The 52,541-nt window shown below is 38.3% G+C and carries 52 protein-coding genes; 24 read left to right on the top strand and 28 right to left on the bottom strand.

Translation table 11 applies throughout. The features are described from left to right. Positions 1-294 precede the first annotated feature (294 nt). From thrS to V7D82_RS06610, 8 genes are all read left to right on the top strand, one after another. Entirely contained in the window at positions 295-2,241 is a 1,947-nt protein-coding gene (gene thrS / locus V7D82_RS06645; RefSeq protein WP_333600193.1) for a threonine--tRNA ligase, read from the top strand. A 16-nt stretch (positions 2,242-2,257) separates the two neighbouring features. After that, entirely contained in the window at positions 2,258-2,812 is a 555-nt protein-coding gene (infC, locus tag V7D82_RS06640; RefSeq protein WP_442902380.1) for a translation initiation factor IF-3, read from the top strand. A gap of 29 nt (positions 2,813-2,841) precedes the next feature. Beyond that, the gene (gene rpmI, locus V7D82_RS06635) at positions 2,842-3,039 is read left to right on the top strand and encodes a 50S ribosomal protein L35 (protein ID WP_011921545.1); all 198 of its coding nucleotides are present in this window, start codon (positions 2,842-2,844) and stop codon (positions 3,037-3,039) included. Positions 3,040-3,173: 134 nt separating this feature from the next. Next, positions 3,174-3,518 carry a 50S ribosomal protein L20 gene (rplT, locus tag V7D82_RS06630; RefSeq protein ID WP_333600192.1) on the top strand — a complete coding sequence of 115 codons (345 nt, stop codon included), beginning with the start codon at positions 3,174-3,176 and terminating at the stop codon, positions 3,516-3,518. A gap of 102 nt (positions 3,519-3,620) precedes the next feature. After that, positions 3,621-4,193: a Crp/Fnr family transcriptional regulator gene (locus V7D82_RS06625; RefSeq protein WP_333600191.1), complete on the top strand. Its 573-nt coding sequence runs from the start codon at positions 3,621-3,623 to the stop codon at positions 4,191-4,193. 78 nt (positions 4,194-4,271) lie between these two features. Continuing rightward, a complete protein-coding gene (locus tag V7D82_RS06620; RefSeq protein WP_333600190.1) occupies positions 4,272-4,706 on the top strand; it encodes a carboxymuconolactone decarboxylase family protein in 435 nt (144 codons plus the stop codon). A 259-nt stretch (positions 4,707-4,965) separates the two neighbouring features. Next, positions 4,966-6,249: a PAS domain-containing sensor histidine kinase gene (locus tag V7D82_RS06615; protein WP_333600189.1), complete on the top strand. Its 1,284-nt coding sequence runs from the start codon at positions 4,966-4,968 to the stop codon at positions 6,247-6,249. Further along, a complete protein-coding gene (locus V7D82_RS06610) occupies positions 6,246-6,644 on the top strand; it encodes a response regulator (RefSeq protein ID WP_333600188.1) in 399 nt (132 codons plus the stop codon). The genes V7D82_RS06615 and V7D82_RS06610 overlap by 4 nt, the downstream gene beginning before the upstream one ends. A gap of 52 nt (positions 6,645-6,696) precedes the next feature. Here the strand turns inward: V7D82_RS06610 and V7D82_RS06605 are convergent, their stop codons facing one another. Together V7D82_RS06605 and V7D82_RS06600 are read right to left on the bottom strand one after the other, a co-directional pair. Continuing rightward, positions 6,697-7,539: an isoaspartyl peptidase/L-asparaginase gene (locus V7D82_RS06605; RefSeq protein ID WP_333600187.1), complete on the bottom strand. Its 843-nt coding sequence runs from the start codon at positions 7,537-7,539 to the stop codon at positions 6,697-6,699. A gap of 63 nt (positions 7,540-7,602) precedes the next feature. Next, on the bottom strand, positions 7,603-8,475 hold the full coding sequence (locus V7D82_RS06600; RefSeq protein WP_333600186.1) for a cyanophycinase: 873 nt from the start codon (positions 8,473-8,475) through the stop codon (positions 7,603-7,605). Between the two features lie 116 nt (positions 8,476-8,591). On the opposite strand from V7D82_RS06600, the gene rluF reads away from it, so the two are divergent. From rluF to V7D82_RS06570, 6 genes are read left to right on the top strand one after another with little or no spacing between them, the layout of a single operon-like run. Further along, positions 8,592-9,368: a 23S rRNA pseudouridine(2604) synthase RluF gene (rluF, locus tag V7D82_RS06595; protein ID WP_333600185.1), complete on the top strand. Its 777-nt coding sequence runs from the start codon at positions 8,592-8,594 to the stop codon at positions 9,366-9,368. Further along, entirely contained in the window at positions 9,369-9,740 is a 372-nt protein-coding gene (crcB, locus tag V7D82_RS06590) for a fluoride efflux transporter CrcB (RefSeq protein ID WP_333600184.1), read from the top strand. Between the two features lie 36 nt (positions 9,741-9,776). Next, positions 9,777-10,781, top strand: a complete 1,005-nt coding sequence (locus V7D82_RS06585; RefSeq protein WP_333600183.1) for a DHH family phosphoesterase — start codon at positions 9,777-9,779, stop codon at positions 10,779-10,781. Positions 10,782-10,783: 2 nt separating this feature from the next. Continuing rightward, positions 10,784-11,350, top strand: coding sequence for a gliding motility-associated peptidyl-prolyl isomerase GldI (gene gldI / locus V7D82_RS06580; protein ID WP_333600182.1), 567 nt, complete (start codon positions 10,784-10,786; stop codon positions 11,348-11,350). A gap of 9 nt (positions 11,351-11,359) precedes the next feature. Continuing rightward, the gene (locus tag V7D82_RS06575) at positions 11,360-12,478 is read left to right on the top strand and encodes a peptidylprolyl isomerase (RefSeq protein WP_333600181.1); all 1,119 of its coding nucleotides are present in this window, start codon (positions 11,360-11,362) and stop codon (positions 12,476-12,478) included. 38 nt (positions 12,479-12,516) lie between these two features. Then, positions 12,517-13,761: a peptidylprolyl isomerase gene (locus V7D82_RS06570; RefSeq protein WP_333600180.1), complete on the top strand. Its 1,245-nt coding sequence runs from the start codon at positions 12,517-12,519 to the stop codon at positions 13,759-13,761. Positions 13,762-13,806: 45 nt separating this feature from the next. Here V7D82_RS06570 and V7D82_RS06565 read toward each other — a convergent pair whose 3' ends face one another. The 8 genes from V7D82_RS06565 to V7D82_RS06530 form a co-directional block, all read right to left on the bottom strand. After that, positions 13,807-15,261, bottom strand: coding sequence for an APC family permease (locus V7D82_RS06565; protein ID WP_333600179.1), 1,455 nt, complete (start codon positions 15,259-15,261; stop codon positions 13,807-13,809). Positions 15,262-15,317: 56 nt separating this feature from the next. Next, a complete protein-coding gene (locus tag V7D82_RS06560) occupies positions 15,318-15,626 on the bottom strand; it encodes an antibiotic biosynthesis monooxygenase family protein (RefSeq protein WP_333600178.1) in 309 nt (102 codons plus the stop codon). A gap of 11 nt (positions 15,627-15,637) precedes the next feature. Beyond that, complete coding sequence (gene mazG / locus V7D82_RS06555; protein WP_333600177.1) at positions 15,638-16,411, bottom strand: nucleoside triphosphate pyrophosphohydrolase; 774 nt, start codon at positions 16,409-16,411, stop codon at positions 15,638-15,640. An 80-nt stretch (positions 16,412-16,491) separates the two neighbouring features. Next, the gene (locus V7D82_RS06550) at positions 16,492-17,001 is read right to left on the bottom strand and encodes a DUF5606 family protein (RefSeq protein WP_333600176.1); all 510 of its coding nucleotides are present in this window, start codon (positions 16,999-17,001) and stop codon (positions 16,492-16,494) included. Between the two features lie 110 nt (positions 17,002-17,111). Continuing rightward, entirely contained in the window at positions 17,112-17,699 is a 588-nt protein-coding gene (def, locus tag V7D82_RS06545) for a peptide deformylase (protein ID WP_333600175.1), read from the bottom strand. Between the two features lie 31 nt (positions 17,700-17,730). Next, the gene (gene ruvX / locus V7D82_RS06540) at positions 17,731-18,147 is read right to left on the bottom strand and encodes a Holliday junction resolvase RuvX (RefSeq protein WP_333600174.1); all 417 of its coding nucleotides are present in this window, start codon (positions 18,145-18,147) and stop codon (positions 17,731-17,733) included. A 100-nt stretch (positions 18,148-18,247) separates the two neighbouring features. Continuing rightward, positions 18,248-18,835 (bottom strand): META domain-containing protein, encoded by a 588-nt coding sequence (locus V7D82_RS06535; protein ID WP_333600173.1) that lies wholly within the window; start codon positions 18,833-18,835, stop codon positions 18,248-18,250. Between the two features lie 131 nt (positions 18,836-18,966). Next, positions 18,967-19,857, bottom strand: a complete 891-nt coding sequence (locus tag V7D82_RS06530; protein ID WP_333600172.1) for a copper resistance protein NlpE N-terminal domain-containing protein — start codon at positions 19,855-19,857, stop codon at positions 18,967-18,969. Between the two features lie 176 nt (positions 19,858-20,033). Between V7D82_RS06530 and V7D82_RS06525 the strand changes: the two genes are divergently transcribed. Beyond that, on the top strand, positions 20,034-20,849 hold the full coding sequence (locus V7D82_RS06525; RefSeq protein WP_333600171.1) for a 2,3,4,5-tetrahydropyridine-2,6-dicarboxylate N-succinyltransferase: 816 nt from the start codon (positions 20,034-20,036) through the stop codon (positions 20,847-20,849). Between the two features lie 20 nt (positions 20,850-20,869). Then, positions 20,870-22,741, top strand: coding sequence for an LTA synthase family protein (locus tag V7D82_RS06520; RefSeq protein ID WP_333600170.1), 1,872 nt, complete (start codon positions 20,870-20,872; stop codon positions 22,739-22,741). Here V7D82_RS06520 and V7D82_RS06515 read toward each other — a convergent pair whose 3' ends face one another. After that, on the bottom strand, positions 22,742-23,491 hold the full coding sequence (locus V7D82_RS06515; protein WP_333600169.1) for a glycosyltransferase family 2 protein: 750 nt from the start codon (positions 23,489-23,491) through the stop codon (positions 22,742-22,744). 118 nt (positions 23,492-23,609) lie between these two features. Between V7D82_RS06515 and V7D82_RS06510 the strand changes: the two genes are divergently transcribed. Further along, on the top strand, positions 23,610-24,689 hold the full coding sequence (locus V7D82_RS06510) for a glycosyltransferase family 9 protein (protein WP_333600168.1): 1,080 nt from the start codon (positions 23,610-23,612) through the stop codon (positions 24,687-24,689). On the opposite strand, the gene V7D82_RS06505 is transcribed toward V7D82_RS06510, so the two are convergent. Then, positions 24,686-25,498 carry a glycosyltransferase family 2 protein gene (locus tag V7D82_RS06505; protein WP_333600167.1) on the bottom strand — a complete coding sequence of 271 codons (813 nt, stop codon included), beginning with the start codon at positions 25,496-25,498 and terminating at the stop codon, positions 24,686-24,688. The two genes, V7D82_RS06510 and V7D82_RS06505, sit on opposite strands and share 4 nt — an antisense overlap. Positions 25,499-25,540: 42 nt before the next feature. After that, a complete protein-coding gene (locus V7D82_RS06500) occupies positions 25,541-26,302 on the bottom strand; it encodes a Kdo domain containing protein (protein WP_333600166.1) in 762 nt (253 codons plus the stop codon). A gap of 91 nt (positions 26,303-26,393) precedes the next feature. Here V7D82_RS06500 and V7D82_RS06495 point away from each other — a divergent pair, with 91 nt between their 5' ends. Beyond that, positions 26,394-28,244 carry a DUF3413 domain-containing protein gene (locus V7D82_RS06495; RefSeq protein ID WP_333600165.1) on the top strand — a complete coding sequence of 617 codons (1,851 nt, stop codon included), beginning with the start codon at positions 26,394-26,396 and terminating at the stop codon, positions 28,242-28,244. 2 nt (positions 28,245-28,246) lie between these two features. Here V7D82_RS06495 and V7D82_RS06490 read toward each other — a convergent pair whose 3' ends face one another. Next, the gene (locus V7D82_RS06490) at positions 28,247-28,891 is read right to left on the bottom strand and encodes a class I SAM-dependent methyltransferase (RefSeq protein WP_333600164.1); all 645 of its coding nucleotides are present in this window, start codon (positions 28,889-28,891) and stop codon (positions 28,247-28,249) included. A gap of 116 nt (positions 28,892-29,007) precedes the next feature. On the opposite strand from V7D82_RS06490, the gene V7D82_RS06485 reads away from it, so the two are divergent. The 6 genes from V7D82_RS06485 (at position 29,008) to V7D82_RS06460 (ending at position 35,044) form a co-directional block, all read left to right on the top strand. Beyond that, positions 29,008-29,964, top strand: coding sequence for a hypothetical protein (locus V7D82_RS06485; RefSeq protein WP_333600163.1), 957 nt, complete (start codon positions 29,008-29,010; stop codon positions 29,962-29,964). Positions 29,965-29,966: 2 nt separating this feature from the next. Further along, positions 29,967-31,109 carry an acyltransferase family protein gene (locus tag V7D82_RS06480; protein WP_333600162.1) on the top strand — a complete coding sequence of 381 codons (1,143 nt, stop codon included), beginning with the start codon at positions 29,967-29,969 and terminating at the stop codon, positions 31,107-31,109. After that, positions 31,106-31,675, top strand: a complete 570-nt coding sequence (locus V7D82_RS06475) for an L-threonylcarbamoyladenylate synthase (protein ID WP_333600161.1) — start codon at positions 31,106-31,108, stop codon at positions 31,673-31,675. The genes V7D82_RS06480 and V7D82_RS06475 overlap by 4 nt, the downstream gene beginning before the upstream one ends. A gap of 36 nt (positions 31,676-31,711) precedes the next feature. After that, a complete protein-coding gene (locus tag V7D82_RS06470) occupies positions 31,712-33,130 on the top strand; it encodes a CCA tRNA nucleotidyltransferase (protein WP_333600160.1) in 1,419 nt (472 codons plus the stop codon). 73 nt (positions 33,131-33,203) lie between these two features. Further along, positions 33,204-34,226 carry a COX15/CtaA family protein gene (locus tag V7D82_RS06465; protein WP_333600194.1) on the top strand — a complete coding sequence of 341 codons (1,023 nt, stop codon included), beginning with the start codon at positions 33,204-33,206 and terminating at the stop codon, positions 34,224-34,226. Positions 34,227-34,273: 47 nt separating this feature from the next. Further along, positions 34,274-35,044 (top strand): CDP-alcohol phosphatidyltransferase family protein, encoded by a 771-nt coding sequence (locus V7D82_RS06460; RefSeq protein ID WP_333600159.1) that lies wholly within the window; start codon positions 34,274-34,276, stop codon positions 35,042-35,044. Between the two features lie 41 nt (positions 35,045-35,085). Here the strand turns inward: V7D82_RS06460 and V7D82_RS06455 are convergent, their stop codons facing one another. The 14 genes from V7D82_RS06455 to V7D82_RS06390 form a co-directional block, all read right to left on the bottom strand. After that, on the bottom strand, positions 35,086-35,688 hold the full coding sequence (locus tag V7D82_RS06455) for a thioredoxin family protein (RefSeq protein WP_333600158.1): 603 nt from the start codon (positions 35,686-35,688) through the stop codon (positions 35,086-35,088). Between the two features lie 3 nt (positions 35,689-35,691). Next, a complete protein-coding gene (locus V7D82_RS06450) occupies positions 35,692-36,174 on the bottom strand; it encodes a TlpA disulfide reductase family protein (protein ID WP_333600157.1) in 483 nt (160 codons plus the stop codon). 105 nt (positions 36,175-36,279) lie between these two features. Next, the gene (locus V7D82_RS06445; RefSeq protein WP_333600156.1) at positions 36,280-37,035 is read right to left on the bottom strand and encodes a LytR/AlgR family response regulator transcription factor; all 756 of its coding nucleotides are present in this window, start codon (positions 37,033-37,035) and stop codon (positions 36,280-36,282) included. 15 nt (positions 37,036-37,050) lie between these two features. Further along, positions 37,051-37,365 carry a 2TM domain-containing protein gene (locus tag V7D82_RS06440; RefSeq protein WP_333600155.1) on the bottom strand — a complete coding sequence of 105 codons (315 nt, stop codon included), beginning with the start codon at positions 37,363-37,365 and terminating at the stop codon, positions 37,051-37,053. Then, positions 37,355-37,669 carry a 2TM domain-containing protein gene (locus V7D82_RS06435; RefSeq protein WP_333600154.1) on the bottom strand — a complete coding sequence of 105 codons (315 nt, stop codon included), beginning with the start codon at positions 37,667-37,669 and terminating at the stop codon, positions 37,355-37,357. The genes V7D82_RS06440 and V7D82_RS06435 overlap by 11 nt, the downstream gene beginning before the upstream one ends. Continuing rightward, a complete protein-coding gene (locus V7D82_RS06430; RefSeq protein WP_333600153.1) occupies positions 37,660-38,991 on the bottom strand; it encodes a 2TM domain-containing protein in 1,332 nt (443 codons plus the stop codon). The genes V7D82_RS06435 and V7D82_RS06430 overlap by 10 nt, the downstream gene beginning before the upstream one ends. 7 nt (positions 38,992-38,998) lie before the next feature. Further along, positions 38,999-39,172, bottom strand: coding sequence for a hypothetical protein (locus V7D82_RS06425; protein WP_333600152.1), 174 nt, complete (start codon positions 39,170-39,172; stop codon positions 38,999-39,001). A gap of 28 nt (positions 39,173-39,200) precedes the next feature. After that, positions 39,201-39,821, bottom strand: coding sequence for a tetratricopeptide repeat protein (locus tag V7D82_RS06420; RefSeq protein WP_333600151.1), 621 nt, complete (start codon positions 39,819-39,821; stop codon positions 39,201-39,203). Between the two features lie 164 nt (positions 39,822-39,985). Then, positions 39,986-42,127, bottom strand: coding sequence for a TonB-dependent receptor (locus V7D82_RS06415; protein ID WP_333600150.1), 2,142 nt, complete (start codon positions 42,125-42,127; stop codon positions 39,986-39,988). A gap of 147 nt (positions 42,128-42,274) precedes the next feature. Then, a complete protein-coding gene (locus V7D82_RS06410; RefSeq protein WP_333600149.1) occupies positions 42,275-45,847 on the bottom strand; it encodes a T9SS type A sorting domain-containing protein in 3,573 nt (1,190 codons plus the stop codon). A gap of 201 nt (positions 45,848-46,048) precedes the next feature. After that, positions 46,049-47,434 (bottom strand): GH1 family beta-glucosidase, encoded by a 1,386-nt coding sequence (locus V7D82_RS06405; protein ID WP_333600148.1) that lies wholly within the window; start codon positions 47,432-47,434, stop codon positions 46,049-46,051. Between the two features lie 20 nt (positions 47,435-47,454). Next, positions 47,455-48,456, bottom strand: a complete 1,002-nt coding sequence (locus V7D82_RS06400) for a glycosyltransferase family protein (protein WP_333600147.1) — start codon at positions 48,454-48,456, stop codon at positions 47,455-47,457. Continuing rightward, positions 48,453-49,337 carry a UDP-2,3-diacylglucosamine diphosphatase gene (locus tag V7D82_RS06395; RefSeq protein WP_333600146.1) on the bottom strand — a complete coding sequence of 295 codons (885 nt, stop codon included), beginning with the start codon at positions 49,335-49,337 and terminating at the stop codon, positions 48,453-48,455. Before V7D82_RS06395 ends, V7D82_RS06400 begins: the two co-directional genes overlap by 4 nt. 55 nt (positions 49,338-49,392) lie before the next feature. Next, positions 49,393-52,314, bottom strand: coding sequence for a TonB-dependent receptor (locus tag V7D82_RS06390; RefSeq protein WP_333600145.1), 2,922 nt, complete (start codon positions 52,312-52,314; stop codon positions 49,393-49,395). Between the last annotated feature and the right edge of the window lie 227 nt (positions 52,315-52,541).

Below are 52,541 nucleotides of genomic sequence, written 5' to 3'. Positions count from 1 at the left end.
ATTTCTTTCCCAATCCAAATAATTTTTACCCTTTTTTTATTCTTTTTTTAATGCCCTGATATCATGAAATTTACAAATGTAGTTCATCGATACTTTATCAAAATCTTCGCAAATACTCAAAACAGACCACCCTCCTAGCCCCGATTGCAGCAGTTACCATGTAACGCGAAAAGCGGGACTACACTTCCTGAGAAAGCCATAGGTGTGCTACTGTAAATACTTTAATATATTATACTCTATATATTGTATGTGTTTTGGTAATCTTATATATTTGCAGTCCATAAAATTTTAGGAATGATAAAGATTACGCTACCAGACGGTTCGGTTAAGGAGTTTGCGAAAGGTTCGACTCCGATGGATGTTGCGAGAAGCATCAGTGAAGGATTGGCACGAAATGTGATTTCGGCTGCTTTTAATGGTACCACTATTGAAACGGAAACGGCATTAACGACCGACGGTTCTCTTATATTATATACATGGAATGACAAAGAAGGCAAAAAAGCTTTCTGGCATTCAACTTCGCATGTGATGGCGCAGGTTTTGGAGGAGCAGTTCCCCGGCATTAAATTAACGCTTGGGCCAGCGATTGACAATGGCTTTTATTACGACGTAGATTTTGGTGATAAAAAAATCACTGACGCCGATTTTAAAGCTATTGAAGACCGAGTGTTAGAGATTTCGAGAGAGAAGCATGAATTTAAGATGCGTCCGGTTTCTAAAGCAGAAGCCTTAGCGATATATAAAGACAACGAATACAAAACGGAACTGATTTCGAATTTGGAAGACGGAACGATTACGTTTTGCGATCACGCCAACTTTTTTGATTTGTGTCGTGGTGGTCATATTCCGAATACCGGAATCATCAAGGCAATGAAAATCATGAGTGTGGCAGGTGCTTACTGGCGTGGTGATGAAAAGAACAAGCAGTTGACCCGTGTTTACGGAATATCCTTCCCGAAGCAAAAAGATTTAACTGATTACCTGGAATTATTAGAAGAAGCCAAACGCCGTGATCATAGAAAATTAGGAAAAGAATTGGATTTGTTCGCTTTCTCTTCAAAAGTAGGGCAAGGTCTTCCTTTATGGTTGCCAAAAGGAGCCGCTTTGAGAGATCGATTAGAACAATTCTTGAAAAAAGCCCAGAAAAAAGCAGGCTACGAACAAGTAGTCACACCTCATATTGGTCAAAAAGAATTGTACGTAACCTCAGGCCACTATGCTAAATATGGTGCCGATAGTTTCCAGCCGATTCACACTCCGGCCGAAGGCGAAGAGTTTTTGTTAAAACCCATGAACTGTCCGCATCACTGTGAGATATACAATACTAAACCTTGGTCGTATAAAGATTTACCAAAACGTTATGCCGAATTTGGAACGGTGTACCGTTACGAGCAAAGTGGCGAATTGCATGGTTTGACCCGTGTTAGAGGATTTACTCAGGATGACGCGCACATTTTCTGTACACCAGATCAACTGGATTCGGAGTTCAAAAAAGTAATTGATTTGGTACTGTATGTTTTTGGTTCTTTAGGGTTTGAAAACTTTACGGCTCAGGTTTCTGTACGTGATTTGGACAATCCGGATAAATACATCGGAAACGTGGAAAACTGGGAGAAAGCAGAGAATGCGATTATCAGTGCGGCCAGAGATAAAGGATTGAATTATGTGATTGAAAGCGGCGAAGCTGCCTTTTATGGTCCGAAACTGGATTTTATGGTGAAAGATGCTTTGGGCAGAAGTTGGCAGTTGGGAACGATTCAGGTAGATTACAATCTTCCGGAACGTTTCGAATTAACTTACAAAGGCTCTGACAATGAATTACATAGACCCGTAATGATTCACCGGGCTCCTTTTGGTTCGATGGAGCGTTTTATCGCTATTTTACTGGAACACACGGCCGGAAATTTCCCTTTATGGTTGATGCCGGAGCAAGCTATAATCTTGTCATTGAGTGAGAAATATGAAAATTATGCGAAAAAAGTTTTAGAATTGCTAGAAAATCACGAAATTCGCGCCCTAATTGACAACCGCAACGAGACGATTGGAAAGAAAATCAGAGAGGCAGAAGTTCAGAAAATGCCGTTTATGCTGATAGTCGGAGAGGAAGAAGAGAAAAACGGAACGATCTCTGTTCGTCGTCACGGACAAGAAGGAAAAGGCAATATCACGGTTACCATTGAAGAATTTGCAAGAATTGTAAACGAAGAAGTAGCCAAAACATTAAAAACATTTGAAGTTTAACTAAAAAAATAAAGTCATAGCAATTAGAAACAACAGAGGGTATCAACCTCGAGTAGAAAAAAAAGATGAACACAGAATAAATGGTTTTATTCGTGTACCGGAAGTACGTCTGGTAGGTGAAAATGTGGAGCCTGGAATTTACAAAACTTCCGAAGCCTTGCGTTTAGCCGATCAATTTGAATTGGATTTAGTTGAAATTTCCCCAAATGCTGAACCACCTGTATGTAAAATCATGGACTATAAAAAGTTCGTTTACATGCAAAAGAAGCGTGACAAGGAATTAAAAGCCAAATCAACACAGATTGTAGTAAAGGAAATTCGTTTTGGTCCTCAAACTGATGAACATGATTATGAATTTAAAAAGAAAAATGCCGAAAAGTTCCTAAAAGAAGGATCTAAACTGAAAGCATTTGTGTTTTTTAAAGGACGTTCAATCATCTATAAAGAACAAGGACAAATTTTGTTATTGCGTTTGGCACAAGATTTAGAAGAATATGGCAAAGTAGAAGCAATGCCGGTTCTGGAAGGAAAGAGAATGATTATGTTCATTGCTCCGAAGAAAAAAAAGTAAGTAAGTTAAATTAAATAAACTAGGAAAAAATGCCTAAAATGAAAACAAAATCCAGTGCTAAGAAGCGATTCAAAGTAACTGGCTCTGGAAAAATCAAGAGAAAACACGCTTTCAAAAGTCACATCTTGACTAAAAAATCGAAAAAGCGTAAGTTAGCTTTAACTCACTCTGCGTTGGTTCACAAAACAGATGAAAAAAGCATCAAACAACAATTAAGAATTATTTAATAATCGACAATTTTTAATTGTCAATTATTAAAACAAATTCTTTAGGTTACAAATTATTTAATAACCTTGGAGTATGGCCAATAAAGTTCCCTTGATTCAATTCGGGACGCCTGCTACAAAAAAACAGAAAAATTATGCCAAGATCAGTAAATTCAGTTGCTAAAAGAGCAAGAAGAAAAAAGATAATGAAGCAAGCCAAAGGATACTTTGGTAGACGTAAGAACGTTTGGACAGTTGCGAAAAACGCGGTAGAGAAAGCAATGTGCTACGCTTACCGTGACAGAAAAGTAAATAAGAGAAATTTCCGTTCCCTATGGATTACGCGTATCAACGCTGGAGCTCGTTTGGAAGGAATGTCTTATTCACAATTCATGGGGAAAGTAAAAGCTAACGGAATCGAATTGAACCGTAAAGTTCTTGCCGATTTAGCGATGAATCACCCAGAAGCTTTCAAAGCTGTACTTAAAAAAGTAAAATAAACGTTTGTACAATCTCAATTTAACTTACTTATATATAGAAAATCCCAGTCGCAAGATTGGGATTTTTTGTTTTTAAAAAGTAACTTTGATTAAAACAAAACCATGTCTGGCCAACTCCTTCAACATCTTAGTAAACACATCCCACTAACCGAAACAGAAAAAGAGCTACTGCTGTCAAAAATTGTTTCCAAAAAAGTTAAGAAAAAAGAACTACTGTTGCAGGCGGGCGAAATTTGTACCCATCAAAATTTTATCGTGAAAGGTTGTTTCCGATTATACATCATCAATGACAAAGGCGCTGAACAAACCCTGCAGTTTGGCATCGAAGACTGGTGGATTACGGATTATATGAGTTTCTCTACCCAAAAGCCATCCCATTTTTATATTCAGGCGATAGAAAACTCGGAAATCATTGCTATTTCAAAAACCAATCTGGACCAGCTTTACACCGAAATTCCACAACTCGAACGCTATTTCCGGATTGTACTTCAAAAATCGTTTGCCGCTTCGCAAATGCGCATTATGTTTCTATTTACCATGACTGCTGAAGAACGCTACCATCATTTCAACAATGTAGTTCCCGAATTTGTACAACGCGTGCCGCAATACATGATTGCTTCTTATCTCGATTTTTCTGCTGAATTCCTCAGTAAAATAAGAGCCGGAAAAGTATAATTGGTTTTCTTGAACTAGTTCAAGTTTTTTGAAAAAGATATGGGGGAACTTTGTATCGAACTTTAAAAAACATTCAAAATGGAAACCAGAGTAAACATTTTACAGACACAACCCGAAGCCTACAAAGCCATGATGGGATTAGAAAAATACATCGCGTCAACATCATTAACTCCTATTCACAAAGAACTGATTAAAATGAGAGCTTCTCAAATTAACGGCTGCGCTTTTTGTATCAACATGCACACGCGTGACGCCAGAAAACTGGGAGAAACCGAACAACGAATTTATCTTTTAAATGCCTGGAGAGAAACCCAGCTTTACACTGAAGAAGAACAAGCCATCCTCGCCATGACTGAAGAAGTAACTTTGATTCAGAACCATTTATCAAAAGCAACTTACGACAATGCCAGAAAACTGTTTGATGAAAAATACATAGCCGAAATCATTATGATGATTACCACCATCAACGCCTGGAATCGAATAGCCATTGCAACGGAAATGCAACTTGCCTAATATTCTAAAAAAATCCCAACCGATTGGTTGGGATTTTTTTTTGCTGGCAACCCTTGAATTTCTTGAAAAAAAATAAATTTAACAATTATAAAATCATTTTTAAATTGGAATTTTATTACAAAATGTTTAGCTTTGAGAAAACAATATAATCCAAATAGTTCCTACTGTATATAACTAACCAATAAGTTGAGCTAGACCCATTTTACGATTATTATTCTTTTCAAATACCACAAAAAGAGTATAACTATAAATTTTGGATATGAAAAGTTTGCCTAAAATTGACTATCAGGCTGTTTTTAATAAGGTGCCTGGCTTGTATCTTATTCTCCTTACCGATTTAACCATAGTGGAAGTAAGTGAAGCTTATGCAAAAGCTACGATGACCAAACGGAGTGAAATTATTGGTAAAAATCTGTTTGAAATTTTCCCGGATAATCCAGAAGATTCTACCGCTGATGGTGTGGCTAATCTTCGTGGCTCCTTAAATTTTGTACTTAGGAATAAAACAGCTCATACGATGGCTGTTCAAAAATATGATATCCGAAAACCCAATGGTAAATTTGAAATCCGGTATTGGAGCCCCCTGAACAAACCTGTTTTTGATTCCAATAATGACATTGCCTATATTATTCATCGTGTGGAAGATGTAACAGACTTTATAAGATTAGAAGATGAACGAATACAAAATCAACTACTTTCATCAGAATTGCAAGTTCGTTTGAAAGAAATGGAAATAGAAATCATCAAACGTTCCCGCGAAATTCAGCAAATGAATGCTCAACTAGAACAAAAAGTCACCGAACGAACGAACCATTTGAAGGAAGCTAACGAGACAATAAAGAAAAATATCGCTATCCTAACCACGCAGAAAAAACAACTGGAAGACTTTTGCAACATCATTTCTCACAACCTCAGGGCTCCATTAGTCAATATTTCAATGCTTGTTGAAATGATTGCTGAAGACTCTGATGAAGAAGAAAAAAGAGGTTTAGTTGAAAAATTAAATATAGCTTCTCAAAATTTAAATGAAGTTTTTAATGAATTAGTGGAATCCATCCAAATCAGTCAGGACACCGAAATTCCTTCGAAAAAGTTAGCTTTAGAAACATATCTGCAAAAAACTATCTCCGGATTACAAGGACAAATTAACAAAACCAAGGCCACCATAGAAGTCCATTTTGATTTGGCACCCCATGTTCATTATCCTCCAAAATATTTATACAGCATTCTTCATAATTTGGTCAGTAACTCTTTAAAATACCATTCCCCAAACAGAGAACCTATCATTAAGATTACTTCAAAAAAAACAGCTAATTCCATTATTTTGGCGGTATCTGACAATGGACTGGGAATTGACCTGAAAAAAAACAAAGACAATCTGTTCAAGATACGAAAAGTATTTCACTCCCACCCTGATGCAAAAGGTTTTGGCTTATTCATAACAAAATCACAGGTGGAAGCCATGAATGGTAAAATATGGCTGGAAAGCACTCCCGATGTGGGCACCACTTTTTTTGTTGAATTTAAAAACCAAAAAATATGAATTCCGTAAAAAACCTACTACTCATTGACGATGATGAAATCTTTACATTCATGACCAAGAAAATCATCGAACGGACAAATTTGGCTGAACAAATAAAAATTTTCGAAAATGGAAAAGATGCTATTACCTTTCTTGAAAGTGTAGCCCATAAAACAGCATTATTGCCTGAAATTATTTTTTTAGATATTTCTATGCCTATACTTGACGGTTGGGGATTTTTGGAAGAATACATCCAGCTCAAACCCAAATTCGGAAAGAAGATAACCTTATACATTATCTCTTCCTCTGTATCTCCTCGAGATCACGAAAGAGCCAAAACGTACAGTGATGTCTCCGATTTTATCATTAAACCCATGTCCAAAGAAAAGTTTATCGACATTATTAAAAATTTATAACAAAAAAACCCAACCGATTGGTTGGGTTTTTCATATTTCTATTTTAATCCAATTAATTAAAAACTTCCTCCTTACTTCCATCAAAACTGGCAAACACCATACTCGGATGCGAATCCTGATGAAAGATATTGCCTTTGTTATCAATCGCAATAGCACCCGCAAAGCCGTCAAAAGGTTTTAATTCATTAAAGGTTTTTTCAAAAGCCTGTGCCAAAGTAAAGCCATCGGTTACTCGAGTTACAATCTTGGCAGCTACTGCCCCACTCACGATATCTTCTCCAACACCGGTTAAACTTACGCCGCAAAATTCATTGGCATAATTTCCCGCCACCGTAGCTGAATCGGATATTCTTCCCGGAATTTCAAAACCTTTTCCTCCTGTGGAAGTGGCTACCGCTATCTTACCATCAGCATCCAAAGCCACACAACCAACAGTTCCGGTTCCGGTAGCTACCAGTTTGGCTTCATATTCTGCACGACGTTGTGGAATTTCTGTGGAGAATTTTTCAAAACCGTGTTGACGGGCAAAATTTGTAGCTCCGCTTCCGCCCAACACTTTATCATCATAATTCAATAAAACCTGAGCAACCTGTACCGGATTTTTGACTTCTTCAATATTAATCACGCCACTCATTTTCAAAGTCGAACCATCCATCAAAGACGCACTCATTCTGATTTTACCATCGCTTTGGATTTGAGAACCAATGCCGGCATTGAACAATTCATCATCTTCCAAAAGCGACGTGGCATACACCACCGTCTCCAAAGCTGAATGAGATTGCAAATACCCATAAGCTTCTTTAGCAATGCGAAGTAACGCCTGCTGTTTAGCAACTTTGGTTTCATGATTGGTTGACGATTCTGAGAAAAATCCGCCGTGGATAATTATTTTCATTTATTAGATTGTTGGATTGTTGGATTGTTGGAAATCTAATTATCTAAAAATCCAACCATCCATTTAAACGTATTGCGATGATTTAATCGTCATTTTAAACGTAGTCAAATCAAAAGTATCATACATGCTCAATACATGGGTTACCAGGTGATTGATAGAAATTGGTTGACCCAATTCAACTTGCGTTAAGTTGGTGTCTTTTATTTCTCTGCCATCCACCAGAATAACCAGTCCGGAACCAATAGCTTCCATCTTGGTATTATGGGTAATCAACAAACCGGTATCTTCTCCCAATCCTATTCCTAAAACTTTAGGATTCCCAACAACCGATTGAAACAAACGTCCGATTCGGCCACGTTGTACGAAATGCGTATCGATAATAACACCGTCAATCAGTCCCAAACCGGAAGTGATTTTTACTTCGCCTTTCAACAACGCTTCGCTACTACTTCCCTGATAAATCATATTGTTAGAAGCTGCAGCAGCACCTGCCGAAGTCCCGGCATAAATAAATTCTTCGTTATGGTATTTGTCTAACAAAATATTGTGAAATGGCGTTCCACCAAGGATGGACGTCAATCGCAATTGATCGCCACCGGTAAACATCACCACATCAGCTGCTTTCAAACGAGCCAACACTTCAGGTTCCGAAGCTTGTTCGCGTCTTTCGATATTCAAGACATCTACATTGTCGGCACCTAAATAATGTAGGGCTTTCACGTATTCGGGGCCAATCTCTCTGGGGATTTTGGAAGCCGTTGTAATGACTTCAATGCGAGATTCTTTCTTATGCTTCGATTCTTCTATAATTCTCTTTAAAATTCCAGCCTCAAAAAAGTTCAAATTCTTGGCGGCATTTTTATCTAAATCGGTTTCAGTGAAACTACCTTTATCAACAGCGCCACCTATTATTATTAATTTTCCACGTATATTCATGTGGGTAAAAATAACAAAAACTTAATACGTACAACCCTTTTTTTACTCTTTTTGGTGCTAATTTATCAACGGACTTATCAAGAAACAGTATTCTCAAATTGTGTTATATTTGCCAAATGGAAGTCAATCAAACCCGTATCAATAAATTCCTTTCCGAATCCGGATTTTGTTCGCGACGCGAAGCTGACAAATTGTTGGAAGAAGGTCGTATTACCATCAATGGTGAGGTTCCCGAAATGGGCACCAAAGTTTCTATAGAAGATGAAGTGCGTGTGGACGGCAAATTGATTCGCGAAAAAACGGAAAAACCGGTTTATCTGGCTTTTAACAAACCCGTGGGAATTGAATGTACGACCAATCAAAATGTGCGCGATAACATTGTGGATTACATCAATTATCCAAAACGTATTTTCCCTATCGGTCGTTTGGACAAAGCCAGTGAAGGCTTGATTTTTATGACCAATGACGGCGATATCGTAAATAAAATTCTGCGTGCCCGAAACAACCACGAGAAAGAATATGTGGTAACGGTTAATCGCCCGATTACCGATAGATTTATTGAACGCATGAGCAACGGCATTCCGATTTTGGACACCGTTACCCGAAAATGCAAAGTGGAGCAAATCAGCAAATATGTTTTCCGAATCATCTTAACGCAAGGTTTAAACCGTCAAATCCGCAGAATGTGTGAGTACCTGGATTATGAAGTTACCGCTTTGAAAAGAACCCGAATTATCAACATCTCGCTCGATGTTCATGTGGGCCGTTACCGTGATTTGACCGATGACGAAATCAAACAATTGAACAAACTGATTGAACCTTCGAGCAAAACCGAAGAAGCCAGTCTGCCCAAAGAAAGAATCATCCGAAACAACAATAACAAAAGAACCTAAATGCTAAAAACGATTCTATACATAGCGATTGGCGGTGCCATTGGAAGTGTGCTGCGTTTTCTGACTACCGTTTTGGTTTCTAAATTTTGGTCGAATCAATTTCCGTTAGCTACTTTTATCATCAATGTATTGGGTTGCTTTTTAGTGGGATTGTTTTTCGGGATTTTGACTAAAAACAATTTAACTGAGACCAATCTGAAATGGTTTTTACTAACTGGTTTTTGTGGTGGCTTTACCACTTTTTCTGCTTTTGGCTTGGAAAATTACAATCTGTTGCAAAACAATAATTCCCTGCTGGCTTTTGGATACATTGGTTTGAGTATTCTTCTCGGACTTTTTGCCGTTTGGTTCGGACTTTTTATTTCCAAATAATCGTCTATAACTGAAAAAAATGTAACTTCGCCAACTATGAAAAAAGAAGCCATTTTTGCCATTCAAAATTTATTGGCGGAGCCCAAAAAAATTGCGATAATTCCACACCGAAGTCCCGACGGCGATGCTATGGGTTCGACTTTGGCCTTGTACCATTTTCTTTTAAAACTGAATCATCAGGCGGTTGTAATTGCACCGAATGATTTTCCCAATTTTTTGGCTTGGTTGCCGGGTTCTGAGACTGTTTTGATTTATGAAAATGACCGAGAGCATTGCACCAAAATTTTGCAGGAAGCCGAAATCGTATTTACTTTAGATTTTAATGCTTTGCACCGAACCGGCGAAATGGAACAAGTGCTGAACAAGCTTACCGCCACGATGATTATGATTGATCATCATCAAAAACCGGATGGATTTGCCACGTTTACTTATTCTGATACGGCTTTTGGCTCGACTTGTGAGATGATTTATAACTTCATTTCCTTTTTGGACAAAACAGCCTTAATTGATAAAACCATTGCTACCTGTATTTATACAGGAATCACAACCGATTCCGGGTCGTTTCGTTTTCCATCGACAACCAGCACCACGCACCGAATTGTAGCAGATTTGATTGACAGAGGCATTGAAAACAGTGAGATTCACAACCAACTCTTTGACAATAACTCCTACAATCGTTTGCAGTTATTGGGAAGAGCGTTGCAAAACATGAAAGTTTTTCCGGAATACAAGACATCCTATATTTCGCTTTCGCAAAAAGAACTGGATGAATTTCATTATGAAAAAGGCGATACGGAAGGTATTGTAAATTATGGTCTAACCATTAAAGGCATAAATTTTGCTGCCATTTTTATCGAACACCGCGATGAAAATATTATCAAAATATCGTTCCGTTCCCAAGGTAATTTTGATGTGAATCAATTTGCCAGAGATAATTTCAACGGTGGCGGACACATTAATGCTGCTGGCGGAAAATCATATGAGAGTTTGAAAGAAACCATCAAAAAGTTTGAAAATTTAATTTCGAAAATAACCATTTAACCATGAAAAATAGTTTAAAAATTGTTTTGCTATTAATGCTTTTTGCAACCATCATCAGTTGCAAGCAACAACAAGCCCGCATGCCGGTTTCGCGTTCTTCGGGTACCTTTATGAAGGAATCGGTTATTCGAAATAAGAAACTAATCGCTGGCGAAGAAGGCAAAATAGATTCTATCATCAAAAGCAATCCGAAAATACAATACATCGCTTCTAACAAAGGCTATTGGTATCATTATGAAACCAAAAATGACAAAGACACCTTGAGACCTAAGAAAGGCGACGTGGCTCAATTTGATTATGAAATCAAAGACCTGAAAGGCAACGTGGTGTATTCTGAAGTTGAATTGCGTCCACAAACCTATCGCGTTGACAAACAAAATATCATGATGGGATTACGTGACGGTATCAAATTGATGCGAAAAAATGAAAAAGTGACTTTCCTGTTTCCATCCCACATGGCTTTTGGGTATCATGGCGACAATAAACGAATTGGTTCTAACCAGCCTTTGATTTGTACTGTAACACTGACTGATTTTAAACCCGAAGAAAAAGTAAAAACCGAGAATTAATTTATTGAAATGAATACAAAAATTGGGCTTTTCTTAGCCGTTTTAGCACTTACCCTTAGCTCTTGTAAAGATGACTATAAAAATTTAAAAGACGGTTTATACGCCGAAATTGAAACACCAAAAGGCAACATACTTTTAGAACTCGAATACAAAAAAGCGCCGATAACCGTGGCCAATTTTGTAACCTTAGCTGAAGGCAACAATCCTTTTGTAACAGCAGATTTGAAGGGAAAACCTTTTTACGATGGCATCATTTTTCATAGAGTAGAAAAAGGATTTGTTATTCAGGGCGGCGATCCTCTTGGCAATGGTTCAGGCGATCCCGGTTATGTTTTCAGGGATGAAATTACCGAACTTAAACACGACAAGACCGGAACTGTGGCGATGGCTAATTCCGGACCTAACACGAATGGTTCCCAATTCTACATTACTTTAAAACCAACACCCGATTTAGACGGAATGTACAACATTTTCGGTTATGTTATTGACGGAATGGATGTGGTAAATGCTATCGAGAGAAACGATGAAATGACCAAAATCAGTATTATCCGAAAAGGAGAAGAGGTTAAAAAGTTTAATGCCATAAAAGTTTTCAACGATTACTTCAAATCAGAAACGGAGCGTCAAAAAAACCAGTCAACCATAGAAGCCGAGAAAAAGAAAGCTTATCTCGCAAAATACAAAGCGGTGATGGATAAAAAAGTGGCTTATTTTACTGCCATGAAAAAATCAGCCACAAAATTGACATCGGGCTTACAATATGTAGTTTTGCAAAAATCAAAAGGAGAAAAACCTAAAGACGGGAGCTCGATTTACATCAATTATTCCGGATTTTTAGAAGATGGAACTCTTTTTGATACTAGTGATCCGGAAGCAGCCAAATTATTTGGAACCTTTGATGAAGTGAGAGCCAAAAACAAAAAAGGATATGCACCTTTGCCATTTAAGGTTGGAGGATACAATCAACTTATTCCCGGATTTATTGAAGGTATCGGGAAGTTGAAAATAGGGGAAAAAGCAATCTTATTTATTCCATCGAGCTTAGGTTTTGGGGAGCAAGGTGCCGGAAATGTGATTCCACCCAATGCCAATATCATTTTTGAAGTAGAAGTAAAAGATAAAATATAAGTACCAATAAAATAATTAAAGTTAATATCTAATAAGTCATGAAAATAAAAAGTAACATTCTTCTTTTGATTTGCTTAGGAATGCTGAGTGCTACCGCACAAACCGCAAAGAAAGTGGTGGCAAAACCGACCAAATCAACCAAAACAACTCCGGCTAAAAAACCGGCAACAGCAGCAGCTGATCAAGGTATTTTTGCAGAAATCGAAACCGACAAAGGCAAAATTTTAATACAACTGGACTACCAAAAAACGCCGGTTACCGTGGCCAACTTTATTTCCTTAGCGGAAGGAACCAATGCTTCTGTATCTGATGCGAATTTAAAAGGAAAACCTTTTTACAACGGATTAAAATTCCACCGAGTGATTCCTGATTTTATGATACAAGGTGGTGATCCTGCCGGAAATGGTTCAGGAGGCCCAGGTTATGCTTTTAAGGATGAGTTTACCGATGCTAAATTTGACAAACCAGGGGTTTTGGCTATGGCCAATGCCGGTCCGAAAACGAATGGTTCTCAATTTTTCATTACGCACAAAGACACCCAATGGTTGAACGGTAAGCACACCATCTTTGGTCAGGTTTTAAAAGGACAAGATGTAGTCAATGCAATCAAACAAGACGATATCATTAAAAAAGTAACCATTACCCGAAAAGGAGCTGAGGCTAAAAAATTTGATGCTGCTAAAACTTTTGCTGACTATATGGCCAACAAAGCAACTGATGATCAAAAAGAAGCGGAAATAGCTGCGGCAAACAGAAAAAAAGAAGCTGAAGCTGAAGCGGCAAAACAAGCCGAATACAAAGCATTATGCGGTCCAATCATGACAGCTAAAGCAAAATATTTAACCGAAACCAAAGCTACTGCAACTGAAACTCCTTCCGGATTGAAATACAAATTCCTTCAAAAAGGAGCTGGAAAAAAACCGGCAGACGGAGCTACCGTTTATATTCATTATGCCGGATATTTAGAAGATGGTAGTCTATTTGACAGTAGCTATGAAGATGTTGCCAAAGCTTATCACAAGTTTGATGAACAAAGAGCCAAACAAAACGGTTACCAACCCTTTCCATTTCAATATGGCAAAAAAGACGGTTTGATCCCTGGATTTATTGAAGGCTTGAATTTAATGAGTTTTGGCGATAAAGCTTTGGTCTATATTCCATCAAAATTAGGATATGGCGAAAGAGGTGCCGGAAATGTTATTCCACCAAACTCCAATATTATTTTTGAAATTGAATTATTGGAAGCTCCTACACCCAACACAGCAGCAGTACCAACAAAATAATTACTACTTATTTATAAAAAAAGCCCCGATTTCTCGGGGCTTTTTTTATGCTTCTTTTTTATGCATAAACAGATAGTAAACCGGAACGCCAAGGGCTACTATCACTAAACCAAATCCGGTATTTCTGGTATCGTAAATCAATAGATCAATACAAATAAGACTAGTCAGAATGATATATAAAATAGGAACTAATGGATAGCCAAATGCTTTGTAAGGCCGCTCAGCATCAGGTTCCTTTCTGCGCAGAATAAACAACCCGCCTATGGTTAAAATATAAAACAGCAACGAGGCAAAAGTGGCATAGGTCAGTAAGTCACCATAGCGCCCGGTTAAGCAAAGAAAACAAGCCCATACACATTGCACCCAAAGCGCTCTGGATGGCACATCATAGTCATTTAATTCTGCTGCTTTTTTGAAAAACAGACCGTCTTTAGCCATGGCATAAAACAATCGGCCACCGGAAAGAATCAACCCACTATTGCATCCAAAAGTGGATACCATAATCAAACCTGCCATCATAAAAACTCCGATGTTTCCCATAATAGCACTAGCCGCCGCCGCTCCTACCCTATCCTGAGCCGCAAACATGATTCCGTGTTGTGCTACAGTAGCCGTTTCTCCGGGAATTCCATGTAAAGGCAATAGCGCTAAGTAAGCAATATTGGCCAAAATATAAATGATGGTTACAATCAAAGTTCCCAGGAATAAACTGCGGGGGATATTCTTTTTCGGATCTTTAATTTCTCCGGCAATAAAAGTCACATTATTCCAGGCATCACTCGAAAACAAGGAATTGATGATGGTAGCGCCCATAGCGCCCAAGAGGGCAACACCTGATAATTTCGTAAAGGTTAGTGTCCCGTCAGCTTCTAAAGTGGTTTTGCCGGCTTCCCACATATTGGTAAAGTTTTGGGCAAAAGTATCGGTATGGAATCCTATATAAATCCCTAATGTTATCAAAGCAAACAAAGCAATCAATTTGGCAGAAGTAAAAACCAATTGAATAATTTTCCCGCTTTTGATTCCTTTGGTATTAATAAAAGTCAGCAAAATGATAATGAACATCGCTAAAATCTGTTTGTTGGTAAAGGCAAAACTTTCGCCTAAAGTCAGTATTTTATTTTCCAAAAAAGGGAAGAATACCGCAGTATAATTGGAAAAAGCGACTGCCACTGCTGCAATTGTTCCGGTTTGAATTACGGTAAAAACGGTCCAGCCGTATAAAAAGGAAATCAGCTTTCCATACGCCCGTTGAATGTAAACATATTGTCCGCCGGCGTTGGGCATCATCCCGGCCAATTCGCCATAACTTAAGGCAGCCGACATAGTCAGTAATCCTGTGACTAGCCAAATGACTAATATCCAGGCAGCCGAACCTACATCTCGAGCCATGGCTGCTGTTACTAAAAAGATTCCGGATCCTATCATGGAACCGGCAACTAAACTCGTGGCATCAATTAATCCTAAAGAACGTTTTAATTCGTGTTTTACTTCTGGCATAAGGTTGGTTTTGATTGGTTTTTTGGTTGGTTTATTTCAAATGTACTTAAATATTTTCAGCTTTCCCTTTCAAAGGAATACTCTCGTTCCACTAAAGCAATTCGGGTGGTGTAGTTTTTATACCAAACGGCTCTCCCCTTTTGCTGAGCTTGTAAATGATCGGTTTGCTGTTTCCATTTTTTTATAGATTCTAAATCTCTCCAATACGAAACAGTGATTCCTATTTCATTTCTGGCTGATTCTACGCCCAAAAACCCGTCTTGTTCTTTCGCCAGTTTTTCCATTAGTGCTGCCATCTCCTCATAGCCTTCGGTGATTTCTGTTCTGACAGAAGTAAAGATTACAGCGTAATACGGTGGTGTCATAATTCCCGATTTTATAATTTCTTGGCTTCGTTCCAGAAGACATCCATCTCGGCCAATGTCATATCCATTAAGGGTTTGCCGAGTTCTCCGGCTTTGCTTTCGAGGTACATGAAACGCTTCATGAATTTTTTGTTGGTGCGTTCCAAAGCGTCTTCGGGGTTAACTTTGAGGAATCTTGCATAGTTTATCATGGAGAATAATACATCGCCAAACTCCGCCTCAATTTTATCCTGATTGCCAGCATCAACTTCTTCTTGTAGCTCCTGTAATTCTTCCTGAACCTTGTCCCAAACCTGATGCGGTTCTTCCCAGTCGAAGCCAACGCCTTTTACTTTATCCTGAATCCGGCTGGCTTTAACTAGAGCGGGCAAACTTTTGGGAACACCTTCCAATACTGATTTTTTGCCTTCTTTGAGTTTGAGTTTTTCCCAGTTTTGTTTTACTTCTTCTTCATCAGCCACTACAACATCACCATAAATATGAGGGTGACGGTCAATCAGTTTATCACAAATACTGTTGGCCACATCGGCAATGTCGAAAGCATTGGTTTCGCTTCCAATCTTGGCATAAAAAACAATGTGCAACAGCAAATCGCCAAGCTCTTTTTTGATTTCGGGTAAATCATTATCCAAAATGGCATCGCCCAGTTCATAGGTTTCCTCAATGGTCAGATGCCGCAGGCTTTCGAGTGTTTGCTTTTTGTCCCACGGGCATTTTTCGCGCAAATCATCCATGATATCTAGTAATCGGTTGAAAGCTTCGAGTTGTTGTTGACGGGTGTTCATAGTGTCTGATTTATGTAAAAATAAAAAATCCTATCACTGAAATGCAGCAATAGGATTTGTTTTTATTAGAAAGTAATTAACTATTTCTTCGTTTTTGGTTTGGCTGGTTCTTTTTCAGCTTTCTCTGCCTTTGGTGCTTTTTCGGCTTTCTTAACTTCTTTCACCACTTCTTCTTTCACCGCTTCAGCGTTTTCCACTTTTGGTTCTTCTTTTGAAACCAAGCCTTTAGCCTGAAGGATGTTATACCAGTTTAGCACTTTTTTGATATCGGAAACATATACTCTGTCCTCATCATAATCCGGTAAAATTTCTTTGAAGTAAGCCGTCAATTTAGCGTTGTCTTCTTTATTAGAAATGGTTGGTCCTTCATTTTCTTTGATAGCAATGGCACGCATAATTTCAACCAAAGGTTTTTCTTCACTGTAAGTGTACATTGAAATTTCAGAAAGCAAACTCACATTACTTCTCATTCCAACGGTAATTTTCTTTCCGTCAAGCAATGATTCTGCTAAAAACCCAGAGCGGGTTTGCAATTTCAATTCGAATAAACCCGGTTTTCCGGCAATGGCTAAAATTTTTTCTACGTTCATTTTTTAATTTGGTTTAGGGCAATACTATTATTTAAATTCAAATTCAGGATGACAAATTAAAGTAAAAATATCTTTAGATTTAAGAATTTTTACTTTTTTTACACTTAAGATTACCTTCCTTTTTTATTGGCAAACTTCATTTTATAATCCGGACGGGCTTTGCCTTCCATGATGTTTTGCAGTTTCTTTTTAATCAGCGTTTTTTTCAGCATCGAAATTTTATCGGTAAACAAAATGCCTTCTATATGATCGTATTCATGCTGAATCACACGGGCAATCAAACCGTCAAATACCTCGGTTTTTTTATTGAAATCCTCATCACAATATTCAATGGTGATTCTTTCGTTGCGATACACGTCTTCGCGCACATCAGGAATGCTCAAACAACCTTCGTTAAAACCCCACTCTTCGCCTTCTTCTTTCAGCATTTGGGCATTGATAAACGTTCTTTTAAACCCTTTCAATTGCTCTTGTTCTTCTTTGGTCAGGTCATCACTATCGCTAAAAGGTTCGGTATCTATGACAAACAATCTGATGGCTAAACCTACTTGTGGCGCGGCTAAACCCACACCATAAGCGTTGTACATCGTGTCATACATATTGGCGATAATGTCCGCTAGATTGGGATAGTCCGGCGAAATTTCTTCCCCAACTTTTCTTAAAACAGGTTCACCGTATCCGTAAATAGGAATAATCATTTTCAGAATTTTTTTGGCAAAAGTAACGAAATTAAATCATTTTTCGTGTCAGATAATCTTGTAGTAAAATGGTAGCGGCAATTTCATCAACCAAGCCTTTGTTTTGGCGCTGTTTCTTTGACAATCCACTATCAATCATGGTTTGGAAAGCCATTTTGGAGGTAAAACGTTCATCCACTCTTACGATTGTCATTTCGGGAAAAGCGACTGTAAAAGCGGCTACAAATTTTTCAATAACCGGTGTGCTCTCCGAAGGCTGGCCATTCATTTGTTTGGGTTCACCAATTAAAACCTTAGCCACATTTTCTTTGGAAAAATACTCTCGTAAAAACACAATCGCCGTTTCCGAAGGAATCGTAGTTAAGCCCGAAGCAATAATTTGCAGTTCATCTGTAACCGCAATACCGGTGCGTTTTATTCCATAATCGATGGCGAGAATTCTTGGCATTTTTATGAATTTTTCACACAAAGATACTCAAGTCTATTAAGATGTGAACAAAAAAAATCCTCACCAAAGGCAAGGATTCGTATATAGTAAAGAGGTTGTTCTATTTAATTGCTTCAAATTTGGCGATTGCCTTTTTTCCGCTATGAAAATGCAGCATCGTCCCTTTGTTTTCAATCATGTAATTATCTGTTTTTTGGATGGTTTTAATAAAATCATTTTCAAAATTCATATTATCACAGGCCATTTTGGTTGCTGTAACTTTTGAAAAACCTAGCTTGTTGGCTGCTTTCATAAAAAAAGTTCCGGTAATCTTGTTGCAACCCGCAAAAGCTTCAAATTTTCCACTTTTAGAATCAAAATTGATAAAATAGTCCTTTTTAGTAGTATTTTCAACAGTCGTTCCGTTTAATTCAACCAATTTCCATTTGGTTTCCGCTAGAGCAAATTTGCCTTTTGATGAATCAGTGGTGGTTGTGGATGTGGATGTTGCCATTTTGTTTAACAATTTAACATCCGACGAATCATTTTCGGTTGTAGTAGTATCAGCATTGGCCGTATCTTTCGCTTCCACTCTATTTTCTTGCACTGAGATAGAATCATTCGAATTTTTAACCTCTGTTTTGTCTGTGTTTTTACAGCTGGTAAAACCAAAAAATAAAACGGCAACGATAAAATAAATATTCTTCATAAAATTAAGATATAGTAATTTGTACTATATGGTACAAAGCTAGACTAACTGAATTCGAATACGTTATACAATTCTGTTGATTAGTTACACAATATTCTGCAATAGTAGCGATCGGGATTTTGAAATTCAGATTATTTTGATGGTTCAAATGTGGCTAACACTTGTTGTTTTCCCTTTTTGAGTTGGAGGATATTATCTTTCAGCGCATAATTATCAACCTCACCCAACATGGTTGAAAAGCGTCTTTCCAATCCCATTTTCGGGCAGGCCATCATAGTCGAAATTACATTGGAAAACGAAATACCAAAAGCCGACGGCATTACATAGTTTCCGGAAAAATTATTGCATCCGGCATACCCATTAAATCTGCCATCTTTAGAATTCAGTTTTAAAAAATAGATTTTCTTTCCACTCTGCTTGGTGCTTTTTCCGCCTAATGTCATCAATTTCCATTTGGTTTCCGCCAAAGCAACTTTTCCGACAGCGGGATTGACTTTTTTAATTACGGTTTGGGATTCCATTCTATTATTCAGGTCAACCGTGGTTTTTGTTTCGTCTATAGCTGCGTCATTTTCAATCGTTGCTTTTTGCTTGGCCAAAATATAATCGGCAGCATGATTTCCGGTAATTTTTTTTCCGGTGATATCCAATTGTGTTAAGCTGTTTTTAGCCACTTCATATTGATTGGGTCCATTGGCAACATTTTCAAGTGAAATAATGTTACCTTTCTTGTTCCAGGAAAAATTCCCTTTTTGGATAAAAATCTTGGCCCCTTTACCCAAATAGGTAGTCTTTAAAGTATAGGTAGCATTTTCATTAATACAAATTTCGGTTTGAATCCCTTCACAATCAGCACAGGGCAAGATTCCTTTATAAGTTCCTTCATAGTCCAAAGTATTTTTGGCATCAATAACCTTAGCCACTGCTGTTGAATCTTTATCTACTGCTTCGTTTTTAGTTTGCTTTTGACAGCTGACCAAAAAAACCATAAAAACCACGAGAAGGATAGTATTTTTTTTCATAAACTACTGAATTACATGCCCGACAAACTTACTTATTCTAAAATGGAAAAAATAGAATTTAACATTATTTTCATACTATAAACTGACCAACAAATGCTTGGCACTTTCTAAAAATGAAACTATATTTGCTCACTCGAGACCTAAGGTCTAACGGTAAGAAGCAAAATTCAAAAATCATGGTCACTTTACAAAATATTATAGAAACCGCTTGGGAAAACCGAGCATTACTGCAAGAAGAAATCACAACAAAAGCCATTAGAGAAGTTATCGAATTATTGGATTCGGGTACTTTACGCGTAGCGGAACCAACGGCTGACGGTTGGCAGGTCAACGAATGGGTAAAAAAAGCAGTAGTCATGTATTTCCCCATCCAAAAAATGGAAACCTGGGAAGCTGGTATTTTTGAATACCACGACAAAATGCTGTTGAAAACCGGTTATGCCGAAAAAGGAATCCGCGTGGTGCCACCGGCAACGGCAAGATATGGCGCTTACATTTCCAAAGGAGTGATTCTGATGCCAAGCTATGTCAACATCGGCGCTTATGTAGATGAAGGCACCATGGTAGATACTTGGGCAACGGTAGGCAGTTGTGCCCAAATTGGCAAAGATGTTCACCTTTCGGGTGGCGTTGGCATTGGTGGCGTTTTAGAACCATTGCAAGCGGCTCCTGTGATTATTGAGGACGGTGCTTTCATCGGCTCGCGTTGTATTGTAGTAGAAGGCGTTCGTGTGGAAAAAGAAGCGGTACTGGGTGCTAATGTTTGCCTCACGGCTTCCACCAAAATTATAGATGTTACCGGAAGTGAACCTATAGAATACAAAGGTTTTGTGCCCGCGCGTTCCGTGGTGATTCCGGGAAGTTATACCAAAAAATTTGCTGCTGGCGACTATCAAGTACCTTGTGCGTTAATCATCGGAACCCGCAAACCTTCGACCGATTTAAAGACTTCTCTGAACAATGCGTTGAGAGAATACGACGTAGCCGTTTAATCCCTTCATAAAAGCTTTAGATGTTCAATTACAAACAATTGTTGAAATTACTGATTCGCAGAATACTGATTGTCTTTTTGGTGTATCAGTTTAGCCGAGTGTTATTCCTGCTTTTTAATCGTGGTAATTTCACCAATTTAGATGTAAAGACGTTTCTAGGTGGTGCTTTGTTCGACTTATCAGCGATTGGCTTTATCAATTTATTGTTCATTCTACTGCATTTATTCCCCGGAAATTTTAAATATAAAAAGGGATATCAGAAGGCTTTGAAAATTGGGTTCTTTGCTGTCAACTTGCTTTTCATCGCTACCAATTTTGTCGATTTAGAATACTACAAATTCACCGGAAGACGCAGTTCTTTTGGACTCATTACTGCCAAAGGCATGGAGCACGAAATCGGTGGTTTGATCATTTCCTTTCTTCAGGAGTTTTGGTACATCTTGGTTGGTTTTATTCTTTTAGCGATTTTGCTTTGGAAAGCTATAGCCAAACCGAGATTCATTTTTCCATTGGAACAGTTGACCGTAAAAACTATAGCCAAACAAACCGGAATCATGATACTTTCGCTTGGCGTTGGCTTGCTGATGGCCCGTGGTGGCTGGAGTGAAAAACCTTTGCGCATCGTCGACGCCATTAATTATTCTTCATTGGGTAATTCGGCTTTGGTGCTGAACACGCCTTTCAGTATTATGAAAACGGCAGGAAAAAAAGAAACGCTGATCGATCCCAAATTTTATACAGACAAAGAACTGAATCAAATTTTCAATCCGGTATTTGTTTCTAGTTCAACGGAAAATCCGATTAAGAAAAACGTGGTGATTTTTATTTTGGAAAGTTTTGGCGATGAAAATTTACACAGAGGTTTTACGCCGTTTATTGATTCTTTAGCCACACAATCCTATTATTTCAAAAATGGTTTTGCCAACGGAAAAGTCTCTATTGATGCCGTACCTTCTACGCTTTCCAGTATTCCGAGTTTGATGAATACTTCGATTATTTCTTCAGGCTATTCCTTGAATAAGGTTTATGGTTTGCCAAAAATCATGAAGAAACAAGGATACAACACGTCTTTCTTCCACGGTGCGTTTAACGGCAGTCAGAACTTTGATCAGTATTGTAAAGTGGCCGGATTTGACCATTATTTTGGCAAAAATGAATATGTGGGGCCCGAAGCTTTTGACGGCAGCTGGGGCATCTTTGACGAAGAATTCATGCAGTTTTTCAATAGAAAATTGACAAGCTTTAAACAACCTTTCTTCAGTACGCTTTTCAGTATTTCTTCTCATAATCCGTATAAAGTTCCGGATAGATACAAAGGCAAATTCATCAAAGGCAACCGAAAAATTCAGGAAAGCATTGGCTATACTGACTATTCCTTAAAACAATTTTTCAAATCGGCGACTAAAGAGCCATGGTACAACAATACGCTCTTCGTAATCGTTGCCGACCATACCTGTTCCGAGCCAACCGCCGATAAATACCGGACGAATGTTGGAAAATTCAGAATTCCGATTTTGTTTTTTGACCCTTCCAATCCTAATTTCAAAGGTGTTCAGCAGAAAAATTTCCAGCAGATTGATGTGCTGCCAAGCATTTTAGACTATCTGAAAATAAAAGATGCAGTAGTGACTTATGGCAAGCCATTCAGTTCCGATAAAAATTATGTGGTGTATTATTTGGACAATATTTATCACCTGATTAAAGATGATTATTATCTGGCGTTTGACGGACAAAAAGCGATTGGTTTGTACAATTTCAAAACTGACGAACTGCTCAAAAACAATCTCTTGAACAAAGATAAAAAGCGAGCTGCAGAAATGACAAAATTCATCAAAGCCTACGTGCAATCCTTCAACGAGAGAATGATTTCGGATAAATTGACCACGCAATAATTACTTATTCGCTTTCTGAAGTTTAATCAATTTGGCGTATTTCATGTAGGAGAAAAATGCCTGTATCATTGAAATACTTAAACCATCTAAACCGTTCAGTATTCCGTTTTTGAAGAAATAACAACGAACAAAAGCCACCGTTCCGTTTAAAACCGGTTTGAACGCATTCACTCTTTTGCCCTGATCATACAGCTGTTGCGCATGCCAACCGGAATATTGATTTTTCTTAGAAATAATCTGCTCCAAAGAATCCCAACCGTAGTGAAGAATGTGTACCGGAACTTTCGTTTCGTTTTGTGCGATGATTTTTTGATGGACTATCGATGGCGAAGGACCAGCCGTTTTTTTGTTGAAAAACCGAACTTTATGATCCGGATACCAACCGGCAAAGTCGATTAATTTATCTGCTAAAAAGTTTTTAATTCGGAAACTGAACGCATCATAATTGCCTATCAGATACTTTTCTTTTAAAATAAATTCCTGAGCATCTGCATCCAAATATTCATCAGCATCGAGATTCAAAATCCAATCGTTTTTACAAAATGGCAAACCGTGCGTGCGCTGTGGCCCATCGCCTAAAAAAGCCTGCGATATAACAGTGGCTCCTTTGGCGGTAGCGATTTCAACGGTTTTATCTTTGCTTAACGAATCTACCACAATCACTTCGTCACACACTTTGAACAGTGCATCGATGCATTTGCCGATATTTTTTTCTTCATTAAACGTGATAACCAAACCGCTGATTGCCATAGTAAGTTGCTTTTGTTGGAAGCAAAAATATAACTTTTGCCACTAATTTCATCACAAGGCTGACGGCTTCTTCAAATACTTTGTATTTTAGCCGCATCAATAATAAGGATTGTCATTTATGAAACTACTGGTTATTCAACAAAAACGAATTGGCGATGTGCTGACCAGCACGATTATATCCAACAACTTAAAAAAGTTTTATCCTGACGCTACTGTTGATTATATGTGTTATCCCAACTGTGTGGATGTGCTGAAAGAGAATCCTAATATTGATAACATTATCGTTTTGACCAATGAAGTTCGGAAATCGTATCCGAAATTATTGAAATTCATTTTTCAGATTAGAAAGAATAACTACGATGTCGTTATTGATGCCTACAGCAAACTGGAAACCAACTTGATTACGCTATTTTCGGGCGCCAAATACAAGATTTCATATGACAAAGGCTATTCCAAAATCTTCTACAATTACAACATGAAACGCATTCCGAATGGTACTAAATCCGACTTAGGTTTGGCCATCGACAATCGGTTATTGTTGCTAAAACCATTGATTAAAGAAACCATTACCGACTATAAACCAAAGATTTTCTTAACACCAAACGAGATTCAGGAAGCTACAGCTTTGCTGGGCAAATTTGGCATAGAAGTGGGCAAAAAACCGTTGATTATGATGGGGATTTTGGGCAGCGAATGGTACAAAACCTATCCGTTGGAAAACATGGCGAAGATTATTGACTTTGCTGTAGAAAAACTGGATGCTGATATTTTGTTCAACTACATTCCGTCACAAACGGAAGAAGCGCAAAAGATTTACGATTACTGTACTGACAAAACCAAAAAGAACATTCACTTTGATTTGTATGCCAAAGGCTTGCGACCGTTTTTAGGATTGTTATCGCAATGCGATATGCTGATTGGCAACGAAGGCGGTTCGGTGAATATGGCCAAAGCGTTGAACGTTCCTACTTTTTCTTTGTTTTCGCCATCGGTGGATAAAGAAACCTGGCAGATTTTTGAAAATGAAAAAGGCAATATTTCCATTCATTTAAAAGATTTGAAACCCGAAATCTATGAGCAACACGATGAGAAATACATCAAGGAACACACCTTTAAATACTTTGACGAATATCCGTTAGAACTGATTTTAGAGAAACTGGAAGCGTATTTCAAAGACTTAAGTTTCCCAAAAAACTAAAGAGCCGAAATGCCGTTTTCAATCTGAATGACTTTGTGCTTGCGGTTGTAACTTCGAATCGCATTATTTTTCTCCCAGATTTCCGGACTTGAATACCCACGAGCGTGGTCTAAATGCAGGCAAATGGCACTATACCGAATTTGCTTGGAAAGCAATCCTAAATTGAACAAGCGTTCCCCTAATTCCCTGTCCAAGCCACCGTATTTCATATCATGATTGAAACCGTTAACGGCTAAAATATCACTTTTAAAACCGGAAGAATTATGTCCATTCCACGAGCGTTTGGTGGGTGTTACCCAATTCATAAAATCAGCGAAGAGCTTGCTGTGTGTGAGTTTGGTGATTTTGAAGTTCATTTTCAACCCTTGTTTTTTCAACCAGGAAATATGAAAACAATTTTGAGAAATAATATCTGCTTCTGAAATAGCCTGTGAAATGTCCATCGGCAACTTGAAATACCCGCCCGAAAGGAAATACCCTTCTTCTTTATATTTCAAATGCACCGCCACAAAATCCTGACGCGGAACACAATCGCCATCTGTAAACAGCAAATAATCAGAATTAGTTTTTAAAATAGCTTTGTTGAGGATTTTGGATTTTTGAAACCCATCGTCTTCCTGCCAAACATGCACAATCGGATGTTTAAATTTTGAGGCGAAAGTATCGATAACTTCTTTAGTTTTTGAAGTCGAACCGTCATCGGCAATCACCAGCTCAAAGTCGGTTTCCGTTTGAACGCTAAAGCCAATGAGGACTTTTCGCAACCAATCTTCGGCATTGTAAGTAGTAATGATTACAGAAACTTTCATCAAAATATATCAGAAGTGAAAAATACTATTTTTTCAGAAATTTTACTTCCAAAACTTCAATTTCTTTTTGATTCTTTTCTTGCGGTAATAGCGGTATTGGAAATCGGCGGTCATTTTCCAGAGGGTTGCAAATATTTTTTCTTCAGATTCGCCTGAAACTTTGGCGTATTCATTACTCATCACGGCCACCATTTCTTTGTGAGGCGTTAAACGGCAAAGATTTTTCATGCGCAGTTCAAAGGACATTTTGTTATGAAATTCCATGCGGTTCAAATCAACCAAAAAGAAATCATAAGTACCGCTTTCGTTCTTTTTAATTAAGGTATTCCCTGGCGAATGGTCTTTAAATTCGATGCCTTTTTGATGTAACAAATAAGAAAATCGGGTAAACTGACGCAAGATGGTATCGCCATCGGGATAATTGGGAATTTCGACCAACTCGCGATACGTTAAATCGGCTACCAAATGTTCGCTGACATAGTAGCTGTCTTTCAAACCGAGGAAATCAGCATTCTCCAAATACGCGATAGGTTCCGGAGTTCCGATACCGTTTTCAATGAGTTTGTTGGCAAATTCAAACGAACGTCTGGCTTTGGATTTTCGGAAATATTGGTAGATGATTTTGTTGACTAAATGAGGGACTTTGAAAGCTTTTACATTGAGTGTTCTGCCATTTAATTCAAATAATTTAATCTTATTTCTTTTGCCATCAATGAACATTTTCCCGGTTGTGGAAAAGTTTTGAAGCATCGAAAGAACGTCAGATTGGGAAAAATTAGTTTTTGAATTTAGGCGGAACTCCATCGAATATTTTTTTACAAATTTAATTAGATAATTTTCAAAATAACTAATTAGATTTGCAAATTAAATTTAAGATTTTTTTAACAGACTTTACATGGACATTGAAAAAAAGAACCTGAAAAAACAGCTCTACGTTGTTTTTATTTTTAACGTCATCGTCCTGCTGATTATTTCCAAAAAATACAGCGCTTTTTTTGAAAATGCCGATACTTTATTTACCAAGTTTTACTTAACCATCACCACCTTCAGCCATTTTTTCCTGTTGGGTGCTTTGCCGATTTTGTTGAGTTTAATGACCTTATTATTGACCAAATCCAAGCGATTAACCAAAGGCATACACATGCTGTTTTCGGTTCTGGTGATTTTGATTATTCAAATCGACTCTACGATTTTCGGGCAATTCCGGTATCACATTTCGCCCATCGTATTGAAACTGGTTTTTGGAAAACGCTCCGGTGATATCTTTCAGTTCTCTGCCATCAACATTATTATTGCTGTTTTATTTGTGGCCGGATTGATTGGATTGCAGTTTTTCTTTTTCTTTTTGGCCAAAAAAGCCATTGCCAAAGACATAAAGTTGCGAATCAAAGCTACCTTGGCCTTTTTCGTTTTTGCTACACTTTTCAGCAATTTTGTGTATGCCTGGTCGGACGCCAATTATTACCGTCCGGTGACGCAGGTGAAAAATGTATTTCCGGTTTTTTACCCCCTTACGGCTGATGATTTATTGGATTCTATGGGCTTGGTAGACGAAGCCAAAGCCAAACGCAACAAGGAATTAACCAACACAGATTTCAGTAATAAAACGGTGAATTATCCGTTGCATCCAATAGTTTCAGAAACTTCGCCAACTCGCAAAAATATTCTTTATTTGATTGTAGATACTTGGCGTTACAATTGCATGACGGAAGCTATTACGCCAAATATTTATCAGTTTTCCAAAAAATGCCAGCTATTTGACAATCACATTAGCGGTTCTAATATGACTACTGGAGGCGTTTTCTCTTTATTTTACGGTATTCCGGCGACGTATTTTGACACTTTTACCGGTCAGGAAATTGCGCCAGTTTTTATGAATGAATTGCAAAAACAACAATATGATTTGCTGATTTATGGCAGTTCTGGCTTGGAGAATCCACCATTCAACAGAAATGTTTTTGCCAAAGTTCCGAATCTAAGAGTTTCCTCTAAAGGCGAAAATCCATCCGACAGGGATTTGACCATTAACAACGAATGGATGGCGGCTTTGGAAAAACACGATCCTAAGAAGCCTTTCTTTGGCTATTTGTTCTACGATTCGGCTCACGGTTTTGACATTCCGAAAAACTATAATCTGAAATTCAAACCATCACTGGCCGAAGTCAATTATCTGGAAATGGATGATGATTACAACCCGGCTTTACTGTACAATCGTTACCTGAATTCACTGCATTATATTGATGAATTAATTGGAAAAGTATTGGTACAACTGGAGAAAAAAGGAATGTTAGACAACACTTTAATTGTCATCACCGGAGATCACGGTCAGGAATTCAACGACTGCAAAAAAGGCTATTGGCAGCACGGTGGCAACTTCTCGAAATACCAAATCAGAACGCCAATGATGATTTTTGATGCCTCGAAAGCGCCTAAAACCTTTACGCACCAAACCATTCATTATGACATAACCGCAACCATACTGAAAGATTATCTGGGTGTGAAAAACGACTTGAAAGATTTCAGCTTCGGGAGAGATTTATTTATTCCGAATAAACGCGATTACTTTATTTGTGGCTACAACCAAAAGTTTGCCATTATCGAAAAGAATAAGATTACCAACATTTATCCTTCTGGGCTTTTTGATGTAACTGACGGCATGCTGAATCCGCTCAAAGACGAGAACATCAACTACGACTTAGTGACCGAAGGCTTGAGCGAAATGAATCGCTTTTTCGTTAAAAAGTAAGCTTATTTTTTGGAAGCTACCGTGGCGTATTGCAGGTAGAAAATGTCAAGTTGGGTAAAGAAAAACGGAATGTTGTACAAATACGGTTTTATCGATTTGGTTCTGTTAATCCCTTCGTTGATTTTGACTTTATAGCCCGCTTCTTCATACATTCTACGGATGCTTTTTTGCGTGTAAAACTTCAAATGCGTAAAATCCATAATCCCGTGATCGCAGTATTTCCAGTCTTTGCCAATCACTAATTTAAACAATTCATTGTGGTAACGCATATTCGGAATAGAGCTGATTACCACGCCAGTGTCCGTCAATTTACTTTTCAGTTTATCCAAAAAACTACCCGGATCAAACATGTGTTCCAACACATCATTGAAGTAAATGGCATCAAAATAATTATCGGGTAAATCGTCAATAAAATCTTCACACAAACCAACAAACACTTTATCTAAAATGCTTTTGGCGGCTTCCGCTTCATCGGGCATCATTTCAATTCCCCAAAATTCGCCTTGATGTGTTTTCTTGATTTCTTCGATAAAACAACCATTCCCACAGCCAACTTCCAGGATTCTTTTCGCATCGCTTGGCAGGTATTTCAACATTTCGTAGCGAACTTTACTATAATAATGACTGGGTTTGTTATCGTAATCCATTGGTGTTTTTTATTTTTTCAAATATAGAATTTTTTAGTTTTCTTTTCCAAATTTGTACTCAAATATCACTTTCGGGAAGATATGAATTATATTTGTAGACATTTTATTTTGGGAACATGAGAATTACACTGATAAGCTTTGACAATTGGGGATTGAACAAACACATTGCCACCACGTTGGAGCAACGAGGACACGAAGTCAATCACATCGATTTTCACAGTTTTAGTTACAAATACCCGAATCCGCTTTATAAAGTGTACAATTTTTTCCTGAAAACCTTTCTGAAAAAGAACATCAAAAACATTTACTACGGACAGGAAATCATCAAAAAAATCAAAGCCATTGGCGACAAACACGATATTATTCTAACCATCAAAGGTGATTTTATCGACCCAAAATACCTGAAAGAATTAAAGCAATTCACCACCAAATCCATTGGTTATTTTAACGACAACACTTACCGTTGTCCAAAAATAAAAAGAGCCATTCCCTGCTTTGACACGGTGTTTTCCTTTGAAAAAGAGGACTGCAAAACGTTCCATTTGAACTTCGCACCCAATTGGATTTACACCCAAAAACCGGAAACAAAAACCGATTTAAAATACGATATTTTCAACATCAGTTCCAAAGACAAACGGTTGAGCACTTTGCTGAAAATTGCCAAAGATCTGAAGTCGAAAAACATTCACTACAAGTTTATGGTTTTGGATAAAGACCAATCTGCACAATCCGACGACATTGAATTTTTCACTACCAAAGTATCTTTAGACGAAATGACGCAATTGATTGCGGCTTCTAAAACCTTGCTGGATATCAATCGGCACGGGCAAAAAGGACTCACTTTTCGAGCTTTGGAAAGCTTGGGTTTGGAGAAAAAATTGATTACTACCAATCCCGAAATCGTTACGTATGATTTTTACAATCCGAATAATATTTTGGTCATAGACGAAGAAAATCCGAGCATTCCGGCTGATTTCTTTAAAAACGAATACGAAAAACTTCCGGAAGCTGTTTTCTACAAATACACTTTGGAGGGTTGGGTTGACCAAGTCATTTTCGGGAAAAAATTATAAGCATGAGTGACAACATTTACCTTTGTCTGATTCCGGTTTTCATGGTTTTGTTTGCCACCATTATTGCAACAAACAAGCTGATAAAACTCGATTTACTTCCGGTGAAATATCCTGAAATCGACGGTGTTCGCGGCTATTTGGCATTTTTTGTTTTTCTGCATCACAGCTTTATTTGGCAACAATATCTTCAAACCAAGGAATGGAATGATCCAAAATCTAATTTATTTACCCATTTCGGACAAACGAGCGTGGTGCTGTTTTTTATCATTACGGCTTTCCTGTTCATCACCAAAGTACTCGAAAGTAAAACCGATTTTGATTGGAATCATTATTTAAAAGCCCGCTTTTTTCGCTTGTTCCCTATGTACATTGTTGTGGTTTTGGTTGTGTTTATGATGGTGGGTTGCTATACGCATTGGGAGCAAAAGGACAGTTTTTTAAACATTCTGAAAAGTGCAGGTTCCTGGCTCTTTTTTACTGTAGATGGCACGACAGACATCAATGGTTTCAAAGACACTTTCCTAATGAATTCGGGAGTTACCTGGACATTGCCTTATGAATGGATGTTCTACTTTTTATTACCCGTTTTCGCTTTGCTGTTGCGCAAAAGTGTCAAGCCGAAAACAGTAGCGCTATTTACAGTTGTTTTCTTATTGATTCTTTATATCAATCAAGCGTCAATCCGCCACTTTATGCCTTTTATCGGCGGAATACTAGCAGCGGTTTTACTAAAGAAATTTGATTTAAAACCTATACTAAAAAAAGCTGTTTTTACCTTTATAGCCTTAGCATTACTGGCTTGCTCCGTTGGCTTTTTTGAAAGCGGCAGAAAACCGATTCCCATCATTATCTCAACGCTGTTTTTTATCATCATAGCTTCCGGAAATTCCTTTTTTGGTTTGCTGACCAGTTCGCTTTCGCGGAAATTTGGGCAAGTCACTTATAGTTTGTATTTGATTCACGGAACGCTATTATTCATCATTTTTTATGGAATCATTGGCATAGAAAGTGCCGCCAAATTGAGTAATCCGGAATATTGGGGCATTATTGCATTGACTGTAATACCTTTGCTATTCCTAAGTCAGTTAACTTTTAAATACATAGAATTGCCGATGATGAACTTTATTAAAACCAAAAAATCATGAGCGACATCAACACCGAAGTACACCAAGCTTTCGAAGTCATTCAAAATGGCGGCATCATCCTCTATCCTACCGATACGGTTTGGGGCATTGGCTGCGATGCAACGAATGTGGAAGCCGTAAAAAAAATCTACGCCTTAAAACAACGCGAAGAAACCAAGAGCATGATCGTTCTGATGAATGGCGAAAAAATGATGTACAACGTCTTCAAAGACATTCCGGAAACGGCTTGGCAAATTTTGGATTTATCCGAAAAACCAACTACGCTAATCCTGGATAATCCGCGAAATGTAGCCTCAAATATCATTGCCGAAGATAAAACCCTTGGCGTGCGCATCGTCAAAGAACCATTTTGTTTCAAACTGATGGAGCGCATGAAAAGACCGTTGGTTTCGACTTCCGCTAATATTTCCGGAATGTTTACGCCAAAATCTTTCAAAGAAATTTCACCCGAAATTATAAAAGGTGTTGACTATGTAGTAAATTTGCAGCACGACAAAATTTGCGACAAACCGTCTACGATAATCAAACTTTCGCTAGACAATCAAGTGAAAATCATTAGAAAATAGTTTTCTGTCGCAGTCGCGGTTTGCACATACAACAGCATGAATTACAAACAAGCATTAGACCATAAAATCTTTGAAATCGTTTCCAAAGCTTCTCAGGAACTTAACCTCGAAAGCTATGTGATTGGCGGTTTTGTCCGCGATTATCTGCTACAGCGCGATTTTAAAAAAGACATTGATATTGTTGCCATTGGCTCTGGCATTGACTTAGCCTTAAAAGTTTCAGAACTCTTACCACACAAACCCAAAGTACAGGTGTTCAAAAACTATGGCACCGCCATGTTGCGCTACAAGGAAATTGATATTGAATTTGTTGGCGCGAGAAAAGAGAGTTATGCCGAACACAGCCGCAATCCCATTGTAGAAAACGGTAGTTTGGAAGACGATCAAAACCGGCGCGATTTTACCATCAATGCCTTGGCTTTTTCATTGAATCAAAATACTTATGGCGATTTGGTTGACCCGTTCAATGGTTTAACCGATTTGAAAAACAAACTCATCAAAACGCCTTTGAATCCTGATATTACGTATTCGGATGATCCATTGCGGATGATGCGTGCCATTCGGTTTGCGACGCAATTGAATTTCACGATTGAAGCTGATTCATTGGCAGCCATTGAACGAAATAAAGACCGAATCAAAATCATTTCCGGTGAAAGGATTGTGGATGAGCTGAATAAAATTCTCTCTACTGAAAAACCATCGATTGGCTTTTTACATTTATACAAAACCGGGCTTTTAGAACTTATCCTTCCCGAATTAACTGCGCTGAACAACGTAGAGGAAATCGAAGGTCATACGCACAAAAACAACTTTTATCACACACTCGAAGTCGTAGATAATATTTGTCCAAATACCGATGATGTTTGGTTGCGCTGGGCGGCTTTGTTGCACGATATTGGCAAAGCGCCAACAAAGCGTTTCAATAAAAAACAAGGCTGGACTTTTCACGGACACGAATTTCTTGGTGGCAAAATGGTTAAGAAAATCTTCGAAAGATTACACATGCCATTGAATCAAAAAATGAAATTTGTGCAAAAAATGGTCATGCTTAGCTCAAGACCAATCGTGCTTTCGGAAGATATAGTGACTGATTCAGCGGTGCGCCGTTTGGTGTTTGATGCCGGTGAAGATGTGGATAACCTAATGACGTTGTGTGAAGCGGATATCACAACCAAAAACCCAACGAAGTTTAAAAAATACCACAACAATTTTGATATCGTTCGCCGTAAAATCATTGAAGTCGAAGAACGCGATCACGTTCGTAATTTTCAACCACCTATCAGTGGGGAAGAAATTATGGAGATCTTTAATTTAAAACCTTCCCGCGAAATCGGAGTGTTGAAAGAAGCCGTAAAAGAAGCCATACTGGAAGGAGAAATTCCGAATGAATACCAAGCGGCTTATGATTTTGTTTTGGCGAAAGCCGAGAAAATGGGGTTGAAGAAAGTAAAATAAATTGATATTAGATTAACTTTTGTTGAAGCAGAAATTTGCATCATCATTAGTTAATTTTGCAAAACATTTTTATATAATGAAAAAAGATAAATCAGTAATCATCTGGCTACTTTCCGGTTGTGTTTTAGTGTTTGTAATGGTGGTCGTTGGCGGTATCACCCGCTTGACGAATTCCGGTTTATCGATGACCGACTGGCATTTGGTAACCGATACTTTTCCTCCGCTGAGTGATGCAGCTTGGCAACAGGCTTTTGAGGCATACAAGAAATTCCCTGAATACCAGAAAATCAATATTCACAACAATTTCCAATTAGCGGATTACAAATTCATTTATTTCTGGGAATGGTTTCACCGCTTTATCGGCAGAATTATCGGCTTGGTATTTTTAGTGCCTTTTGTTTATTTTTTAATCAAAAAACGAATCGACAAAGACACCTTACACAAATGTTATGTCCTTCTGGGAATGGGTGCCCTACAAGGTTTTTTTGGTTGGTTTATGGTGAAAAGCGGTTTGGTTGACAATCCCGATGTGAGTCATTTCCGGTTGTCATTGCATTTGACTTTTGCCTTTATCACTTTTGCTTACACGCTTTGGGTAGCCTTAGATTTAATGTATCCTGAAAAAAATCAGGTCATTGTTCCTTTAAAAAAATTGGCTCGAATTACATTAGTATTTCTTTTAATACAAATTATTTACGGCGGTTTCGTGGCCGGATTAAATGCCGGATTGATTCATAACCATTGGCCGCTTATGAGTGACGGACAGTTCTTTCACGACAGTATCACATTGGAAAAAGATACCTGGTTAGCCCGATTTACAGAAGGCAAAAGTGGCGTGCAATTTGTTCACCGAACAATGGCTTATGTAGTAGTAAGTTTGATTGTTTTCCTCTATTTTAAAAGTAAAAAATATACGCTTTCGAAACCACAGCAAAACGGATTGAATGCTTTGATTTTCCTTGTATTTTTACAATTCACTTTAGGTGTTTTTACACTATTGTATAGCGTTCCGCTTTGGTTGGGATTGACACACCAAGTGATGGCGTTCTTTTTACTAACCGCGATGACCTATACGTTACATCGATTATCAAAATAATACGCTTGCCCAGACTATATTGTCGCAATTCCTTGTTTATAACTTAAATGTCTAAACTTGCTACACAGGATAAATTTTTAGATTTATCAGATTACGGAAGATCTTTCGGGCGATTTTTTGCCAATCAGTTAAAAAATACCCGCTTCACTCCTATTCATGTAACCCTACTTTTTGGGCTTTCCGGACTGATTGCCATTTATTGCATTTTGCAACAACAGTATTATGCGGCAGCCTTTTTCATAGTACTAAAATCAGGAATTGATGCTGCCGATGGTGAATTGGCTCGATTGAAAAATACCCCTTCTTATTTCGGGAGGTATTTGGACAGCGTATTTGATATAGTGTTGAATTTCTTGTTTTTAATGGCGATTTGTTATGTTTCCAAAACTACAGTTTGGTTCACATTTCTGGCCTTCATTGGCCTACAACTTCAAGGAACATTATACAATTACTACTATGTGATTTTAAGAAATAAATCGGTTGGTGGCGATAGTACCAGTAAAGTATTTGAATACAAAACACCTAAAGCCTTGCCAGGGGAAACTCAGAAATCGGTTAATATTTTATTTGGAATTTACTCCGTCGTTTACGGTACTTTTGATAAAATCATTCACGCTTTAGATCCTGAAGCCTACAAAGTAAAAACATTCCCTAACTGGTTCATGACCTTACTGTCTTTATACGGATTGGGCTTTCAATTGTTAATTATAGCTGTAATGCTACCCATGGGTTGGATAGAATTAATCGTACCGTTTTTCATAGCCTACACGCTGTTGATATTGGCTTTGATAGGTATTCGAAAAAGCTTTATTCACTAGTTATTACAAAAAAAAAGGACTTCAGTTGAAGTCCTTTTTGCTTACGCTTTCTTTGCTTTTATCGAGCAACCTATGACTTTCGTCACCGCTGGTGATGGGTCTTTTCCATTTTCCAAAGCTGCAATGGCGTCTTCCAGATAATGTTGTTTTACTGCCGAAGCATCATCAGCATTATCATCAATGGCTCCGATGTATTTTACTATCAAATTTTTATCCAACAAAAATACATGTGGTGTTTTAGTCGCGCCATATTGCGGATATATTTTCTGGCCTTCATCTACCAAATAAGGAAAAACAAAGCCTTTGGTTTTGGCTTTCTTTTGCATCAGGGCAAACGTATCATCTGGCTGTACCTCGGGATCATTGGAATTAATCGCTAAAAGCACATACCCTTTCGATTTGTATTTCTTAGCCAAATCATTAACCCGGTCTTCATATTTTACCGCAAACGGACAAGTGTTACATGTAAAAACCACAATAAAACCTTTGGCATCTTTGTAATCAGCCATACGGTGCATTTTTCCGTCAACAGATTTCAAATTAAAATCGGTGGCTTTGTCACCGGGCGCATACCCACCGGCCACAGGCAGTGTCGTTCCTAAAAAAGAGGTAACCAAAACAGCAAAAAGAGGAATGATTTTCATATCTTATTTATTTAAGTTGGTAAAAGAGTTAACGTAATCGTTGAGTTCGGCAAAACTTTCAAAATCGTGCTCCGCAAATAGTTTCCGTTTGCCTTGCACCATCCAAGTGGCGGGAATAGAGCCCGACCAAGTTTTATCTACCTTAGGAAGCCAAGTGTTATAATCCTTATCATCAAGCAGCACAACTTCGGCGGTGATGTTTTTTCTTTTCAAAAAAGGAAGCAGTTTTTTTTCTAAATCTTTTTTACTGTCCAGACTGACTAAGATGACTTTTACGCTTTTATTTTCGAGATGCAGTTTTTCAAAAGAAGGCAATTCTTTAACACAAGGCGCACACCAAGTGGCCCAAAAGTTGATCACATAAATAGTCGAATCGTCTTGCACAATGGCTTTTTCGGCAGCAGCATAAGTATCATAAACTGCCACGTTTTGCGCAGTGGTTCCAATAGTGATTAATCCGAAAAACAAAAGGTAAAGTAGCTTCATGTTATTAAAAAAGGGCAATCAAAAAGGATAACCCTTAACGAATTTAACAACTTAAAATAAAGCCAAGAAGCTAGTTAACAAAATTTTACCAACACTTTAACAGTCTTACCCCAGCCATTCCTTAAAATCATTCACACGTTCTCTGGCAACGATTATCTCATCGTCTTTGTAGGTGGGAAGAATGACTTTCAGTCTGGAGTTGCTGTAAAGTTGTATTTCTTTGATGGCTTTCATAGGGACTATGAATTTTCGGCTTACGCGATAAAACTCTTTTGGATCGAGTTCCGTTTCGAGTTGCTCCAAAGTGTTGTCTAATAAGTAATCACGGTTGTCAAATGTATGCAGATAAGTTCCTTTGTTTTCACTGTAGAAACATTCCACCTCATCAATGGTAATCATCTTGAGTTGTTGTCCCATTTTGATGGTGAATCGCTTTTTATAAGTTCGGTCTATGGGGTTGACCAACATTTTTTTGATCATTTCAAAATCGAGCGACAGGTTGGGCGCTGTTATATTTCGGGCTTTGAATTTATTGACTGCCGTTTCCAAATCGTCTTCGTCTATCGGTTTTAATAAATAATCAATGCTGTTTAATTTGAAGGCTCGCAACGCATATTCATCATAGGCTGTGGTAAAAATCACAGCGCTTTTAATGTCAATGGTTTCAAAAATTTCAAACGACAAACCATCCGAAAGTTGAATGTCGAGAAATATCAAATCAGGATGCGTATTGGTGTTGAACCAATGAATGGCTTCTTCTACAGAATGCAACAACGTATTCACCTGCAAGCCAAGTTTCTCTACTTTGCGTTGCAGTAATCGGGCTGCCGGCTTTTCGTCTTCAATGATAATGATGTTCATGTCAATTTGAAAATGTTATTCCCACTTATTGTTTTTTTCTTTTTCCATGAGTTCTTTTATCTTTCGTTCTTCCCAGTCTTTATTCAGGATAAAGGTTGGTGTAAAAACGGAAAGTCCGTGAGCCAGCAAACCAATTCCCCAAAAAAGGGCAGTTGATAAATGACGCCATTCAAAACTCCATTGTCCCTTATCAAACTCAATCTTGGTTACAATAATCATCGTATTAATGACAATATAAACGATTAGATGCGTATAAAAGCCTTTGATTTTCTTTACCCGTTTGAGCGCTTGCTGGTATTTGATTTCATCGGGCGTGAGTCTATTTTCCATGGTTGCGTTGTTTTTCTTGGTCCATAAATTCTTTCAGTTTTCGTGCTTCCCAATCTTTTCCAAGGAACGGTGTGTAGTTGAATGCTTTCATACCGTGGAATAACAATCCGATTCCCCAGCCCAACATCGGCCAAAAGAACCACAAATATTCCGGTGAATATTTCAAATTGATGAATAACAAAAACAAATTCACCACCACATAGGAAATTAGGTTTCCGTAAAACCCTTTGATTTCGTCCACCTGCTTTTTAGCCCGTTGGTATCTTTCGTATTCCTGATACTTCTCTTCCATGATTACTTCCATTTATTTTGTTTGTCTTTGTTTAAAATCTCCTGAATCTTTTTTTCTTCCCATGATTTGCCGTAACCAAAGGTTTCTAAAGCATGAAATGTTACTCCCATTCCCCAACCAAACATTGGGAACCAAAACCATTGAAATCCGCCACTTTTTAGGTTAATAAAAATCAGCACCGGAATCACACAGCAATACGAAATTAAGTTGCCGTAAAATCCTTTGAGTTTTTCCACACGTTCTTTGGCCCGCATGAAAGCCATATTTTCATTATAGATATTTTGCGTTTCCATAAAAGCGATTTGTTTGGTTAGTATCGGAATTTTGACTTTAAAGCAATCAGCCGTTTCTTCGATCAACACCTTGCGTTCGGATATCAGTCCGTACCGATTGACTATGTTTTGCAATCCTACACCTCGCCTATCCTGCAGCACTTCTTTCTTCTGTAAATTGTTTTCTACTATCAGATAATTATTCTCAATATAAATCTTAATGTGCAATGGTTTTTGTTCGCTGGCCACATTGTGTTTGATGGTGTTTTCCAACAACAATTGCAGCGATAGCGGCACTACTCTAGCCTCAGGATTATCAAAATCACTTGACACCTCATAAGTAATGCTGTTTTCAAAACGCATCTTTAACAGGTTCATGTAGGTTTTGGCGAAAGCCAATTCTTCCTGAACGGTGACCAATTCTTTGTCCTTTTGCTCCAACACATAGCGGTAGATTTTAGACAAGGAAGTGGTAAACTTTTGAGCATTATCCGGATTCTCTTCTATTAGCGAACTCAGTACATTCAAACTGTTGAACAGAAAATGTGGGTCGATTTGGTTTTTTAAACTTTCAAACTGTGCCGAAGCGGTTCCGGCAATGATTTTTTGCTCTTTAACCTTGTTTTCGGTATAGGCTTTGTAAATGTAAAAAGCATAAAAACAAACGAGTATAATAAAAGTCATTACCGTAGCAAAAACATAATTGGCAGCATGTTCGTTGGCCCAATATTGCTCAAAAGTGTTTCCTTCTATAATAACATCCTCTAGAATTCGCAATAAGAAAATAACGCCCAAGGTCATGATAAAAGAGGCAAAAAAACCAACCAGTATTCGCCTGGCGGTAAATCGCTCATTGGCAAATTTTTTATCCAAATAAACAAACAGCCATTGATTAGAGTACCCAAGCGAAACAGAGTACAAAATCGTATACAAAAAGCGAACACCCAAATGGCTGTCAATTACTAACTTTTCACCATAAATAAGGTTCAGCAAAATAATAATTACGAAAATAATTAAGCCGATTCCTAATGATCTGAGTAGTTCTTTTATGGTGAATTTCATAGTGGTCTTATTTGTTTTTTTCTGCTCTGTAAATGGCCGAGGCGATAAAACCTACTCCCATGCCCACCATCGTTCCGATGCCTGCTTTATGAAATGCCATCCCTATTCCGATTCCAACGAACATAAAACCTACGAAGATATACCCGGCTATTTTATTGTTGTCTTTGTTTTGATTTTCCATGAGTATTTGATTTTAAAGTTAGTTGTTCTTATTTACAGTTTTTCAAGGTTTCCTGTGCTCTTTCCAATCCCCAATTTGGATAAAACGGTCCTTCCGGTTTAAATTTAGCAAATAAATCGATGGAACGTTCTACTTCTTTGCATAGCTTTTTAACATCGGCACCAGTCCATTTGGCACCATTGATTTCAAAATCGGCTTTCCCAAAAACGGCTCTTGGATTCTCCGGAGCCAGCGCTAAGGCTTTATAATATTCTTCCATTACTTTTCCTGAATATTTCATTCCATTGGTCATTGGGTCTTGTACCAACCAAGCCGTATACAATAGCGCCTGCAACACGATGATTTCAGGATTATTCGGGCTGATGACACTGGCATTGTCTACCGCCGTTTGGGCTTTGTCTAACAGAGCCGGCGCTTTGTCTTTGTTCGCCGGATTGAAGGCTGCCGTAACGTTGACCATGCCTACGTAGTAATTCGGTAACCAATTGGTTTTTTCAGCCGAAGCGATTCTTTCAAATAAAGCCGAAGCCTCTTCTGTTTTTCCTTCTTTCCAAAGTCCCATAGCTTTGCCCATGCCTTGTTCAAACTGTGTTTGTGCGTTTAGTAACGAACAGATAAAAAATGTAAATGCGGTAATTAGTGCTTTCATACTGTTTTGGTTTAAGATTGTTGTATTGATTTTGTGATTGAAACTTATTGTTAATTATACTTCAAAAGTATCTCGGTTTTTATTCTTATAAAATTTATAGTGACCGAATTGTTGTTTTTGACGGATGAACTGTTTTTTTGGACTGAGTTTTTTTACTTAGAACCTTAAAGATTCTTCAACTGATTATCTTTCTTATTATCACTAATAGTCCAAAAGAAACCAACAAAGAAAAATCTATCTGCCGTTGGCGTAACTTCTTTTCGGTCATAAACTCCGCTGCCATTGGGTGTGTTGGCATAATCATAGCCAAAGACATTCTGTGTTCCTAAAACATTGGAAACCGAAAAATACAATATCTTTTGTTGCGTCAGCAAATACGCCCAGTTAAAGCTTAAGCTGTTATAAACTTTAGTTTTCCCGTTCATAAAAACCGTCTCATTCGGATTGTTATAAGGTCTCCCGGTGTTGAACTGATGCGTAAATCCTATTTGTGATTTCCAATCCGGAATCCAGTATTTGGTTACTAAGGACAAACTGTGTTTGGATACAAAGCTCGGCGTAACCTCAGCGGTGTAATTTTTATACTCTCTTTGGGTGTCAATGTAGGAATACGAAACCCAGTACTCTAAATTTTTAATCGAATTGCCATCTCTCCAAAACACATCCAAGCCTTTGGCAAAACCGGTTCCGGCATTGGAAAACTGGGAATCGTATTGGGCTCTTGGCGTGTCGTATTTTACCAAATCGCTGTAGGCTTTCCAATATACTTCAGTACGCAGCGTTCTGTTTTTCTTTACGTATTGGTAATTCAAAATGTAATGCGCGGCTTTCTCGGTTTTGAAGTCGTTCGAATATTTCAGATACTCTTGTTTGGGTGCCTGTTCAAAGTTTCCGTAAGCAAAAGAGAACTGACTGTTTTTCGAGACTTTATAAGCAACCGAAGCTCTTGGCGAAATACTATTTTCACGGATATAATTGTTATTCGAAGCTCTCACTCCTACTTTTGCCGCAAAGTTTTTCGAAAAAAAAATATCAGCTTCGGTATACACCGCAGCAATATCAGCATCATAACCGCTGCTGAAAGTTGTGTTGTAATCTTCATCGAATTTAGTAATGAAATAATCGGTACCAAAGTTCAGTTTTACTCTGTCGGAAAGCTTTTTCGTCAGTTTCAGTTTCATGTGCGAAGCGTGTTCAGCATTGTTCACTCGGTTGGCATCGATGTCAATTTTATTTTGTCCATAGCCATAACTCAAACCGGTAAACAACTGCCAGTTGCCTCCAAAATTTCCTTTATAGGAAGTATTTAAATAAAAATTATTATTATTCAAATTCACCCGCACTTTCTCGGGCTGATTGATATCTTCCTGATTCAAATCGAAGCGGGAAGCATCAAAAGCAGCGTACATTTTAAAGATTCCATTATTGAAATTATAGCGATACACCGTTTCTCCCGAAAGCGACTGGTAAGGTCTATTCCAATCCACATTCTGAGGAATGGCTACCTGATAAGGAGCTAAATCGATATAAGCGGTATTCACACTCAAGGAACTTTTTTTCCATTTTTGGGTATGACTCAAGCCTAACCCCACCGTCATTAAGGATATATCGGTTTTGTTTTGATCAGCTTCGTCCTGCGTATTTAACAATAACACACTCGATAAAGCTTCCCCATATTCCGCGGAATAGCCACCGGTAGAAAATGAAATGCCACTAAACAGAAACGGAGAAAAACGGCCGCGAGTTGGTAGGTTGTTGGTGCTCGCTCCATAGGGTTGGGCCACCCGAATACCATCTACAAAGGTTTGGGTTTCATCGGCTTCACCACCACGAACAAAGAGTCTTCCATCCTCGCCCACTGTTTGTGTTCCCGGCAAGGTTTGCAAAGCCGCAATAATATTTCCGGCCGAACCGGCTGTAGTAACAATATCCAAAGGTTTCAATACCGAAACCCTGCTTTTTTCTCCGGCACTAAACGTTCCGGCAGTAACCACCACAGCATCCAGCGAATTGACACTTTCTTTGAGTTTGAAGGTTTTGTCTTTGCAATTGTTGGCATCAATCAGAACTTTCAACGTTTCAAAAGCCAGGTAACTTACTACCAGCGTTTGATTGTCTTTGGCATCGGTAGTAAAACTGAATTTCCCGTTTTCATCTGTCGACGCTCCGTCATAAGTCCCATCAATAAAGACATTGGCACCAACTACTGGTTTGTTTTTTTCATCCACTACCGTTCCGGAAATCGTATTTTGTGCGTTGGCGGTAAGGGCTAACAGTAGAAGTAGAAAAGAGTAAAAAGACTTCATAAGTTTGTGTTTTGATGCTGCAAAGATTCATCAAACGTTAAAACTATACAATTTAAGATTACCGAAGTGTTATTTTTTTGGGATGAGTTGTAACTAATAAAAAAAGGGCGCTTATAGCGCCCTTTTAAACTCTGTATTATATCGAGTTTATTTCTTAACTAACTTTTTAACGATAGTTTCATTAGTAGTTTCGTTAACCAATTGGATAAAGTAAATTCCGGTTCTTAAAGAAGAAATGTTTTCGTTTACTGTATTAAATCCTTCGGTAACCTCCAATTTTCTGGTACTCACTACTGAACCATCAATAGTAATAATTGACATGGTTACTGCATCATTACCTGCTAAAGTCATATCAATATTGAACGAATCTGAAGCAGGGTTTGGATATAATTCAATGGTGCTATTTACAGCAACATCGGCTCTATCCGTTTTGGCACCACAAGCAACACTTAGCAATGTAATTGATTTAGCAGTGCTGGAAATAGCACAACTATTTAAGGCAGCTACTTTCAATATGGTTTTAGTAACCGTTGTAGGGACAGCAGAAAAATCAACTTCAACAGTATTCGTTCCCTGACCGTTAACGATTACAGCACCATTAGCCGGAGTCCAAGTATAGCTAGTCGCCCCGATGGCTGCAGGAATAGTGAAAGTTTGTGTAGCACATCTGGTAAATGAGGTTATCCCTGCTGAACCCGTAGCTATTCCGATAGCTGCCATTGAAGTACTAAGTGTAATTGTTTTGGCCAAAAGACTTGCTCCAACCACATTACGAGAATAGATTACCAATGATTTTTCAGGAATTGCTGTTGTAGTAGTAACGGTGAATCCGATTGGATAAGTTACTGAAAAAGTAGCATCAGTAGTTGTTAATACATTGGATGCATTAGAAGAATTGCTTGCCGAAGTAACCACTGAACCCGTTGGAGCAGTAATACTATAGCCTGTTGCTCCCGTTTTATAGTTAGCGGTTGTTATTGAATAGGAATAAGTATTTCCTCCACACAAACCAATAATTTGACCGGCAACTGCAGTAGGAGCTGTAGGAAGTGCAGCTGTTACTTTTAACAATTTAGCAAGAGAAGGTGTAATTCCTGTTGCTGAATAAGTTGAAGTAGCATTAGTAGAAGGTGGTACCGGTGCGGTATAAGCTTCGGTGTAAGTTGGATTATATAATCCCGATATGTTGTTATTGGCAACAACATCAGTATTAGTGGCATTACTGGTAACCGAATACCCAACACCATTTTTAGCTTTTACACCTAAATATAACGTGTTGTTTGTAGTAGGACTGGTAATTCCGGCAAATGAAACCAAAATGGAATTTTGATCACTTGTAATAACAGTTCCATAGGGAGCATAAGGAGCACTAGTTGTGGCGCCGTAAGCTCCTGAACCAACTATTTTTTGAACCGCTGTTGATGTAGTTACGGTAGTTGAAACACCATTAACATCAAATGTATAAGCATTATAAGTAACTACCCAAAATTTAGTTCCTACTGTAGAAGGCGTTGAACCTGGTGCAAAAAATGGTTCAGCAGTATAAGTAACATTAGTAATTACGGGAGTAACACCACTTGGAATGTATAAGGTAACCCCTGTTGGCAATTCCCATTTGAATGAAGTTCCATCAATTGAAGCACCTGCCGTTAAAGTAAGTATTGTATTTGTCCCTAGATAAGGTCCAATTTTAGTGATGGCTATGGCCGGTGTTGGATAACCTTCATTAGTATTCAATATTTTAATTGAAGCCGGTGCTTTAGGTAAAGCTTTGGTAATGGCTAAAACTTTTGCTCCGGTTTTACAACCACTGGCATTAACCGCTTGACATTGGATAGACCCCACAGTTCCGGCTCCATAAGAAACGTTAGCATAGTTAACGGTAATGGAATTTGTTCCTTGACCACTAACGATATTAACTCCTAATGGCACAGTCCATAAATAAGAAAGTGAACTATTTACGAAAGCTGGAATAGTATAAGTAAATTGAGCTGTAGTCCCCACATATTTACCAACAGCTACAGCAGACACTGAACCTTCTGGTCCTGTTCCTGTGATAGCTCCTAAAACTTCCGTAGGCAAATCATTTACAGTAACTGTAATTTTAACTCTGGCGCTTTCAATTCCTGTATTACTGATTTGAGAAACCCAGTAATCTTTTGTTCCGGCTGTAGTAGTAAGAGGGGTTGGAGCTGTGGCTAAAGGAGTTCCGCCTGTAGCTGCAGCATACCAATTTAAAGAAACACCTGTTGTGGTTAAGGTAGCTGTTAATGGAGCTACTATATCTTTTTTACAATAGGAAACATTATTGACTAAAGGAGTAGTACCGGTAGCGGTAACAATATAAGCGGTTAAAGCAGAATCGGAAAAGTCAGCACCAGAGAAAGCTGGTGAAGTTGTTCCAGGTCTGTAATCTAATCCTAAATAGGTATTAGTAGCAGCGTTGTAAGGCAATGTCAATAATCCTGTACTTGATGATTGGAAACTATTACTGTTAGCTGTAAACCAAGAATTTTGAGACGTTGGATTAACACCTCCAGTATAAGTAGCGTCAGGAGTTCCGGCAATGATATTGTTTTTGAACTTTAATAATCCTGCATTAGCATTAGCAGCTGTACCATCTAAGAATAAATAATTGTTTTTAAAATCCATAAAAATGGAATTGTACACTTTCAATTGTGTTAGTCTTCTCAAACGCAAAGCTCTGGCATGACCGGCAGCTATAGTAGCCGTTGGAGCTAACGTAGCGCGTAAGGCCGGACCCACTAATGTACAGTTTGTAAATATAGCCGTAGTATTATCGTACCCTGTAGCGGCTACAGTAGCTGAAGCGTTGTTATCCGATTCAAATCCTTCTGAAGTAGAAATAGCAGGATTATCAGCTATAAGCGGATCTTTTATCCCTAAAGCAAATTGAACGATTCCTTTGTACCCGTTATCCGTATCAAAATCATCATCTAAACCTCTGTAAGCCACTAAATGTTTACAATTTACGGCACCACCAAACCATTCGAATGAATCATCACCTGAGTAAGAAACCTGAACGTAATCAATTGACGTTCCGCTACCAACGGCACCAAAGGTTAACCCGTTGATTTCGTTGTTTGGAGAAAATACAAATCCTCCGAATTCAATTCGGACATATTTTAAAGATCCTGAGCTATCAGTATCCTTTGGCAAAGCACCTCCACCGTATTCCGTATTAACAGTGGCTGTGATTCCTTCGATATTATTCACACCATTGTTTAAATTGAAACCGGCTTTACCCAAAAGAATAATACCTCCCCAATCTCCGGCACTTCTTCCTTGTGCCACTGTTTTAGCCGATGTAAATACAATCGGGCTGGCCGCTGTACCTACAGCATTTAATTTAGCTCCTTTAGTAATTACCAAAGCCGTTCCGGTATTTGAAAAAACACCTTTAACAATTACGCCTGGTTGGATTGTTAAAGTAGCGTTGTTGGTAACATAAATAAGACCGGTAATGTAATACGTCTTCCCTGTCGTCCAGGTAGTATTAGTCGTAATGTTTGTAGTCACATTAACTACCGTAGCAGCATCGGGATAGGTTTCATTTTTCGGATCCCAGTTGGTCCATGAATCCGTCCACATGGCTGTAGGAGCAGGTGCAAAAGCACCACGATAAGAAGTTGGCTCAATCTGAGCACTCACAAAATTGACTACTAAAGCCAATACCGCGATAAAATAATTTTTTTTCATTGTTAAAGTGTTTTTTGTTGTTAGACAAGGCAAACTTAAAACCACTAAAACAACTAGTTGTAAATGAGGAATTACTAAAAAATAATTTTTGAGTTAAGGAATAGTTTGGCACTTAAAACGGTTTGTAAAGTAGTAGCCAGCTATATGTTTATTTAATGTTAATTGCTTCTGAAATGGGGAAATTCAATGATAAAGCGGTTCTCACAAAATACCTCCTAATGGGTTTGCTAAAAAATCCCGGTACCAATATCCGGAGTTTTTTATGGTTCTTTTTTGCGTAGTGAAATCAACATGTACCAATCCGAAGCGTTGCTTGTATCCTTCGGCCCATTCGAAATTATCGGTTAGCGACCAAACGAAATAACCAGCCACTTTGCCGCCACTTTCTTTGGCATACAATACTTGTTGCAAATATGATTGGAGATAGTCGGTTCGTTCTTTGTCGCTGATGCTGTCCCTTTTTACTTCATCAAAAAAGGAAGCGCCGTTTTCGGTGATGAGTAGCTTTTGAATTCCATCGTATTGACTAAACTTTTGAATCATATAATAGATAGATTTAGGATAAATTTCCCAGTTCATCGCTGTGTAGTTAACGTTTCTTTTATGAGCCGGAATGATCTTGGCATTGATGTAGGGAACATACGAATTATGCGCCACTACTTCTCTGGTATAATTTTGCAACCCAACGAAATCAAACGCTGCCTGCAGCAACTCGTCATCACCTTTTCTAAAATACTTGGCAATATGTTTCAAAAAAGGCAATGTCTTAACCGGATAACCCAACCCTAAGGAAGGTTCTATAAATACTTTATTTAGTAAGGTGTCCACCCGCTCGGCAGCTTTTATGTCTTTTTCGGTATAGGTTTTTGGAGTGATATAAGTACAGGAAAACGTAGTACCCACCTGAGCTTCGGGCTGTAGTTGTTTGATCGTTTTACAACCGATGGCCTGACATAACAACGCATGATGCAAGGCTGGCAGAAAATTATTTAACCCTTTTTTCCCCGGAGCATGGACTCCAAGAAAATAGCCGCCACCCGTAAAAACAGATGGTTCATTCAATACTATCCAGTACTTTACTTTACTTTGGAATGCCTTGACACACACCGTAACATAGGCTGTAAACCAGTCCAGGATTTCGCGGTTGGTCCAGCCTCCTTTTTTTTCTAATGCTAACGGCAAATCCCAGTGATATAAGGTAACCAAAGGCTCTATGCCATTTTCGATACAAGCATCTAAAACCTTGTGGTAAAAATCAATACCTGCCTGATTTACCTCACCGATTCCATCCGGAATAATGCGGGACCATGACAATGAAAATCTGAAATTGGGAATGCCGAGTTCTTTAATGATGGCAATGTCTTCCTTGTAGTTTTCATAAAAATTAGTGGCTGTTTTGGGAGAATCATTATTGGCAATGGCATTTCTTTTAGTTGCAAATTCATCCCAAATGGAGGCTCCTTTTCCGTCTTTATCGTGTGCGCCTTCTGTTTGAAAAGCGGATGCCGAAACACCCCAAAGGAAGTCTTCCCCAAAATCTTTTTTACTAATATCAAATTTGGTATCATTCTGATTTTTCGAAATCATTCGCTTTACTTATTTGGCAGTTATTTTTTATTGCTTTTGACATGATTTTTTACAATTAAATCAATGATTTCCTCAGTGTTGTCCTGATAATCCACTTCAACGATGGTATCGCTGTTCACCCAGGCACTAATGGATTCGATATTTTTTTTGCTCAGCTTCTTAAGTACTGCAACACCCATTTCCTTGAGCATGGCAGCATTGCAATGCTGTTCGTATTGTTTTTTCATCGGAATGACTAACAATTTTTTCTTCAGAAATAACGCTTCACTTGTAGTGCCAAAACCGGCATTGGTCAAAACGCCAGCTGAAGACGCAATACTCTTTAAAAATAATTGCGAGTCAATTGGAAAAATGGAAACATTAAATATAGTATAAGCCTTCTTGCTGTGCTTGGAGAAAACCTGCCAGTCAACATGAGGTATTTTTTTCAGTCGGTTGATAATCTGAACATCATCATAGGAAGGTAAATAAACGGTGTAATGCCCCTCATTGGTTGGTGTCATTTCCCGAACTTCTTTTCTAATTACAGGCGTAAATACGGTGGCATCTAAGCGTTTAAAATGAAAACCATAGTTGTATTGAGTGGGCGCATAATTTTGTAAAATCAATTTACCCATCATATCGTCTTTTTTGGGTTTTGGAGCCAAAGGATGCAAAGTCACCACCTGATTGCTGAGCCCAATACAAGGTTTCTTGGCTTTGATGGCGGCCCAAACGGACACCGGTTCAAAATCACTGATGATTAAGTCATAGTCGGTAACATTTAGCGATTTTATGTCTTTTAAGAGCTTTCCCGAATTGAGTTTCAAAAAAGTTTTCCAAAAATCTATGCCGCCTTTTTTACCAAAAATAAAAGACAAACCACACAATTTATATTTGACCGGAAATGGCAATTCAATATCCGATTGTATGCCACTTACCAGTATGTCCAAATTGCCTTTTTGCTGAAGATATGGAATAATCTCGATGGCTCTGGTGATGTGCCCGTTGCCGGTTCCCTGTACTGCGTAGAGTATTTTCATGTTTTGAATTTTAGTTCCGTCTTGGTGGCCGTTTCCATAAAACCATCCAACATTTTGTTGAAAATTTGATGGGTATCTAATGCGGCTAATCCCTCCTCCTCGTGTTCCGCTTCTTCAAAATCTTTATCGTCATACCGAAACAAGGTCCATTGCTGATTGTGGTATTCCAAAGCCGTTAAATTCTCTATCCAATCCCCCGAATTCATATAGATGACTTCGCCATCAGCGGTGGCAATCGTTTTTATTTCCGGATGGTGAATGTGCCCGCAGATGACATAATCGTAATGATTGGCAATGGCAATCTCAGCGGCTATTTTTTCGAAATCATTGATGAATTTTACGGCTTTTTTGACGCTGTTTTTTATGGTTTTAGACAAGGAGATTTTGCCTTTTCCCAGTTTTACCGAAACCCAATTGCAAAAAGCATTCAGTAATATCAGAAAGTCATACCCATGCGAGCCCAATTTGGCCAACCATTTTGAATGCTGCATCGTAACATCAAAAACATCCCCGTGGAAAATCCAGGTTTTCTTGCCGTCCAATTCAACGACTAATTTATTATCGATGACTAACGAACCCATTTTATGACCGGCAAACTTTCGCAGCATTTCATCGTGATTGCCCGTGATGTAATACACTTTGACTCCTTTGTTCACCCAGTTCATGATTTTGTGAATCACCTGCATGTGCGACTTGGGCCAGTACCGTTTGCTGAATTGCCACATGTCGATGATATCGCCATTGAGCACGACAACTTTGGGTTTGATACTGTTGAAGTATTTCAAAAGCTCTTTGCTGTGACAGCCGTAAGTACCCAAATGAATATCGGAAATCACCAGAAAATCTATTTTCCTTTTTTCTTTTTTCTTCTTTTTTGACATAATGGGTGGTAGTAAAACTTATTGTAAAAGGCCTTGATTATGCTAAAAAATACAACTAAAAATTATAGGTTAATGACAGGGAGAATGTCTGTCCGTATTTGGTTCTCCATACAACATCGTCAGTACTTGAATCGTATCCGTTTTCATTATCAGCACTTCCGGTGAAAATGTAATTGGTCACATCAACAAATGCTAAATGATCATTAACTGTCTTTTTGGAATTGTTCTGATAAAAAATTAAATCCTGTGCCAGTATGTTTTGAATGTTTAGCTTCAATTCTAATTTGTTTTTATAAAACGACTTGGCAATCTGCATATCCAAAAAAGTTCTTGCCTTTTCCCAAATGGCCGGTTCTACTTCGCTGGCGGTGTAGGCAATCCTGTTCCCTACCCGGTTCACATTGGTTGAAAATGTCCAGCCGTTATCTTTGTTGCTGTATTGCAAACCGGCATTTAACACATAAGGCGATTGGCCCTGCAAGGGTCTTGAAGTATCCACATTCGCCGAATTGAAATTGGACACATCCACTTTTGACTTGATGATGGCAATGTTGGAAAACAGGGTTATATTATCAAACAAAGTCGTTCTTTCCGAAGTGAATAAAGAGCTTAACAAGGTTCTGAACTCAAGCTCAATGCCACTGTTTTTGGCACTTTTGGCATTTCTGTACGTAACTGTTTTGTTGTTAACTTCCTGCTGGATTTCTATCGGATCGGTAAATCTTTTGTTGAAGTAGGAAACCGAAAACAACTGCCCTTTTCCTGGATAAATTTCATAACGCAAATCAATATTCTGAACCTTGGCAATCTTCAAATCGGGATTTCCCTGAGTAAAAAACTGAGTGGTAAAATCATAAAAACCAAAAGGAGCCAGCTCTCTAAACTCCGGACGGTTTAGTGTTTTCGAATAACTCAAACGCAGGTTTTGCTTTTTATTGATAGAAAAAATCAAATTAGCCGAAGGTAAAATATCTGTTTCATGAGTATCCAAAGCCAAATAATCCGTCTCTGTTAAGCGCGAGTTTAGGGTTTGAACATAATTTTCTATGCGAACACCCCAAACCAAACGGAAACGGTTGTATCGGTTATCAAGCATCAAATAGCCGGCATATAATTTTGAAGCAGCTTTATAAGAATCGGTGAATTTGGTAAAATCAAAAAGTGTAAATCCATTTACTCCCGGGGAAAGCTGACCCATATTGGCCACGTTAAAAATGGTAGCATTGGGAAGCGTCAGTAAGTTATAATCAAAATCACCACCCGATGTCAAAGTGTTATACTGCAACTGACGCGAATAGAAATCACGGTCTCTGTTTTGCGCAAAGCCTCCCAGTTTGAGTTCGTTGGCAGAGGCTTCCCCAAGATTGAATTTTTTAGCGATATCCAATTTGGCTCCTTTGATCGTTTCTTTATTCTCCGAAAAAAACATCCCGCCGCCATAATCAGGGCCTCCGTTATTGTTGGCAATGGCAGCATAGGCAATGGTTTCATTGGGATCAGTACTGTTGGGATTGGCAATAGAATAAATATTCCTTCTCAAATTGGGAATCGATCTGGTAATATCGCTGAAAAACGGCGTAAACGTAAACCTGATTTTTGGCTTTGGAAGATAGCTGTCAAAGTTCAATTGCCCTGAATAAATCCGGTTGCTGGTAAACCATCTGACATCGGCGTTGATGACTCTGGTATCGGTTACATCTTTTTGCCCACTTCTGTCCACCACCAAATCGGTTGAATTGATGCTGTAAATGTTTTTAAAGGTTATGTTGTTATTTTCATTGAACTTGAAAGAGAAATTGGCCAAGCCACCCGTTAATACTTGTTCGCTGTAATTTTTATCGTTGAATTTTGAAGTCAATACGGATGGCAAGTCGGGATCGGGTCTATCGTATTCGTTTCTAACCGTTTCATTGTAATTGTTGGTTTTACTATTGGATACTGAAAACAACATTCCGAAAACTTTGTCTTTAAAATCAAAATGACGTCCTATGGAATATTGAAAACTCGTATTTGGTTTAAAACTGTTATCTCTTATATTCCAATCTGATTGGAACGATTGGGCAATGGCGGCTCTGTCCTGGTAAGACAACGCATTGAAAACGGCTGTACTCGGAATGGTAGCCGGCATATCTCTTTTACCATTATCAAATCCCAGCCAGTCGGTACCACTGCCTTCATACGTTTTTTGATTCTTCCAGGTGGTAATCGTGTTGTAACCGGAGCCTACAGTCACCGACTGAAAGTCTTTATCCGGAACCGATTTCGTGTTAATCTGAATGACACCACCGGCAAAATCTCCCGGCAAATCAGGAGTAGCGGTTTTGGTAATAACCAAATTATCTAACATGTTCGACGGAAAAATATCAAACGAAAAAGCCTTTCTATCGGGTTCAGAACTAGGTAGTGGGGCACCATTCAGGAAAGCAGCATTATAGCGGTCATTTAACCCTCTGACAATCACAAACCGATTATCCTGAATACTGGCACCACTTATTCTTTTCAGCACATCCGAAGTATTCCTGTCGGGAGTTCTTTTAATGGTTTCTGCCGAAATACCATCCGAAACATTAGCACTGTTTTTTTGTTGTGTTAATAACGATTTAACCGACTCCACTTTAGCCTTTGTCGTTTTGATAACCACCTCATCCAACTGATTGTTCTTTTCTTCTAAGGATATGGTCAGGGTTAGTATTTCGTCTTTAATTACTATAACTTCTGTGATTTCTTTTTCCTGAAAGGTTAAAGCCGTTACTTTCACTTCATAGGTGCCGGGTTCAATTTTAGAAAACATAAAAGTCCCCTCGGCATCGGTCACTCTTGATTTGTTAAGTCCTAGTATCGTTATTGTAGCACCGGGTAGTGGTTGTCCGGTTTTGTCTTCGATGACAATTCCTTTAATTCCCGAAGTTTGTGCATACACTACAGGAAATGAAAACAATAAAATAAACAAATAAAAAGAAGGTAGTTTTAAGTTCATGACAGCTAAATGTTAATAAAAACAAAAGTATCAGGCTCATTACTAACAGGCATTATTTAAAAATTAAGGAATTGTTATACTACAAAAGAGCATAAGTAACGGTATCGTTAACAAATGAGAATCGATGTTATCGGAGTGTAAGTTTTTTTTGGGATACAGTGTTTTTTTAGCGTAATTGAGGAACTGAATCGCTGAGGAACCAAGTTGTATTTATTTGAATTATTTAC

The organism is Flavobacterium sp. (assembly GCF_036741995.1).
Classification (GTDB): Bacteria; Bacteroidota; Bacteroidia; order Flavobacteriales; family Flavobacteriaceae; genus Flavobacterium.
This window is presented reverse-complemented; position numbering and strand designations above follow the sequence as displayed.

What these genes read in the sequence shown, in the direction of transcription:
- V7D82_RS06570 (WP_333600180.1), top strand. Translation starts at nt 12,517, where the DNA reads ATGAAAATAAAAAGTAACATTCTTCTTTTGATTTGCTTAGGAATGCTG.
- V7D82_RS06500 (WP_333600166.1), bottom strand. Translation starts at nt 26,302, where the DNA reads ATGGAGTTCCGCCTAAATTCAAAAACTAATTTTTCCCAATCTGACGTT.
- V7D82_RS06415 (WP_333600150.1), bottom strand. Translation starts at nt 42,127, where the DNA reads ATGAAGTCTTTTTACTCTTTTCTACTTCTACTGTTAGCCCTTACCGCC.
- V7D82_RS06485 (WP_333600163.1), top strand. Translation starts at nt 29,008, where the DNA reads ATGAGAATTACACTGATAAGCTTTGACAATTGGGGATTGAACAAACAC.
- V7D82_RS06610 (WP_333600188.1), top strand. Translation starts at nt 6,246, where the DNA reads ATGAATTCCGTAAAAAACCTACTACTCATTGACGATGATGAAATCTTT.
- V7D82_RS06525 (WP_333600171.1), top strand. Translation starts at nt 20,034, where the DNA reads ATGGTCACTTTACAAAATATTATAGAAACCGCTTGGGAAAACCGAGCA.
- V7D82_RS06575 (WP_333600181.1), top strand. Translation starts at nt 11,360, where the DNA reads ATGAATACAAAAATTGGGCTTTTCTTAGCCGTTTTAGCACTTACCCTT.
- V7D82_RS06600 (WP_333600186.1), bottom strand. Translation starts at nt 8,475, where the DNA reads ATGAATATACGTGGAAAATTAATAATAATAGGTGGCGCTGTTGATAAA.
- V7D82_RS06550 (WP_333600176.1), bottom strand. Translation starts at nt 17,001, where the DNA reads ATGAACGTAGAAAAAATTTTAGCCATTGCCGGAAAACCGGGTTTATTC.
- rpmI (WP_011921545.1), top strand. Translation starts at nt 2,842, where the DNA reads ATGCCTAAAATGAAAACAAAATCCAGTGCTAAGAAGCGATTCAAAGTA.
- V7D82_RS06450 (WP_333600157.1), bottom strand. Translation starts at nt 36,174, where the DNA reads ATGAAGCTACTTTACCTTTTGTTTTTCGGATTAATCACTATTGGAACC.
- V7D82_RS06625 (WP_333600191.1), top strand. Translation starts at nt 3,621, where the DNA reads ATGTCTGGCCAACTCCTTCAACATCTTAGTAAACACATCCCACTAACC.
- crcB (WP_333600184.1), top strand. Translation starts at nt 9,369, where the DNA reads ATGCTAAAAACGATTCTATACATAGCGATTGGCGGTGCCATTGGAAGT.
- V7D82_RS06620 (WP_333600190.1), top strand. Translation starts at nt 4,272, where the DNA reads ATGGAAACCAGAGTAAACATTTTACAGACACAACCCGAAGCCTACAAA.
- V7D82_RS06430 (WP_333600153.1), bottom strand. Translation starts at nt 38,991, where the DNA reads ATGAAATTCACCATAAAAGAACTACTCAGATCATTAGGAATCGGCTTA.
- V7D82_RS06435 (WP_333600154.1), bottom strand. Translation starts at nt 37,669, where the DNA reads ATGGAAGTAATCATGGAAGAGAAGTATCAGGAATACGAAAGATACCAA.
- gldI (WP_333600182.1), top strand. Translation starts at nt 10,784, where the DNA reads ATGAAAAATAGTTTAAAAATTGTTTTGCTATTAATGCTTTTTGCAACC.
- V7D82_RS06520 (WP_333600170.1), top strand. Translation starts at nt 20,870, where the DNA reads ATGTTCAATTACAAACAATTGTTGAAATTACTGATTCGCAGAATACTG.
- V7D82_RS06395 (WP_333600146.1), bottom strand. Translation starts at nt 49,337, where the DNA reads ATGTCAAAAAAGAAGAAAAAAGAAAAAAGGAAAATAGATTTTCTGGTG.
- V7D82_RS06480 (WP_333600162.1), top strand. Translation starts at nt 29,967, where the DNA reads ATGAGTGACAACATTTACCTTTGTCTGATTCCGGTTTTCATGGTTTTG.
- V7D82_RS06440 (WP_333600155.1), bottom strand. Translation starts at nt 37,365, where the DNA reads ATGGAAAATAGACTCACGCCCGATGAAATCAAATACCAGCAAGCGCTC.
- V7D82_RS06400 (WP_333600147.1), bottom strand. Translation starts at nt 48,456, where the DNA reads ATGAAAATACTCTACGCAGTACAGGGAACCGGCAACGGGCACATCACC.
- rluF (WP_333600185.1), top strand. Translation starts at nt 8,592, where the DNA reads ATGGAAGTCAATCAAACCCGTATCAATAAATTCCTTTCCGAATCCGGA.
- V7D82_RS06460 (WP_333600159.1), top strand. Translation starts at nt 34,274, where the DNA reads ATGTCTAAACTTGCTACACAGGATAAATTTTTAGATTTATCAGATTAC.
- thrS (WP_333600193.1), top strand. Translation starts at nt 295, where the DNA reads ATGATAAAGATTACGCTACCAGACGGTTCGGTTAAGGAGTTTGCGAAA.
- V7D82_RS06405 (WP_333600148.1), bottom strand. Translation starts at nt 47,434, where the DNA reads ATGATTTCGAAAAATCAGAATGATACCAAATTTGATATTAGTAAAAAA.
- V7D82_RS06515 (WP_333600169.1), bottom strand. Translation starts at nt 23,491, where the DNA reads ATGGCAATCAGCGGTTTGGTTATCACGTTTAATGAAGAAAAAAATATC.
- V7D82_RS06410 (WP_333600149.1), bottom strand. Translation starts at nt 45,847, where the DNA reads ATGAAAAAAAATTATTTTATCGCGGTATTGGCTTTAGTAGTCAATTTT.
- V7D82_RS06565 (WP_333600179.1), bottom strand. Translation starts at nt 15,261, where the DNA reads ATGCCAGAAGTAAAACACGAATTAAAACGTTCTTTAGGATTAATTGAT.
- V7D82_RS06505 (WP_333600167.1), bottom strand. Translation starts at nt 25,498, where the DNA reads ATGAAAGTTTCTGTAATCATTACTACTTACAATGCCGAAGATTGGTTG.
- V7D82_RS06420 (WP_333600151.1), bottom strand. Translation starts at nt 39,821, where the DNA reads ATGAAAGCACTAATTACCGCATTTACATTTTTTATCTGTTCGTTACTA.
- def (WP_333600175.1), bottom strand. Translation starts at nt 17,699, where the DNA reads ATGATTATTCCTATTTACGGATACGGTGAACCTGTTTTAAGAAAAGTT.
- V7D82_RS06510 (WP_333600168.1), top strand. Translation starts at nt 23,610, where the DNA reads ATGAAACTACTGGTTATTCAACAAAAACGAATTGGCGATGTGCTGACC.
- V7D82_RS06475 (WP_333600161.1), top strand. Translation starts at nt 31,106, where the DNA reads ATGAGCGACATCAACACCGAAGTACACCAAGCTTTCGAAGTCATTCAA.
- V7D82_RS06615 (WP_333600189.1), top strand. Translation starts at nt 4,966, where the DNA reads ATGAAAAGTTTGCCTAAAATTGACTATCAGGCTGTTTTTAATAAGGTG.
- V7D82_RS06425 (WP_333600152.1), bottom strand. Translation starts at nt 39,172, where the DNA reads ATGGAAAATCAAAACAAAGACAACAATAAAATAGCCGGGTATATCTTC.
- V7D82_RS06445 (WP_333600156.1), bottom strand. Translation starts at nt 37,035, where the DNA reads ATGAACATCATTATCATTGAAGACGAAAAGCCGGCAGCCCGATTACTG.
- V7D82_RS06490 (WP_333600164.1), bottom strand. Translation starts at nt 28,891, where the DNA reads ATGGATTACGATAACAAACCCAGTCATTATTATAGTAAAGTTCGCTAC.
- V7D82_RS06455 (WP_333600158.1), bottom strand. Translation starts at nt 35,688, where the DNA reads ATGAAAATCATTCCTCTTTTTGCTGTTTTGGTTACCTCTTTTTTAGGA.
- V7D82_RS06495 (WP_333600165.1), top strand. Translation starts at nt 26,394, where the DNA reads ATGGACATTGAAAAAAAGAACCTGAAAAAACAGCTCTACGTTGTTTTT.
- V7D82_RS06585 (WP_333600183.1), top strand. Translation starts at nt 9,777, where the DNA reads ATGAAAAAAGAAGCCATTTTTGCCATTCAAAATTTATTGGCGGAGCCC.
- rplT (WP_333600192.1), top strand. Translation starts at nt 3,174, where the DNA reads ATGCCAAGATCAGTAAATTCAGTTGCTAAAAGAGCAAGAAGAAAAAAG.
- mazG (WP_333600177.1), bottom strand. Translation starts at nt 16,411, where the DNA reads ATGAACACCCGTCAACAACAACTCGAAGCTTTCAACCGATTACTAGAT.
- V7D82_RS06390 (WP_333600145.1), bottom strand. Translation starts at nt 52,314, where the DNA reads ATGAACTTAAAACTACCTTCTTTTTATTTGTTTATTTTATTGTTTTCA.
- V7D82_RS06535 (WP_333600173.1), bottom strand. Translation starts at nt 18,835, where the DNA reads ATGAAGAATATTTATTTTATCGTTGCCGTTTTATTTTTTGGTTTTACC.
- V7D82_RS06470 (WP_333600160.1), top strand. Translation starts at nt 31,712, where the DNA reads ATGAATTACAAACAAGCATTAGACCATAAAATCTTTGAAATCGTTTCC.
- V7D82_RS06605 (WP_333600187.1), bottom strand. Translation starts at nt 7,539, where the DNA reads ATGAAAATAATTATCCACGGCGGATTTTTCTCAGAATCGTCAACCAAT.
- V7D82_RS06530 (WP_333600172.1), bottom strand. Translation starts at nt 19,857, where the DNA reads ATGAAAAAAAATACTATCCTTCTCGTGGTTTTTATGGTTTTTTTGGTC.
- V7D82_RS06560 (WP_333600178.1), bottom strand. Translation starts at nt 15,626, where the DNA reads ATGACACCACCGTATTACGCTGTAATCTTTACTTCTGTCAGAACAGAA.
- ruvX (WP_333600174.1), bottom strand. Translation starts at nt 18,147, where the DNA reads ATGCCAAGAATTCTCGCCATCGATTATGGAATAAAACGCACCGGTATT.